The organism is Stenomitos rutilans (genome assembly GCF_059505485.1).
This window is the reverse complement of sequence record NZ_JCACKR010000051.1, coordinates 1-57,671: the sequence shown is the minus strand read 5'-3', so window position 1 is coordinate 57,671 and position 57,671 is coordinate 1. Positions and strand designations below refer to the sequence as shown.

Below are 57,671 nucleotides of genomic sequence, written 5' to 3'. Positions count from 1 at the left end.
CATTGACCTGGCAGAAGAACAGCGTGACCTGAAAGAAAGCTTGCAAAAACGGGCGTTAGAGCTGCTGTTAGAAGTTGATCCGATTAGTAAAGGCGACTTAACTACGCAGGCGAAGGTGACGGCAGACGAAATCGGCACGATCGCCGACTCATATAATGCCACGGTTGATAGTTTGCGTAAAATTGTACGGCAGGTACAAGAGGCTGCAAACGAGGTCTCTACCACCACTGACTTAAGTCAAGTTTCGGTTCAGTCTCTCTCTGAGGAGGCGTTGCGGCAGGCTGAGGCCATTACGACGGCGTTAAGGGTCGCTGAAGAAACGGCTACGGTGGTACGTCAAGTAGCAGACAACACCGAACAAGCAGAAATGGCTGTGCAGCAAGCGGCGCAAAGCGTGGAAGAAGGCGATGCCGCTATGAACCGCACGGTTGACGGTATTCTGGCGATTCGAGCCACGGTTGCAGACACCGCCAAGAAAGTGAAACATTTGGGAGAATCGTCTCAGAAGATTTCGACCGTAGTTGATTTGATTGGTAGTTTTGCGGCTCAAACCAATATGCTGGCGCTGAATGCGGCGATCGAAGCGTCGCGTGCTGGAGAAGAAGGCAGGGGCTTTGCGGTAGTGGCTGACGAAGTGCGAACGCTGGCACGGCAATCGGCAGAAGCCACCGAAGAAATTAGAAAGCTGGTCATCAGCATTCAGGCCGAAACCAATGAAGTGGTAACAGCGATGGAATCGGGTACGGAGCAGGTGGTCATTGGCACACAGCTCGTGACAGAGACTCGCCAAAGCTTGAACAAAATTACCGAAGCGAGTGCTCAAATTAGCGAGTTGGTAAAGGCGATCGCGCAAGCCACGATCGTACAGTCGCAAGCCTCAGCAGAGGTGACACAAACCATGAAAGATGTAGCTGCGATCGCCAACAAAACTTCAGCAGAAGCAGGCGCAGTGTCATCTTCCTTTGAACAACTCCGCAAAGTAGCCCAAACCCTGCAAGCAGAGGTGGGTCAGTTTAAGGTGTGAAGTTGGTTGTTGGTTGCTAGTTGTTAGTTGTTGGTTGCTAGTTGCTGGTTGTTAGTTGTTGGTAACAGCGCTTGCCCCTGCTTCCCCTGCCTCCCCTGCTTCCCCTGCCTTTTACCCTTTTGCCCTCTACCCTCTGCCTTCTTCCCTCTTCCTACAACACAAACATGACGACTTATTCAAATTCAAAAAAACGTGCGTCTGGTTTACGAGCAGATTGCCTCTCCTTTCCCGAAACCTTTGCTCAGTCGATCGGCAACATTGCGCCTGTCGTAATGCCGTCTATGAATGTTGCCCTGGTATTTGCCAGTGCAGGTAATGGCACTTGGCTAACGTTTCTGATAGCCACGGTTGGTCTTGCCTTGGTTAGCCTCAACATCAACTACTTTGCTCGCCGTCTTACTTTTCCAGGAACTCTGTATGCTGCCATTGCTAAAAGTCTAGGTGTCACCGCTGGCATTGTCTCTGGTTGGGGGCTAGTTGCGGCATACTTGCTTACAGCCATGACCGTTATGTCAGGCTTTGTCATCTATGCCAATGTGGTGCTGCGTGAATTTGGGTTCCAGGCTCCTTCAATCTTGCTGTATGCCATTTGTGCCGGTCTCATTCTGTTCTATGCCTATGCAGATGTACAGCTATCAACGGTTCTCATGTTGCTGCTTGAGTTAACGTCGATCGGCTTAATTTCAATTCTGGCGCTAATTGTATGGGCTGGGCATGGCTTTGCGATCGATACACCACAGCTTCTATTAAAGGATGTCTCACCCGAAGGTTTGCGATTAGGACTGGTTCTAGCGGTCTTTAGCTATGTTGGGTTTGAAAGTGCAACGACCTTAGCCGAAGAAACGAAGCGACCATTTCGTTCCATTCCACGTGCAGTGCTTTGGAGTACGGTGCTGTCAGGCATTTTTTACATCATTGCTTCCTATATTGAGGTGTTGGGTTTTCGCGGTTATGAAACGCCCTTAAACAAGTCAGATGCTCCGCTCAGCGTTTTAGCAAATCTTGCAGGAGTTGAGCTGTTAGGGCTGGCAATTGCTGTGGGAGTCGTATTTAGTTTTTTCACCTGTGCCCTTGCCAGTATTACGGCTGGAGCACGAATTTTGTATGCAATGGGTCGCCAGCAGATTCTGCATCGATCGTTAGGTGCAGCGCATCCACAAAATCAAACGCCTCATGTGGCGGTTATCGTTTCCGTCTTGCTGTTATTCCTGGTACCAGTGTCATTGTCGCTGATTGGGATTTCTATCCTGGATATTTATGGTTACTTAGGAACACTGGCAACCTATGGCTTTTTGCTAGTCTATGTGCTGATTTCAATTGCTGCACCGCTTGAGCTTTATCGGCAGCAGCGGCTTCGCTTCCGTGACTTGGCGATCGCGGTTCCTGCGGTGCTGTTCATGATGACTCCCGTGGTCGCCAGTTTCTATCCCATTCCCCCCTATCCTTACAACGTTTTGCCCTATGGGTTCCTGGTCTATCTAGCGATTGGAGCCTGGCTATCATTCAGGTTACAACGTCGATCGCCCCAAACCATCCAGAACATGGAACATGACTTTGAGGTTGGTCGAAGCAGTGTGAATTGAGGTGCGTTTCAGACGCTAAAGGTTTGACTGTTCATTTCCAGGTCTGGGAGCAAGGCGTTGCACTCATACAGGGGAACCCTTCTTTAGAAAGCACCAAAACTAATGGCAATCAACTCTGATATCCGTGACCACGCCTATCAATTTTTTACGGAAGAAGCACCTGAACTGCTGCAAATTTTGGAGACAGGCTTACTGAGCCTAAAGCAGCGGAATACTGCCACTGTGCACAATTTGATGCGGGCGGCCCACTCACTCAAAGGAGGAGCGGCCAGCGTCGGGCTAGAGGCGATCGCAACCCTGGCACATCGCCTCGAAAACATTCTCAAGGCGCTCTACAGCGATTCTTTAGAAATTGATACAGCTCTGGAAAATGATCTGCTGTTAGCCTATGACTGTTTGCGGCTACCGTTGATGGAACAGATTACCACAGGTGCTTTTAACCCAGAGGCATTGGCGATCGCCGATCCCATTTTTACTCAAATCGAAAGCCGCTGTGGCGAAGCACTGCTTCAAACCGAAACGTACTTGCCCAGTTCCGCTGAGCTTGGCGTGGATATGGTGACTTCGATCTTTGAAGTGGATGTGGCGCAAGGACTCGATCGCCTCGCCGCCATGTTGAAACATCCACACGAGTATGAAGTTGCCGGAGAACTGCGGGCGCAAATTGAAGTATTTATCGGGTTTGCTGAACTGCTCAACCTGCCAGAATTTAGAATCATTGCCGAAACAGCCCAACAGGCGCTCAATGCTCATCCCGATCGCGCGTTAGAAATTACAGAACTCACACTAATTGACTTAGAACGCAGTCGTCAAGCCGTTTTAGCAGGCGATCGAACGAAGGGCTTAAAACCATCTGCGGCGCTGATGTCGTTAGCATTAGAGGGAACCGTCCCAACCTCATTCATGCACGCTCCAACGATGGATGTGGCACACACGAGCGTTCCAGTCACCAACACATTTAATCCCTACACCCCAAGCATCAACGTTCCCAATACAAATAAACCTGAATTGGATATAGTGGCCCAGCAAGATGAAGTGGCAGCAATCAACCCATTGCAAGAGCCATTACAAGAGGCAGACGCAACCAACCAGCTAAAAGTGGTAATGCCCCAGCTTGAAAGTCTGTTTGGGCTGTTTGGCAATGCGGTCACGGCCACCGAAACGACGATCGACCCAGAGGAAGCGCTGGAACCTACGGTTCTACCTGTATCTGAACCGTTTGCGATCGACCCAGATAACGTGCTAGAAGAACCCGATTTCGTTACTACCGAACCTCTCAATCACAGGTTTATCGCTGAAAGGGATTCGGTTGAAATGGACGCCGCTGAAAGGGATGTTTCACTCACTGAGGTCATCGATGCTGAGTGGGTTGCAGCACAGAATGCGGAAGCATCATCTTTTAGCGAACCAGGCAGTTTAGTCACCTCTGAGTCTAATCAACCAGGTGCATTGCAACTTAGCCAGACGACGTTCCGCTCGACTCGCCGTCAAGACCAGGAAACGCCTCCCGTCCGTCAAGTCAAACAGAATGCCACGCCAAATCTCACTGTGCGCGTTGACTCCGATCGCCTCGAACGTATGAGTAATCTCGTGGGCGAACTTACCATTAATCGCAATGGTCTCTCGCTACAAAATGAGCAACTCCAGAGCGTCTTGCGCGAGTTGCTGAGGCGATTTTCTCGCTTTGAAGATATGGTGAGCCATCTGCGAGAATCACTAGACCAGATGTTGGTAGCGCCAGAACGACAGAACTATGCACAAGTTTCTAGCCATTCTTTGAAGCCAGTGCCATCCCTGATAGAAAATGGCGAACGCGGCGCGCAACCAGGGAGCCGACCATTTAGCACCCCAAACGATTTAGCCTCAAGCCCAGCCGCTGGATTCGATTCGCTTGAGATGGATAGCTATGGAGTCCTACATGCCCAGCTACAAGAGATTCTTGAGAACTTTGTACAGTTAGACGAATCAGTTGATGATGTCACACTGTATGCGAGACAGTCCGATCGTTTGCTGGATCAACAGCGACACATGTTGTCGGGTCTCAGCAACGAGTTGACTCAGGCACGCATGATCCCACTAGGGGAAGTGCTCAATCGGTTTCCTCGTGTGTTGCGCGATTTGTCAACCACTTATCACAAGCCAGTCAGTTTGAAATTGACGGGTACCAGCTTGCTAGTTGATCGCGCCATTCTAGAAAAACTCTACGATCCGCTGCTGCACCTGCTTCGCAATGCGTTTGATCATGGTATTGAAGCCTCCCATGTGCGATCGCAATTAGGCAAGCCAACGACTGGTCAAATTGATATTCGAGCGTATTACAAAGGTAATCAAACCGTTATTGAGATTAAAGATGATGGGCAGGGCTTAAATCTGGATCGCATTCGGAGCCGTGCCTTTGAACTTGGTTGGTTTTCAGCCGAGCAATTGCTGACGTCACCCCCAGCACGGTTGTTTGAACTCATTTTTGAGCCAGGTTTTTCCACCGCACAACAGGTCAGCGAACTATCTGGACGAGGGATTGGTCTTGATGTGGTGCGATCGCAACTGCAATCAATTAAGGGCACGGTTGTCGTTTCATCAGCACCTCGGCAGGGTACAACCTTTACGCTGCGCTTGCCCTTAACGCTTACCAACACTAAGTTGGTCATTTGCACCGTTGGTTCCACCACCCTTGCCTTACCAGTCGATAGCGTGGAAGAAATCATCACCCCTCAAACCAATCAAATTCGGCCATCAGGAGACCAGCGGTTCTTGTACTGGAGAGAGCAAATTATTCCTGCCTATCGCCTCGCTGACCTTTTAGAGTATGCCTGTCCATTACCCGAAGCGCCTGTCAGCAGATTATCATCAACGTTTTCTGCTCCCAAAACGATGACCTCACCCATGTTGGTATTGCACCAGCAAGAGCAAATGTTTGCCATTGAGGTGGATCAACTCATCACAGAGCAGGAGTTGGTGATCAAATCTTTTGGTACTGTCATGGCTCCTCCTAGCTATCTCTATGGCTGCACAAGTTTGGGAGATGGCAGTTTGATTCCCGTCATTGACAGTAGCGCGCTGTTAGCGTTTGAGCGAAAACACAAGGAAGCCGAAATTATCCCAGCAGATGGATCACAACGCCGTGTAGATGTTCACGGTCAACCCTCTGCTCGTAAGCCTGCAACGTTTGTTTCCACAATTCAAACAACGACTATTCTGGTTGTGGACGATGCGGTCACCTTACGACGAACCTTAGCGTTATCGCTTGAAAGGGCTGGCTATCGAGTCTTACAGGCACGTGATGGGCAAGAGGCAATTAACCAGTGTCAGCGTTCATCAGTAGATCTCGTCATCTGTGATATTGAAATGCCTAACATGAATGGCTTTGAATTTCTCAGCTACCGCCGTCAAGATCCTCAAATAGTCAACATTCCAATTATGATGTTGACCTCTCGCAGCAATGAAAAACATCGCTGGCTAGCCATGCAGCTAGGCGCAACGGCTTACTTCACAAAGCCTTATTTAGAACAAGAGTTTTTAGCGGCGATTAAAACAAATTTAGAAGCCCGCATGGAATAATGATCTTTTTTCAAGCTTAAAATATAACGTTTTTGCTTGTACGCATCGTCGCATCTCTAAGCGAGATAACAGGTAGGATGTGCAAACGATCGCGCCATCTTTTCACAAAGTGATACTAAATTAAATTCGGAATGCTGCACATTCTGTAGGGGCACGGCAATGCCGTGCCCCTACCCGGTGATTGATCTGGAGTGGTCATACTTTAAATTAGTATGAGACCGTTCATGATGGCGATCGCTGTTTAGGCAAAATAAGCGCGATCGCCAAGACAAATGAGTTGATTACCCTTCTCAGCACATTTAACGAAAAGCTGCCTTAACGTCTATGGCACTCAGCACGTTGCCATAAATTTATATGGCAAAAAAGCTGGCAATAAAAAACCCCTGAGTGGGCAGGGGCAAGGATTGAAACTAGACAGATGGCAGTCCTAAATTATTCATGAAACGTGTGCCTTGTTGAAAGCTGCTAGCGGTCAGCGATCAATGGTCAGCCATTTAGAGCTGAAAGCAGACGGCTGAGAGCTGGCGGCTAATTCAGTAACATGTTCATCAATCAAGAAGGATTGCTGAATGATACCAATTTGAATTGAAAATGCGACACATCCTGTAGGGGCAAGGCACTGCCTTGCCCCTACCCACCGATTGATCTGTAGCCATCATTCTTTAAATCGGTATGACCAACCGATTAAACTGACGTCTCATCCTTTGCCAACTTGTGTTTGCGGAAGGCTGCGACACCCAGTCCAATTAAACCGGGGAGCAGGGCGGGTGTAGGCACAGAGGTTGGCGGCTTGTCAGGCTGCTGAACTGGCTTGTTTTCCTTACCCTTCTCTGGCTTTGGAGTGGATTGTTCGATCGGAGGTTTGCTCGCTTGACGCTTGAAATGATTAGTTTGATTGTTTCCACCATTGCCGCCACTAAAAATGGCAATCAGAAATAAAATGATTGCCGACCATACTACTTCCATAAGCCTCCACTAAAGGTCTAAGGACAATTACGGAAGCAGTGTAGCGAATCACGATTCTTTCACAATGTCATACACAATTTTTACGAAGATAGATAATTCATAAAGCTTCTACTGTGAAAAGCTCTTTAGCACCTTGAGGCATCACGAATAACCCTTCTCTTGCATGGGCGCGGCATCGGTGACTTACTGTGGCGTTACGTTCAACGTTCGACCCAAAAGCTGGTCAACAGTTGAATCACCGTGGAACAGCAGGGGGGCATTGAAGCGGCTGCTTAGCCACTGACTGCAAGCCCACATCTGTCAACGATTGTGCCCATAGGGTAGTCAAGGTTGCATCATTAGGCGATCGACAGCGTAGTGCCGCCAAAGCCGTAATGAAATCATTCCATACGCCATCATTCACAGTATCCCACAGCCCATACTGGGTATACAGCTTGCGCTGCGGCCTTGGAATGCTTTGTTCAAGTGGCTGCGGTACGCGAGACTCTGGTGTCACTCGCAACAGGGACAGTCTCGTAAATTTATTGGCAGAAGCATCACCTGGAACGCAATGAATAACGAATAGCCAGTGATACAGTTTGCCAACTTCCAGAGGTGACTGCGAGGTTGAAGTGAGGGGAATGCCGATGATGCCCGCTTGTGTGTAAGACATTGTTAGAATAGTGCGCTGGTGATAAGCGCTATCGTCTGCGTTTTTTTCTTCTAACCGGAGTTCGACAAACGGTTGTGGAGTTTTGTCTGATTTTTCAGCCTGAGTGCTTGGAGTCGATTGACCAATGGTATAGGGAAGATAAAACCAGAGGGTGGGGTAAGCAGCGGTTGTGGCACCAAGAGCCTGTTCGTCCACTGCTTGCACAGGGGTGGGTGCTAAAGCTGTCAAGGGCAGCTTGCTCGTTGTAGAGGCGCAGGTACCACCTCGATGCGCTGCACTGCTGCTATTGCCGCTGGGTGGCCCCCATCCGGACGATCGCTTAAACCAGGAAGGCGGCCACCATCCTGCTTGCGCGGGCGCAGGCATCAGGGACGCACTCATTACAATGATGATTACCCAGGCGGCTTGGGCTCGGTGTGCTGCTGGTTTTCCCCAGAGCATGGTCATTAAACTCCTACTGTTTGGATAGCTGGGACGCAACCAATGCTTTTGGGTGAGTTGTTGCTGACTGTTTGACGTTGTTTGGTGACTGTATCGGCTGTGCCTTGGGATGAGCTAGTCTGTGTGGCGCACGATTGGTTAGATATAAAACACTGCTACCACTTAGCAGCAAAACAAGCACTGAAGGGACGATCGGTGTCCAAAGGTTGCCAAAGACAAAACAGGTCACACCGACTAGATAGAGCCCCACAACCGCCAAACTCCCCGCGATTCCCAACCGTCGTGGCGATCGCAGGTAGTAGATAAACGAACCACCTCCTAAAGCACAGAACAAAAGCCATACGACCTCTGACCACAGGGGCAAACGCCACAGGAGCGATCGTCCATTCAAGGTGGCACTGATGATTTGGCTGGTAACCTGTGCCTGATAGTATACGCCTGGAATCTGCTTATAAGGAGTCGTGACAATATCTTGAGCGCTTGCTTTAGAGGTGATGCCAATCAACACGATGCGATCGGCAATTTTTTCGCTGGAGATAGGATCGTTGAGAACATCGCTCAGCGTTATGTGTTCGGCAATTTGGGTTGGATCACCGTTAGGCGCGCGGTAGTTTAGCAGCACTTGATACCCTGCGGTATCGATCGCTTGGTACCCTCCGGCATAGCCTTCTAACCGCTGGAACGAAACAGTACCCAGCTTTAACGCGCTATTAGATGTCACCGGGTCTTGATACGAGATGGCTTTTCCAGGCTCCAGTTCTAAATAACGACGGGCAAGCACAAACCCAAAGGACTGGGTTGCTGTACAGCGATCGTTGGGTGGAACCACCCGCAGCGCTTGCCGTCGAACGACGTGATCGGGGTCGGGGTTGATATCCGCAAACCCAATACGATCGCCACTCACCTCTACGGGTGGTGCAATGCCGTCTGTTGTAATTGCACCTTGACCAACTTCTGGTAGCTTGCACACGCCAATAAAGCGCTGGTTTTGACGCAGGCGATCGACTAACCCAGGGACACTTGCATCCGTTTCAAAGTCGCGAAATAAATCCAGCCCAATGAGTCGGGGTTGATGCCGCTCTAATTTTTCCAACAGGCGATTCAGAGATTCATCAGACAGCGTGCCCAGGCCCTTTTCTTTTTGCTTGAGCTTGGTTTGAATGTCTGCCTCCGTTATTTCAACGACCAAGAGACGTGGGTCTGGCGCTTCGTTGCGCGGCAACAGCATCAGATGGTCGAGAGCTTTGAGTTCAAAGGGCTGCAGCAGGCCCGAAAACCGCAGCCCTAGTACGAAGAGGGTAGCAACGAGACTGGTCAGCACCACTGTACGAGGTTTGGCTGAACGCAGAGGTGATTTGCGGCTGGTTTGAATATACTGGCGCTGGAGACGGAGCGGTGGTGGCGTTTTGGTAGCGGCTTCCTGAAACCATTGCTCTGCTTTAACTAAGTCGGTGCCACGCAGCAAAAAGCTTGGATCACCCCCTGCTTGTTCCCACTCTAGGGCGCGTCCTAACAGGCGGGTATGCAATCGCAAGTGTTCTTGGTCAGTATCCAGCACCCGGAGCAACTCACTGAAGTTGGCATAAAAGTCGTGATTGTAGCGGTTAAAGTCAATCCACTGCACGGCTGCCAACCCAGGAGGCAACATAGTTGCTTCAACGGGTCGATACACTACCGTCACAATCCGCTTATTAAGCTTCTGGGCGTATTCAACCTCTCCCGCACAGTACGGTGATTGGATGGCATCAGGAGAGATAATGAAGAGAAAATGGTTGCAGGTTTCAATACCTCGATAAATCTCCTGTTGAAAATCAGTGCCAGCCGCGATCGCTTGTTGATCAAACCAGGTGGTTTTTCCCTGTCTTTGAAGTGCATTATTTAAGCGGCGGGCAAAGTCAGTGTCCACGCGTGAATAGGAAACAAAGACCTCTAGATATTGCTCTGGAGGATGTTCTGAGCTAGCGTTAATAAAAGTTTCTTGCAGAGGGGTAGGCACATGCTGCGATCGTAGCTTTGCCGCTTTGAGCCATCCTTCGGCGTACTGTAAGTTATGTCCGCGCAGGAGAATGCTGGTATTGCGTTGCTGCCGTTCCCACATCAACGCCTTTGCCAACACAAATTTGTGAATAGTGTAATAGATGGCATCCTGCTGCAACAAGCGCAGTAGCTGATCGGCTTGCTGCTGAAGCACTTCTCTATTGACAGTTCCAGCCGCGTCCACGGCTTCGGTGATGTCAATATATTGCAGACTTTGCAAGGTTGGCGAAACACACGTCCAATCAGTGTCTCTCACCAGCAAGGGAATGATGCGCTTATTGAGAGATAGCGCATAGCTAAGTTCTTGTTGACAATAGGTTGATCGCAGCGAATTAGGTGACAGCAAATAGACGATATTGTCGGCCTCCTCAATCCCCCGATTGATGGCTTCCTGGAACTGATCACCTTTCTTAATATCGATTTTGTTTGTCCAAACAGTGACACCGTGCCGCATTAAGAGACGACGCACGGACTGGGTAACGGCATCATCTTCCTCGGCGTAACAGAGAAATATCTGAGTCATCAAGTCGCTGTTGTACTTGATGCTCTCGATAATATATTCGCAATGTAAATCGGTGGGAATGCAGGGAGGCTGCTCATCTTGAAAGCGAAACTTGAGCCAGCTTTCTGCCTGCTTGTAGTCATTCCCGCTCAACAGATAATGAGAATGCTTCTGGTTACGTTCCCATTCTAAAGCGCCAAGCAGAAAGCGAGTGTGGTTCTGTACATAGTCTTGATGACGTTCAAAAACATCCAATAGCTGTTGCAACGAATCGTCAAACAGATGAACCGTTTCAATAAAGGGGAGCCAATTGATTTTGGCGATCGTAGGGTGAAGATTCGGATTCCGATCATCCCCAAAATGGAGTTTTTGCGCTTGATACTGCCGCCATTCGTCAACAGTACCCTGTGGATGAGCTTGCTGCCACTGTGTTTGGTCAATTTCAGGAATGTGCAGTAAGGGAATGATCCGCTTGCTGTATTTTAGCGCTTGTTCAATCTCGCGGCGACAATAGACGGAGTTGACGGAGTGAGGTGAAATCACAAACAGGAAGTTGTCGGCTTTCTCAATACCATCATCAATCTGGTTCTGAAAATCGACCCCTAGCGGAATGTCTGTAAAATCAACCCAAACTTTGAAACCTGCTTGCAATAATTGTTCGTTGAGCCGCATCACAAACGCTTTGCTATGGGCGCGTCCATAAGAAATAAAGACATGATAAGTTCTCTGAGACATCGACCCGTCGCCTGCACCTACGTTTTTATCTGCTAATAGTATATGATGTCGCTATTAAAATGCGAAGATCGGCGGTTGACAAATCAAGGACGAACACTCCTTATGCGAGTTGATTTTCCTGTTGTGGAAATTGAAGGTGGCTATCTTGCTTTGACATGCTCACGCCGCTGTTCTCATGATGCTGTTTTTGCTATGTGGTACTCGTTCTGAAAGTTTCATAATGAAACGGTTGCATCTCCCTGTGTTCCTGGACTCTACCCATGAAAAACCTGGTATCGTTGTTGGCTTGGCTGGCAGGCTTGAGCGTTCTTACACCTCTGAGTCACTCAATCGCCCAGGCTCAGCTTTCTTCGATTACACCAGCAACTGATGGGACTGGAACAGTTGTTACGCCTCAAGGTAACCGCCTGGATATTGGTGGTGGACGATCGTCTCGTGATGACGCAAACCTCTTTCACAGCTTCGATCGCTTTGGCCTCAGCCAGGGTGAAGTGGCAAACTTTCTCTCTCCAGCTGCGGTTCGCAATATTTTAGGGCGGGTGGTAGGTGGCGATCCCTCAGTCATTAATGGGTTAATCCAGGTGACGGGCGGTGCTGCTAACCTGTATCTGATGAATCCGGCGGGCATTATCTTTGGTGCTAATGCCCGTTTGAATGTGCCTGCCTCGTTTACGGCGACGACGGCAACTGGCATTGGGTTTGACAATGGGCAGTGGTTCAATGCGATCGGGTCGAATGATTACGCGACGTTGATTGGAACTCCCAGCACGTTTGCATTTACGATGGCTCAGCCGGGAGCGATCGCCAATCTGGGGAAACTTGCGGTCGGTCAGGGACAAAGTCTGACGCTGCTAGGTGGCACTGTCCTCAACACAGGGCAATTGACCGCACCGGGCGGACAGATCACCATTGCTGCCGTACATGGTCAAACGCTGGTACGCCTGAGTCAGCAGGGTAGCTTGCTCAGCCTGGAGCTCTCACCGCTGAGTGCTCAAGCGTCCCTTTCCAATGTTGCTACACCACCGACACTACCCCAACTGTTGACGGGCGGCAACCTTGACAATGCAACAGGCGTTACCGTCAATCCCGATGGCACACTTCAGCTCACGGGTTCCACAACGCGACTGTCTACCGCACCCGGAACGGCGATCGTCAGCGGTCAAATCTCCGTCGCCTCCTCTGCTCCCCCTGCCACCCCTGCCTCCTCAGCCCAAATTGCCGTACTCGGCGATCGCGTCTCCCTGCAAGCTGCGACGTTGGATGCCTCTGGACTAAACGGCGGCACCGTGCGGATTGGGGGCGCATATCAGGGACAGGAAACGCTTCCCAATGCTCGGTTTACAGATGTAGATGCGAATACGATCGTCCATGCTGATGCGATAGCGCCTACAGGCAACGGCGGCACGGTCGTCGCCTGGTCAAATGACACCACAAACGTTGCAGGCACGATCACAGCACGGGGCGGCAGCAATGGCGGCAACGGTGGGTTAGTCGAAACGTCTGGTAAACAAACGCTGATGGTTGCGCCCACTGCCAGCGTCAGTACCCTGGCACCCTTTGGGCAGGTAGGCACCTGGTTGCTAGATCCCACCGATCTCACGGTGGTGGCAATGGGAGGCACGGCGGCGATCGCGGGAGGAACGAACACTCCCACAGCGGCTGGCACGATCAACGCGGGGACGATCGTCACTGCCCTTGATGGGACTAATGTCAACTTGCAAGCGACTAACTCGATTACAGTCAATGCAGCCATTAACGCCAGTGCCAATATCGATCCCGGCAATCTGGCTCTTACAGCCCCAACGGCTAACCTGAATCAACCAATCACGCTACGTACTGGTAGTACGCTCAGCGGTACAGCTACTAATGTGAATGTGGGTGCAGCAGGAACGGTGCAGAATGGCGTGGATGTCGCGGCTGTGGGCGGAACGGTTAACCTGGCAGCGGCCACCTATACCCTGACGAGTACAGTGAACATTGCTAAGTCCCTAACTTTAAATGGGATCAGTGCTGGCAGCACAACGGTTAGTGGCAATAACGCAGTGCAGGTGTTTAATGTTTCTGGGGCTGGCACAGTTGCGAATATCAATAACCTGACGATTGCTCAAGGCAGGGCAGATCGGGGCGGCGGCATCTCCAGCAACGCTGCCACGCTGACAGTAAGCAACAGCACGATTAGCAACAATACCGCATCCACGTCTGGCGGCGGTATTCAGATTAGCAGCGGTATCTTCAATCTGACCAATAGCACTCTCGTGGGCAACCGGGCGATTGGCAGTAATGGAGCCGATGGTAGTAGCGTCGGTGCAGGTGGAGGTGGGGGCGGGGGTGCCGGATTAGGGGGTGCGTTCTATAGTTCTGGAGCAACAGTTAGCATCCAAAACTCGACGTTTGCAGATAACCAAGCAATCGGCGGCAATGGAGGAAGCGGATTCCCCAACAATGGCTTCTTTGATGGAACAGGGGGAACAGGGGGAGGTGCGGCTGGAGGTGAAGGAGGCGCATCCGGTGCCGTCACGGATTTTGGTGGCACGGGTGGAGTCGGCGGCTTTGCCAGTGGTGGTGGTGGCGGCGGTGGTGGTGGTAGTGGTGGTGGTGGTGGTGGTAACGGCGGTTTTGGTGGTGGTGGTGGCGGTGGCGGCGGTAGAACATCCGGATTCTCTGGTCTCCCTGGAGGTACCGGCGGGTTTGGCGGAGGTACAGGAGGTCAGGGAGGTGCTAGTGCTGCTGCAGGCGGTGGAGGAGGTGCAGGACTGGGGGGCGCAATTTTCGTAGACTCTGGAACGTTAAGACTTGCAAATACAACCTTCAGCGGCAATTCAGCCATTGGAGGGACTGGCGGATCCAGCGGGTTCACTGCACCTGGCAGTAACGGTCAGTCCTTCGGTGGTGCGGTTTTTGTCAACGCAGTTGCAACGGTTAACTTAAGCAACAGCACCCTTAGTGGCAATACTGCAGATGGTGGCGGCGGTATCTATAGCAACGGCACGCTCTCGATCGGCAATAGCATTGTAGCTGGCAATACCAGCCCAATGGGTGTTGACGTGTCTGGTGCCATCAATAGCCTGGGCTTTAACCTGATTGGCAATGCCAGTGGGGCTAGCGGCTTTGTCAGCACTGACTTACTCAACATCAACCCTCAACTAGCACCATTAGCGAATAATGGTGGACTTACACAGACGCTGGCACTGCTACCGGGTTCTCCCGCGATCGATGCTGGCAGTAACGCACTGGTTGTGGATGCGAATGGGAACCCTTTAACCACTGATCAGCGGGGAGCTAGCCGTATTGCTAACAATCGAGTAGATATTGGTGCCTATGAATTTGGATCCAGCTTTCCACAGCCCACTCCACGCTCTACTCCTCAACCCACGCCCCAACCCACCCCTCAACCCACAGACCTTGAGACAGCGAAAAGAGCGATTCAACAAGATTACGCTGAGCAAGAACGAAGAGCGGTTCAACAAAAGTCCACACCGACTTATCCAGTGCCGCCGAAACCGCTGGTAGAGGTGGGTCAGCTTGCACGGGTCGATCGCGTCAATACGCTGCAAACAGAACTGGAAAGCAGCATTACAAACCAATTTACGGATCATCTGGAACTGAAAGAGCAACCTGCACCCAAATCATTGCCGGAGGTTCAGAGTTCTCTACAAAAAATCGAAGCGGCAGCGGGGGTTAAACCTGCGTTGTTTTACATCAGCCTCCTGCCCAGACTCGTCGAAGCCGACATCAGCGAAGACGAAAGTGACAATAAGCAGCCGAAGCTGTCTTACGATGCTGCTGGTAATCCCGTCATTAGTCAGGTTGCTAGTGCAGAACCTGATCTCGTTCTCGTTGTGGTGCCTGCAACGGGCAGTCCCATTCTTAAGAAAGTGCCTGGGGTGACGCGGTCAAAGGTGTTTAAACTGGCGCTGACTTTTCGCAATGAGGTAGCTGACCCCAGCAAAACTTTGACTCGCAGCTACCTGCCTTCAGCCAAGCAGCTTTATAGGTGGCTCGTGAAGCCGATGGAGGCAGAACTCAAAGCGCAAGGCATTGACACGCTGATGTTCATTATGGATACGAACCTGCGGTTTTTGCCGTTGGCGGCGCTTTATGATGAGCACGATCGCAAGTTTCTGGTTGAAAAGTACAGTATTGGTCTACTGCCCAGCTTAAGCCTGACTGATCTTCGCTATGGGAATGTCCGCACATCACAAGTGCTGGCGGCTGGCGCATCTACCTTTACAGATGCCAACCAAAATCCACTATTGGGTGCCAAGCTTGAACTGACAACGATTTTGGGGGGCGATCGCTGGCAGGGACGTGCCATTCTCAATCAAGATTTTACCTTCAGTACTCTACAGAAGCAGCGCCAAGATCAACCATTTGGGATCATTCATCTGGCAACTCATGGCGAGTTTTTGCCAGGAAACATCAACCAATCGTATATTCAGCTTGCCGATGAAAAACTGCGCTTAAATCAGATCCGCACCCTGGGTTGGAATAATCCACCCGCCGAACTGGTAGTCTTAAGTGCTTGCCAGATGGCATTGGGGAACGAAGATGCAGAGCTTGGCTTTGCGGGCTTTGCGGTGAAAGCAGGTGTGAAGTCTGCTCTGGCAAGTTTGTGGAATATCAGTGACGAGGGAACAATCGGCTTAATGTCTCGGTTTTATGAGGAGTTGCACCGCGTACCCACCAAAGCTGGTGCTTTGCGAGAGGCTCAAATCGCCATGCTTAAGAGGCAGGTGAACGTCGAGGAAGGCAAGTTGCGGTATGGAACTAGCGAACTCCCCCTCCCGCCAGAACTTGCCAAATTGAGCCGACAAGACTTTTCCCACCCGTATTACTGGTCAGCGTTTACGATGATTGGTAGTCCTTGGTAGTAAACTCTTTGAGGATTGCATCATCAACGATCGCGCCGTCTCATCTCAGTCCAGCCGTCCCCACATGAGAATGCGCTTGTATGGAAAGAAGAAGGGGCGATCGTCGTTCAGGTACGGACACAACGTTTCCCAGTACCGCGCCACAAATTGCTCAAAGGTTGCGGCATCTAACCGTCGCTGATAATCGGTGAGGAGAGAGCCGCGATACCAGTCCAGCACAGCTTCTCGTGATGGCAGTACGTGTCCATAAAGCTGAAGCCTCACGGTTTGCTCGACAAAACCCAACTGGTAAAGTAAGTGGGCATATTGCTCTGGCAGCAACACTTCAAATTGATGCACGTACCCGTGGAGCGGTTGGCTAAAGTCGCGTGCGGTCTCTGCTGCTAAGGTATGCACAGGGTCGTTATCCATTGCAGGTATCTGGATGGCGAGTTGTCCACCCGGTCGCAGCTTTTGTTTAAAGTTTGTGAGTAAGTCACGATGCTTTGGCACCCATTGCAGCGCGGCATTAGAAACGATGAGGTCAAATGCGCCATCGGGTAAGGTGCCCTCAATCTGACCGGAGGTAAACCGGAGACCGTCGCCTGTAAAGGGATGCGCTTTCTCAAGCATGTTTGCTGACGCATCTAGCCCGATCGTTTCGTGAGCGGCTAGCGTTTCATGCAGATACTTTGTCAACGCTCCTGTACCGCAGCCCAGATCGAGGATGCGTAAATTTGCTTTGGGCTGAATCAAAGCCACCAGATCGTAAAACGGACGACTCCGTTCTGCGAGAAAGCGATCGTATTGTTCAGGGTTCCAGGTATCTTGCATGGCTTAAAATGTACGGCATAAATCTAATATGTACGGCATAGATCAGTTTTACCAGACTCGCGTAACAGCAGCAGCAAGCGATCACAACCTTGCGACCGTGGGCTATTACCTATGTGAGTTGTCACAAGGCAATGATGCAGGGTGACACGATGCTTGTGCACGATCGCGCATAGCATGAACGGTCATGACAATACAATTGTGCAGAGGCACACAATGGTTGTGCACGATCGCGCATGGCCTGATCGGCAGTAACCATACGATTGTGAGTGATGATACTACGCTTGTGCATGGTCACACAAAGCTTATGCATGGTCACACAAAGCTTGTGCACGATCGCACATTGCCTTGGTGGGTTGTGATAAGACGATTGCAGGTAAGTAATCAGACGCAATGATAGCTGAACATACTGGATGCGCTGACCGCTAATGGCTGACCGCTGACCGCTAATGCTCCCTCAGTAAAGCCAGCAGTACGCGATCGCCAGCGTCACCACCGTCAGCGGCAACCCAAAGCGTAGGTGATCCCAAAACGTGAGGCGATACCCCTGTTTGATGGCTGCTTCCGCCACAATGAGATTGGCTACGGAGCCAAGCAGCGTTAAATTTCCTGCCAGGGTGGAACCCGCCGCCAGCAAGAGCCAGGTACGGGTATCAGGTTGGGGCATGAGGTGATGCAGCAGCAACACGGCTGGCACGTTCGACACAAGATTGGACAAGAGTGCCGTTACGCCCAAAATGCTTAAAGGCGTTTGCACAAACTGAGACAATCCATTCAACGTACCGAGTTTTTGCACCCCTTCGGTCAAGATAAACAGGCCCGAAAACATCAGCAGCAAGTCCCAATCAACTTTCTGCAAGGTGCGCTCTGGCTTGAGGCGACGCGTAACCAAAAGTAACCCCGCTGCAATGAGGGTGGCTTCGGCGGGGGGGATGCTCACTAGGAAGGCGATAAGCAATCCGGCTGTAATAAGCAAGCTTTTGGTGAGCAACGGTTTAAACACCCGGTAGCGCAGGTGTTTTGGTTTCAGAGATGGTTGGGTCGATCGCACGTCTGGATACAACCACCACAGCAGCCCGACCTGGAGGCACAGACCAACGATCGCCAGCGGTGTTAGCGCTTTGGCAAATTCTAAGTAGCTGATGCCTGAAAACGAGCCGATGAGAATATTTTGTGGGTTGCCGCTAATCGTGGCGACGGAACCAAGATTGGTTGCGCCTGCAAGCGCGAGCAGGTAGGGGACAGGGTTAAGGGTTAAGGCAACGGTTAAGCCCACTACAAGCGGAGTCAGGATGAGGGCGATCGTGTCATTCATAAACAGCGCCGAAAGCAACCCACTGCCAAAGGTCAGCACGACAATCAGTCCAAACGGGCTGCGGACGTACCGCATGAGAACGTCTAGCGACAGTTGAAAGAAGCCAGCGGTGGCAAGGTTGGCGCTGATGACCATCATGCCAAAGAGAAACACCAGCGTTTTATAGTCGATCGCGCTCCACGCCGTTTTCAGATCTAAAACGCCCAAGGCCATCAGCGCTGCCGCACCAACAAGTGCGATCGTGGCCCGGTTCATGCGTAATCCCGGCAGATACCCCAGCCCCAGTCCGGCGTAGGTGAGTAGAACAACGATCGCACGCAGGATGATCATGGCTGTACTTGAGCAGGAGGCAACGTTGGCTTTGTCTCCGGCACGTATAACCAGAAGACAACGAGGGCAATCACGGCGATCACGGCTAAGAGCCAAAAGCCAGCATTGTACCCTGCCTGCTGTACTACGATTCCTGCCAGCACGTTGCTGAGTCCGGCTCCAATGCCAACAGCTGTACTCAGCATCCCCTGCGTCACGTTAAAGCGCCCGGTGCCTCTGGTCAAATCTGCAATCATCAGCACAGACAGCACACCAAAAATGCCCCCTGCAACCCCGTCTAAAATTTGTACCGACACGAGAAAGTAGGGATTGCTGCTGAGGGTGTACAGAACGCCACGAATGGGCAACACCGCGAACCCCAGCAGAAAGAGTGGCTTGCGTCCAGTCTCTGTCAGCCGACCTGTAAGATTAGAGGCGGGAATCATCACAAGCTGCGCCACAATAATGCAGGCTGACAGATAAACGGTGGGATCGAGTCCTTTATTGTCTGCCAAGCGTTGACCCACCAACGGCAGCATGGCAGCATTCGCAAAGTGGAAGAGCACCACCGCGATCGCAAACGCACGAATATGGGCATCCCCCAACAGTTGCTTCAACCCGGTCAAGTGGTGCTGAGCAGCGAGCGGCTCGTCATCCTCCGTGGCACCCCGCGCTAACTCGTGATCGATTTCCCGTTCCCGAATCCGCAAGGTCGATAAACTACTGCCGATCGCCATCGCGGCGACCAGAAAGAAAATGCCCTTCGCCGTAACAAATTGACCAATCAACGCGGCGAGAGCGGCTGCCAGCAAATTACCTGCGTGGTTGAACGTCTCGTTCCGTCCAACACGTCGATCGAAGTGGCGATGGCCTACTAACCCTAAGGTGATCGCCGCGATCGCGGGTGGAAAAATTGCCGCCGCAATGCCAATCAAGATCTGACTGGTGACGACCACTGGCAACGTTGGCACTAATACGATGGCAATACAACCGATCGACACCGCGATCGCTGCCCAGATCAAGAGCCAGCGTTTCTGTCGCAGCCGATCGACCAATGCTCCCGCTGGCGTTTGAGCCAAAATGGTGGCGATCGCCGAAGCCGAAAGCGCTAACCCAATTTGGGCAGGCTCCCAGTTTTGCGATGACTTTAAATAAACGCTGAGATACGGGCCAACCCCATCGCGCACATCTGCCAAAAACACATTCAACCAATCCAGCGCACGCAAACTTTTACCGCTAGGCGTGCGATCGCCCCGCTGACTCTCCGCTTGCGGCTGACTTATTTCCAGCATGACTAGACAATCCCCTCACTCTCACATAAAACGCTGGAGCCGTTGAGAGGCTTAGCAGCGGTAGCAAATATTACCGGACTGATATTACAGCCGAACCGCTGGCTTTCTAGTCTCTCGAAAGATGGAACCCTTTGCTTGAAGCGGATGAGGGCACGCTGCGAAGGCAGCAAGCGCTGGAGCAGGCAAGACGTTTGGTATAGCAGTACGTAGATGGGTGAGGACACAAATTAGGGATCTGCTAAGAAATAACATCCCAAATTGAAGGGTGTAGGAGTGGATGGGTGGATGGTGGATCAACCGTGGGTATAGACCTCAACCACCCACATGGAGAATGGGACGACGCTCTGGATCTTTTTCGGCCCGACGGATGACTTCGCGGGTGACGACAGCAATGTCTCCTTCCCCAAACAACATAAAGCGCATTAAGTATTGAATGGGGTTACCTTCGACCCAACCAAAATACGCATGAGGTAGTTTTCCTGTTTGATCCCGAATGTGCAGCAGAATGGCGGCGATCGCATTCGGCACCGCTGCACTTTCTGCCCGCAAAATGCGGTAATTGCCGACCTGTAACCCTCTCACTCGAATCGTATCCACAAATTCTGAGGCATCCGAAATCTGTACTTCCAGGAACAGCACCGCATCCATTGCTGGAATATGGTTGTCTTCGCGGACTTCCTTCTCTTTGAGAAAATACTCCCGCTCATCGCCAGCACCCAAACGATTGGCAATGAGCCGAATTTCGGCCTGGTTGGTTTCGGCAATATATTGCAGAGCCGTTTCGTCCATGTCAATGCGGTCTGCTCGCAGTTCCGTAGAGCGCCACACGCGTGAGACAAGTGAGGTTGCAATAATGGTGCCAATGAAAAAGGCTGCAATTCTAATGCCTTCTGGTCGTTCAATGATGTTCGTAACGGTTGTGTACAAGAACACAAGGGTAATGGTACCAAAGGCAAAAACCCCTCGCCTAGAGCCGTGATGACGAGCGGCTAACGTGACCGCAAACGCGGCTGAACTCATTAACACCAGTACCCCTGTCGCATAGGCTCCCCCTTGCGCTTCTACATTTGCCTTAAAAAGGATGGTGACGGCAAAGGCGATCGTGGTGTATACCAGCACCAGCGGACGAATCGCACGTGCCCAGTTCGGTGCCATGCCATAACGCGGCAGGTAGCGCGGCACAATGTTCAACAGCCCCGCCATTGCAGAGGCACCTGCAAACCACAGAATGGAAATGGTGCTGAGGTCATACAACGTCCCAAAACCATCCCCCATGAACTGATGAGCGAGGTAGGCAAGGGCACGACCATTGGCTTTGCCCTCTGATTGAAACTCGGCGGCAGGAATCAACAGTGTGGTGACTAAACTGCTGGTCAGCAGAAAGAAGCTCATGATTACAGCGGCAGTCGTGAGCAACTTGTGTGTGTTGCGGACGCGCCCTGTTGGAGCGGCTTCGGTATCGCTGCGCTGACCACATACCAACGGCATGACCGCAACCCCCGTCTCAAAACCCGATAAACCCAGGGCCAGTTTGGGAAAAAGTAAGGCGCTAACGCCCAGCATCATCAGCGGGTTGCCATGACTGGCGAAGAGTGCCTCACGCCAGACGCTAACCACCGTTGGTTGACTCAGGATATGGCTGATACCAACACCGATCGTGACTAAGTTCAACAGCAAGTAAGCGCCTACTAAAAAGACCGCTAACCCGATCGCCTCCCGAAATCCTCTCAAAAAAACGGCACTGAGCAAAGACACCAGCACCAGCGTCAGCCCAATATCGTGCCCATGTAAAAACTCTGGCACTAGAGGATTCTCAACAATGTGGGCGGTAGCATCCGCCGCTGAGAGGGTAATCGTAATGATAAAGTCTGTAGCTACAAACCCCAGAAGGCATAGCACAAAGAGCTTGCCTTGCCACCAGGGCAGTAGATGCTCCAGCATAGAGATCGATCCTTCCCCATGCGGACTGATCACCGCCACGCGCCGATAGATGGGCAGCGCTCCAAACAGGGTCAGCAACACTAAAATCAAGGTTGCCAACGGCGAAAGCGACCCGGCCGCCAAAGCTGCAATGCCTGGTTGATACCCCAACGTCGAGAAATAATCGACCCCAGTTAAACACATGACCTGCCACCACTTGTGCTGGCGATGAGGCTCCACGTTACGAGCTGTCCCTTTTTTGCCCGCTTTATCCTCTTCCAGTAGCCAACAAACTAATCGGCGACGATAGTAAGTGGCTGGACGAATGCGTTTAGTCATGAACCATGACTCCTGCGGCTCTGCCCTTCTGCATGCTTAACCATGATTAGCCTCGACTTGCTTAGCAATGGTGTTCAACTTAGTGCCACCATAATTCCATCTAAGCTTAGATCGACACAGGCGATCGCTTGCAACATCAGAGGATTATCTGCATGGCCGCTCACGTTTGCCAGCCCCTATCGACCAGCAAGTAGCCCACCAAGCAGCAGATGAGCCATCGACCAGCCAGATATCGACCAGTGACTAAATGATTGGAGACGGCGGTTTCATCGCCTGAAACGCATTTAGGGCCAGCGCGATCGCAATTAAGCCCATTCCTGCGGCTTCGAGAGCAGTTGGCGTTTCACCAAGCTGTATCCAGGCCGCTAACACTCCTACAACCGGATTCAACAGTACGCCTAAACCTGCCGTACCCGCCGAAAGACGGTTTAAAACAAAAAGCCAGAGTAAAGTGGCGATCGCGGTTCCTGGAATGATGTTATAAACGAGCGCAAAAACAAAAGGCTGCGACCACACAATGGGAGTGGACGGAGTAAAGAGAGCCATCAGCACCAGGGGAATCGCCCCTGCAACCGTTTGCCATGTTGTAAATGACAGCAAATCAAGCTTAACCGTTTGCCGGACTCGCTTGGCAATGATGGCACCACCAGCCCAACACAGACCTGCCAGCAGAGCCAGCACTTTACTGACGATCGTGCCGTGTAGATGCTGTAGATCCAAAATAAGCAGCAGTCCGGCAAGGCTCAGGGCGATCGCGATCCACTGCAAACCTTGCACCCGCTCACGTAAGAAGAACCACGCCAGTAAGAGCGTCCATAGCGGCATCGTGTAGACCAACACAGACGTTCTGCCCGCACCGCCGCTGACCAGGGCCAAGGTTGCTAACCCATATACGCCACCAATTTGGAGAAACCCAGCCCAAAACGTGAACAAAAATTCTTTCGGCCAAAGAGGTTTCCGCCAGCACAACAGCGCCAGAAGTAAGCTCACTGCCCCCAGCGTAATCCGCAGTGCTGCAAACTGGAACGGTGGCGCATACTGCACCGCAATTTTCATTTGCACCCAGTTGTAACCCCAGATGAGCGCCAGTGCTAAGAGCGCCAGCAGAGCGGGCCAACGCGCTGATTCATGTTTTGACACAAAAAGGTCTCTTAACGTCATGAAACAAGAAAGGACGCTTTGTCGATCGCTTCCAATCTGCGGCACCAGACAACCTCGAACTCAGCACCAGCGGCTTTCATCTGTCCGCTGCATTTGAATTAGTAGACCGCGCTATTGCCGATTAGAGAATGCGCTATTGACCCCGCCCTCGTTTGCAATCTGCAAAACTCAAGCGCCTCTGAGTCTAGAAAACTTGCGATCGCCATTTCAAGCACTGCTTCGATTGGATACTCAATCTCAGAGACTTAATGCGAGTGTTGCAAAGGATTTGCTTGAACTTTTTTGACTTCTTCGTATCTCCAAATATCCTCTTAGAATCACTATGTAGCTTGGTCAGAAAGCCTAGACAAAGCAATGGGCTAAACGCCTAGTTTGAGTAGGCTTTCTGACTCGCCGTTGTCATATTACACATGGCGACGGCTATAGCAATCAAACTGGTATAAGAACCTTACAATGCGGGAGACAAAGCAACCGCTCGTCTGGCTAAACCGTGACAAAGGTGGTCTTTACTTTCTCTTGCAGCAGAGATGCATTCACGCTATCCAACTTCGCAACAACCTGATGCAGCGAGTTGTCGATTACCCAGGTTTGGCTTCCTCGTTGTTGCAGCAGCGCCTCACTGAGGTTAAAGCCACTGCCTAAAGCAATTGTGTCGGTACCGACCTCAAAATCACGAATGATTTTGATGCCTTGTCCGCGCGCTAGGGCAAACGTATCGGCACCAGCACCCCCTGTCAGCACATCATTGCCACTACCGCCATCAAGCCAATCAGCGCCAGCATCACCAAACAGTTGGTCATCCCCCACGCCACCGTAAAGCGTGTCGTTTCCAGCATTACCCCAGAGTTGGTCGTTACCACTATCGCCGTAAAGCGTGTCGTTTCCAGCATGCCCCCAGAGGCGATCGTTCCCATCGCCACCATAGAGTTGATCTTGATCAGCACCACCCGTCAGCAGGTCTTGCCCACCCCAACCATAAATCTGGTTGGCTGTCGTCTTACCTACCAAAGTTTCAGACAAGTCAGTGCCATTAAGCGTGGAGGACGATGGTGTGCTGGGTATTAACGGCTGTACCGTAAGAGTGAAGGTATCTTTAATAGTGCCACCGTTACCATCAGAAGCAGACAACACAATGGTTGAGGTGCCCGCGCTTGCACTAGTGGGTGTACCGCTGAAAGTACCTGTAGCCGCGTTAAAGGTCAGCCAGCTCGGTAAGCTGCTACCATCCTCTAACGTGGCTTGGTAGGTCAGGGTATCGCCGTCTGGATCAGCAAACGTCTTGGGATTGACGGTGTAACTGAAGGGATTGGTTGCAGTGGTCGTCAGGTCAGGAATGGTGTAAGCGCTGTTGAGAGTAGGGGATTGGTTAGTAGCGGCATTGACTGTCAGCGTAAAGGTGTCTTTACTGCTGCCACCATTGCCGTCAGAAGCCGTCAGGTCAATGGTCAATGTACCAGCATTGGCATTGGTAGGCGTGCCGCTAAAGGTACGCGTCGTAGAATTAAAGGTTAGCCAGGTGGGTAAACTACTGCCATCGCCCAACGTCGCTGTGTAGCTGAGGGTATCACCATCGGCATCAGTAAAGGCATTGGCATCAACCGTATAGCTGAAAGCTTGTTTTCCGGCAGCGGTTAGGTCAGGAACGGCATTAGCACTGTTGAGGGTGGGTGCCGTATTACCGCTACTAGCAGTATCGTCGTTTTGAATCGTGCCTGATGCGGTAGCGGTGGTCAGTGTCGCACCACCAGTCGGGCTGGAGAGTGTTACCGTGAAGCCTTCATCCGATTCTACCGTTGTGTCACCGCTGGCATTCACAGTGATGACTTTGCTGGTTTCACCGGCCGCAAACGTTACAGTGCCCGTCGGTAAAGTACCGCTAAAGTCAGCGGCATTCGCAGCATTGGAGCCACTGCCCGTGACAGCATAGTCTACGCTGGTGGCGCTAGTTGTGTCACCACTGCGCGTGACTGTAAAGGTGTAGGGAGTGGTGCCGCTGTTGCCTTCTGCTTTCGACGCACTGATAGCCGCGATCGCCAAATCGGTCGTGGTCGTAGCAACATCATCATTTTGAATCGTGCCTGTGGCAGTGGCAGTGGTCAGCGTGGCTCCACCAGTCGGACTGGAGAGCGTGACAGTGAAGCCTTCATCCGATTCAACGGTTGTGTCACCGCTGGCATTTAGAGTGATCACTTTGCTGGTTTCGCCTGCCGCAAAGCTGATAGTACCAGTAGGCAATGTACCGCCAAAGTCAGCAGCCTTTGCAGCGTTTGTACCAGAGCCAGTGACGGCATAATTGACACTGGTAGCACTTGTCGTGTCGCCACTACGAGTGACTGTAAAGGTGTAGGGAGTGGTGCCGCTGTTGCCTTCTGCTTTCGACGCACTGGTAGCCGCAATCGCCAATGTCGTTGGAGTGCCCGTTTCGTTGTCGGCGATCGTCACCGTTCCGGTTGAATCCGTGCCGATCTTATACCTGCTAGTTGAGTCGATCGTTAAGATAACGGTTTCGTTGCCCTCCGCCACAGTGTCATCTTTCGGTGCGATCGTGATCGTCGCTGATGATGACCCTGCTGGAATCGTGACGTTTTTGGCAAGCGTTTTGCTTGTGGTTGCATCGGTGTAATCGGCAAGGTTTGTGGCAGTGCCAGAAATGTAGTAGGTTACAACTAATGAATCGGTCGTACTGCCAGTGCGAGTAACGGTGAATTGACCAGGATCTGAACCCGTCTCTGACGCATCGGCATCAGTGGCGGCAATGGTAACGACGGGTATTGAGTCATCGTTGACGATCGTGGCTCCAATAGCTGAATTGGTAAAGGTCGCCTTCTTATCTGGATCAGATAGAACGACTAGAAAGGTCTCGTTTGATTCGTCCGTGAGATCGCCTTTGACATTGATGGCGACCTGTTTGCTCGTTTCGTTGGGCAGAAAGGTGACGGTACCCGTGTAAAATCCGCCTTCAATATCATCGGCGCTGGCTGGATTTGTCCCAGTACCGCTACTGACGGTATAGCTCACCTTGGTTGTGCCCGAAACGTCACCGCTGCGAATGACGTTAAAGGTGAACGGTGTCGTGCCTGTATCGCCCTCCGATCGGTAGGTACTGACCGCTTTCGCTTCGATCGTTGCCGAATCCTCATTTTGAATCGTGCCTGTGGCAGTGGCAGTGGCGATCGTGGCACCCGACGACGCGTTTGAAAGGGTAACGGTAAAGCCTTCATCAGGTTCGGCTGTGGTATCCCCCTGGACATTGATGGTTAAGGTCTTGCTGGTTTCATTGGCGGCAAAATTAATGGTGCCACCAGGCAATGTTCCGCCAAAATCGGCAGCATTCGCCGTCTTAGAACCACTGCCCGTGACGGCGTAATCCACGCTGACGGCACTGGTCGTATCGCCAGAACGGGTAATCGTAAAGGTAAACGGTGTTGTGCCGCTATTACCCTCTGATTTAATGCTATCTTTCACGGCAATAAACAGTGAAGCAGGTGTCAGCGTCGGGGTGCCTGTATATTCGTGAGCGCCAATGTCGGTTTCTACGCCATTAATGCCATCCCCATCGCGGCGGGTTGTTCCGTCTGCGTCGGTGCTGACCACGCTGCTAAAATCGCTGGAACCCGCATCGATCGCCAAACTCCCTGCTTTAAGCGTAAAATCTCCATTTTCTGGATCAACAAATTGGGGATCTTGTTCAATGATGTTTTGCAGTTTGGCACTGGTTTCATTAGTTGCCGCTGCATTATTGGCTGACGAATCCACATAGGATTGACCCGAACCCATTGTGGCACCAGCGGGACTGGTTGACTGAAACGTCGTTGAAGAGTTATAGGTCAGGTTATTGTCAAAAATAACATCTGACGATTGATAAATTAAGTTGGAACGACTGCCATCTCTCGCGGACATGATGTTGTTTTCAGCCCGCACATTGCCAGAATTGATGACTGAAATTTCACCTTTGACATCCAGGTTGCTGGAGTTGTGATACAGCGTGTTGTTGACAATATCTGCATTCTCAGATTGAAAGACGGTAACACCAAAGCCACCGTTGTCATAAACTGTGTTGTTGGCAATCAGAAACTTGCCCTCATAGGCGCTTTCTTTGACATCTGAATCAACTTCATTATTTCTGTTGGAGTCAAGAATGATGCCATGCCCTTCTGACACTTTTGTCGCTTGAATCCAGGGAATCAATTGGATATTGTCGTGAATGGTATTTCCCTGAATCACAAATTTGTAGTCAGTCGTGTTGCTGTCAGAATTATGGCTGTGCAAGATGCTAATGGCACTAGTTCCCAGAGTGCTGTATAGCGATGTTTCAGAGATTGTGTTGTTCTCAATGGTGATGTAATCCGACATGTTGGAACCAATACCACCACCGGGAAACTTGGAGATCGTGTTATTGCTGATGGTGATATGGTTGGAATAGTTAACGATGTTTTGACCCGTGCCATCGTATGAGGGCTGGATGGAAATCGCAGATCCATTGATCAATGGGTTGCTGCTGTTATCTTTTTGCGACTCCGCATACTCCATCGTGATGCTGTCGAGAGGTCCATTGACCGTAAACCCATCTACCACCACGTAGGAAGAACCTGAAATCGAAATGGCGGAGGCACCTTGAGAGTCAATGACTGGATTAGCACCAGGATACGCCTTGAACGTAATTGGGTTTTCTTCAGTGCCTTGTTTGTTCCGAATCGCCAGCGTTGCTTTGGTGGAACCACTTGTATAGGTGCCATCCATCACCAGGACGGTATCGCCTGCTTGCACCAGATCCGCCGCTTTTTGCAACGAACGAAAGGCTTGTGATGTGCTGGAACCGTCGTTACTGTCGCTGCCTGTGCCCGAAACGTAGTAAGTCGCTAGGGTGCCCTGATAATTTGCCATTACTTCAGGGTGGAAAGCAGGCGTAGATTTGACTGCGCCTGTAGAGACTTCTAAATTCCAATTGCCTTTAGCTCCTGTCAAGCTATTGGAGGCTGCCACTGTTGCGCCAGTCAGCAAACTCAGGTGGTTAATAAACGCGACTCCATTTCTGCCATCGGCTGCTTCAGTCGCCGCTACATTGCAGCCGTACAGCAAGATATCAGCCTCTTCTGCCAAAGCTGTCCGCCACTGCTGCAATTGCAAGCTGTAATCTACCAGAGTCTCTGTGCTGAGGTATGTGTTACCCAGTTGCACGCTTCCCGGTGCCCCGTGGGAGATGATTTGAATACTGCTAAGGTTGACATACTCTTTGAGCACGGTGGTAATCTGCTCAACGCCATCCAAACGTGGATCGAGCATAGCGACTTCTGCACCAGGAAGCACTCCTAGCGCCAGTGCACTATAATCGGCGATCGCAGCATCAATGAAGACAAGGGTATTCTGAACAGCGTCTTGTTGCGTTGGCTGAGAGAGTTGAACAGTCATGATGATTCCTCTGAGACTTTATCCGTGGGTTAGAAGTTGCCAAAATGGCATGGTAAATGCGCCCTCGACGGATGACTTGGGGACTGAAAGTCGCAGTAGTTAGTTAAGACAAGGACGGTGGTTACCCTTGAACAAACGTTCTCGCCCTTTCCACCGTTTAATTCCATGTCTCGAACCATTTAGACCGATGTGCTGTGTAAAAACTGGTAGATGAATCCCCAATCATGGGATTCGTTGCTTCAATTTCTTGAGTCAGATGTTAATCGTGTTTAAGAACACTTTTTGATGCCCATGCAACGATGAAATCTTGGGAAGGTGAATATTTTGTGAAAGTTTTGCGATTGCTTCATATCAACATCGGTTCTTCATTTTTGAGCGATCGCCTCTGTAAATGTACTTTGATGGCGGTAATTCATCTGTAAATTCACCTGTTGGTTTGCTCCATTGTCAGCATTATCTGAAGAAAGGATTGAACATAAAACGGCTGAATATTTAAGGGTAAATACTCAGCCGTTCTATATGGTTCATTCGTGGAGGCGATCGTCTACTAGATATTGACAAAGGTCGTCGAGGCTTTCGTCAAAAGTGTAGAGGCATTCACACCATCGAGCTTTGCCACCACTTGATTGAGCACATTGTCAACTAACCAGGTTTGACTGCCTCGCTGCTGTAGCTGCAAGCTACCCAAACTAAGCCCATTCCCTGAGGCGAGTTTGTCAGTACCGACTTCAAAATCACGAATGGTTTTGATGCCGTGGTCACGAGCCACTACAAACGTATCTGCACCCGCACCACCCGACAACACATCGTTGCCAAGGCCGCCATCAAGCCAGTCATCCCCAGCATCACCAAAGAGTTGGTCGTCCCCAACGCCTCCAAACAGGCTGTCGTTACCGTCGCCACCATAGAGCTGATCATTGCCCAATTCACCGTAGAGTTGGTCATCGCCCGCACGTCCCCAGAGTCGATCGTTGCCATCGCCACCATAGAGCTGATCCTGCCCAGCACCACCCGTCAGCAGGTCTTGTCCGCCAAAGCCATAAATCTGGTTGGTAGCAGCCGTACCGACTAACGTTTCCGATTGGTCAGTGCCATTGAGCGCGGTTGATGATGGTGTGCCAGGTGATGCAGGTTGGAGCGTGAGGGTAAAGGTATCTTTCACACTACCGCCCTTACCATCTGAAGCGGTCAAGCCGATGTTTAGAGGGTTTGTGGTACTCGTTGGCGTGCCGCTGAAGGTGCGGGTCGTTGGATTGAAGGTCAACCAGGTCGGTAAACTGCCACCATCGGCTAAGGTTGCCTGCAAGGTGAGTGAATCACCATCGGGATCGACAAAGGTGTTGGCATTGACCGTATAGCTGAAGGGGCTGGCTGTAGTGGCTGTCAGGTCGGGAATTGTATTATTGGAATTGAGGGTGGGTGACTGATTGGGTGCAGCAACGACGGTGAGATTGAACGAATCCTTGCTGCTGCCGCCGTTGCCATCAGAAGCGGTCAGGTCGATCGCCACTGTTCCCGCGTTAGCATTGGTGGGTGTGCCGCTAAAGGTGCGAGTCGTAGGGTTAAAGGTCAGCCAACTCGGCAAAGGGTTGCCACTTGCTAGGGTGGCTTGATAGGTCAATGCATCGCCATCTGGATCAACAAACGTACCAGCCTTAACTGTGTAGCTAAAGGGCGTTTTCCCAGTGGCAGATAGATCGGCGATCGGTGTGGCGATCGTGGGCGCGGCATTTCCCCCAGTTGCACCGTCATCATTCTGAATGGTGCCAGTAGCGGTGTTTGTAATCAGTGATGCCCCTCCAGTTGGACTGGATAGGGTTACAGTAAAGTTCTCATCCGGTTCGATGGTCGTGTCTCCGCTCGCATTCACGGTGATCACTTTGCTGGTTTCACCAACGGCAAAGTTGACAACCCCAGCCGGTAAGGTGCCGCCAAAGTCAGCCGCGTTAACCGGATTTACACCGCTACCCGTGACCGCATAATTTACGCTCGTGGCGCTAGTGGTATCGCCGCTGCGAGTGACGCTGAAGGTGTATGGGGTTGTGCCGCTGTTGCTCTCAGGTCGAATGGCGTTGATACCCGCGATCGCTAGCGTGGTAGCAGTCGCAGTTTCATTGTCGGCGATCGTCACGGCTGCCGTTTCGGTGCCACTCGTTCCTAACTTATAGTTTCTGCCGTTTAAGAGCGTCAAGCTAACGGTTTCATTCCCTTCTGCTAAAGCATCGTCAGTCGGTATAAGTGCGATCGTAGCGGATGCCGCTCCTGCTGGAATCGTAACGTTCTTTTTGATCGAAGTGTAGTCTGTGCCATTGGTCGCCGTCCCACCAATGGTGTAATCGACCGTAAGCGGATCGGTTGTGCTGCCTGTGCGGGTAACGGTAAAGAGACCAGGGTTGGTACCCGCTTCTGCGGCATTAGCATCGGTGGCAGCGATGGTGACGATCGCCTTATTATCATCATTGCGAATAGTGGCTCCAGCGGCTCCTGTCGTGAGGGTAGCTCCTCTCGTGGCACCAGAGAGGGCAACCAAAAACCCTTCGTCGAGTTCATTGGTGAGGTCTCCAGCCGCATTAATGGTGATTTCTTTGCTGGTTTCGTTGGGTAAAAACGTGATGGTTCCGGTGGGGAATGTACCACCAAAGTCATTGGCATCGGCTGGGTTTGCGCCAGTGCCACGCACGGTATAGGTGACTTCGGTCGTACCTGAAAGATCACCACTGCGGAACACCGTAAATTTGTAAGGTGTGGAAGCGTAATCGCCTTCCATCTGCCAACCATTGAGAATTGCAATTTCGAGGGTGGCAGAATCATCATTCTGAATCACACCTCTGGCGCTGGCAGTGGCGATCGCCGCTCCTGCCGAAGGGTTAGACAGCGTTACCGTAAAGCCTTGATCTGGCTCTGCTGTGACATCTCCCTGCACATTAAGCGTGAGGGTTTTGCTCGTTTCGTTGGCAGCAAAATTGATGGTTCCAGTAGGAAAGTTCCCACCAGCAAAATCTGCTCCATTCGCAAAGTTAGACCCACTGCCTGTAATGGCATAATCTACACTTACAGCACTGGTAGTATTGCCTGTGCGGGTGACGGTGAACGTAAAGGGAGTTGTACCGCTATTACCTTCAGCTTGTACGGCATCTGTTGCTGCAATCAAGATCGAGGCAGGAGTCAGGGTTGGTGTGCCTGTATATTCATACGCCCCTATATCCGTTTGAATGCCATTAATGCCATCGCCATCCCGACGCGTGGTACCCCGCCCATCAGTACCAACGGCACTACTAAAGGCGGTAGAACCCGCATCGATCGCCGAGCTACCTCCCTGAAGCGCAAAATTGCCCTTGGCAGGATCAACAAATTTGGGATCTTGTCCCACAATATTTTGCAATCCGGCAACTAAGACATTGGCAGCTTCCGCATTAGCTGCGGCAGAATCAACATAAGCAGCCCCGCCACCCAGTGCCGCATTAGGCGGACTCGCAGCTTGAAAGGCGATCGAGGAATTGTAGGCGAGGTTGCGATCAAACACAACATCAGTAGAACCCGTAATCAGATTGGCACGGCGACCATCCCGCGCATACATAATGTTGTTCTCAACTCGAATGTTGTTGGCACCCGCTGTGATAATCTCACCATTTAAATCGGGGTTGCGAGAGTTTTGATACAGCGTGTTATTGACAACATCTACATGCTCAGATTGAAAAACGTTAACGCCAAAACCACCATTGTTGTAGACCGTATTGTTTGAAACTAAGATCTTGCCATCGTAGGGGTCTCCTTGAACACCTGAGCTTGCTTGAGTGTTGCGGTTGTCATCAATAATGATGCCGTGTCCCTCGGTAATTTTTCCGGCTGGTAGCCACGGAATCAAACTCTGGTTGTCATACACCACATTGTTCCGCACAATCATCTTGTAGTCGGTGGTGTTGCTATCAGAATCACGGCTGTGCAAAATACTGATTGCACTTGAGCCATTGTTGGTATACCAGGATGTCTCAGAAACCGTATTATTCTCAATCGTGACGTAGTCTGCCATATTGCTGCCAATACCGCCACCAGAGAACTTGGTAATGGTGTTGTTGCGAATGGTGATATGGTCAGAAAAGATGACGGGGTTGCCATTACCGTCATAAGTTGACGCGATCGCAATGCCACTGTTTTTGGTGAGTGGATCGTCGGTGACATTTTTTTGTGATTCGGCGTAGTCTAAGGTGATCTTGTCTTTAGCGCCAATCAAAGTCAGTCCTTCGATCGTGACGTAGGAAGACCCAGAGACAATCACCGCATAAGAACCGTCTGAGTTAATCGTTGGCTTTGCCCCAGGATAGGCTTTGAAGGTAATTGGGTCAGCCTCTGTCCCATGCTTATCGCGAATCAGGAGTACTGTTTTACCAGGATTCTCATAATTGCCATCCATCACCAGCACCGTATCGCCAGCCTGCACCAGGTTTGCCGCTTTTTGCAGGGTGCGAAAGGCTCCCCCTTCGCTTAAGCCGTTGTTACTGTCGCTGCCTGTGCCTGAAACATAATAGATTTTGCCAGCCATTGGTATTCCATCCTCGTTTTGAATATTACCTGTGGCAGTTGCCGTCGTCAGTGTGGCTCCTCCCGTGGGGTTCGAGAGAGTCACGGCAAAGCCTTCGTTGGATTCAATCGTGGTGTCACCGTTGACGTTTACTGTAATCAGTCTGCTAGTTTCATTCGCTGCAAAGTTCACCGTGCCCGTGGGCAAAGTGCCACCAAAGTCTGCTGCAGCAGCAGCGTTCACACCGTTGCCCATGACGGCGTAATCGATACTGGTTGCGCCTGCGGTGTCGCCACTGCGTGTCACGGTAAAGGTATAGGGTGTGGTACCCGTATTGCCTTCCGGTTTGTCAGCAGCGATTGGGGCGATCGCCAGTGTCGTTGGAGTCGCAACCACAACATCATCATTTTGGATGGTGCCTGTGGCAGAGGTTGTGGTTAACGTGGCTCCCCCACTCGGTCTGGAGAGCGTGACGGTAAACCCTTCGTCTGATTCAACCGCACTATCACCACTAGCATTAATGGTGATCACTTTGCTGGTTTCACCCGCTGCAAAACTCACCGTACCTGTGGGTAAGGTGCCGCCAAAATCACTAGCATTAGCAGCATTAGCGCCACTACCCGTGAGCGCATAATTGACGCTGGTTGTGCCTGTGGTATTTCCCGCCCGCGTCACCGTGAAGGTAAAAGGCGTTGTGCCTACATTGCCTTCGGCTTTGCTGGCATTGGTGGCGGCAATAGCGAGTGTGGTTGACGGGGCACTTGCATCATCATCGCGAATGGTACCTGTATCTCTGGCAGTTGTAATGGTGCCGCCTCCACTTGGATTTGAGAGGATGGCAAAAAAAGTTTCATCGGACTCACCCGTAGTGTCGCCGTTCACATTAATGGTGATGACCTTACGGGTTTCGCCCGCGGCAAAGTTCACCGTTCCAGAGGGGAAGGTACCGCCAAAATCAGCCACATTCGCAGGGTTAGAACCTGCATTTGCCACTCGATAATCGACGCTGGCAGCGATGTCAGTTTTGCCACTCCGCGTGACGGTGAAGGTAAAGGGGGTGGTGCCCGCATTTCCCTCGGCTTTGTCAGCGTTCGTCGCCGCGATCGCAAATGCTGGAACCAGCGTAGACACGTCATCGTTCAGCAGATAGCCAGTAGCCTGACCAGCGGTAATGGTTCCACCGCCGCTCACATTTGAGAGAGATACCTGGAACGCTTCATCAGCCTCCAAGGTTGAATCGGCGATCGCATTAATGGTAATGGTTTTAGTGATTTCATTGGCAGCAAACGTGACTGTCCCAGTGGGAAACGTACCACCAAAATCAGCCGCATCTGCTGGGTTGGCAGTGACACCTCTAACAGCAAAATCGACAGTGGTAACGCCCGTTGTATCGCCTGTGCGGGTGATCGTGAAGCTATAGGGAGTGGTACTGCCTGTACCTTCGGCTTTGTAATTGCCCGTACCCGCAATCGACAGCGTTGCAGAATCCTCATTGAGAATTTTGCCCGTTGCCGTTCCTGTGTTAATAAAGGTGTTAGCTGATGGGTTAGAAAGGGTGACGGTAAACCCTTCATCCGCCTCAGCCGTAGCATCACCGCTCACATTCACGGTGATCACTTTGCTGGTTTCACCCGCAGCAAAATTGACGGTGCCTGTCGGCAATGTTCCACCAAAATCTGCTGCATTGGCGGCTCTGCCACCACTACCTGTGATCGCATAATTTACGCTGGTTGCACCACTTGTATTGCCGATTCGAGTCATCGTGAAGGTGAACGGTGTAGTGCCTGCGTTACCCTCATTTCTGACTGCATTGGTGGACGCAAGGAAGAGATTGCTGGCGGTCAGCGTTGGTGAGCCAGTGTATTCGTAAGCGCCCAGATCGGTTTGTACGCCGTTGATGCCATCCCCATCTCGACGACTGGCACCGAGAATATCAGTACTGACTACACTGTTGAACAGAGTCGAACCTGTGTCGATCGCGGGGCTACCCGCTCTGAGTGCAAAATTGCGAGCTGCCGCATTCACAAACTGTGGATCTTGTCCCACAAGGTTGTTTAACCCTACGGCATTCGGATCGTCAGACGCTTTAAAGTCACCGTTGTAGGCGAGGTTACGATCAAAAACAACATTGCTGCTGGTGTTGTTGATCGAGTTGGCTTTGCCGCCAGTTCTCGCATACATGATGTTGTTGTAAGCACGTACATTTTGTGCCTCGTTGACGGCAATATTTCCAGTATCCGTCAAAACACTCCCATTCTGATAGGTTGTGTTGTTGATCAAATCTATAGGGGCTTCACTTTTAAAGACGTTGATGCCTGCGCCTCCATTGTTGTAAGCAACGTTGTCGGCAAACAAAATTTTGCCTCTGTAGGCATTGCCAACGGCATCATAGGCAGTGTCGATCATGATGCCGTGCCCTTCTGTGATTTCTCCACTTGCGAGTTGATTCCACGGCACCTTCTGGATGTTGTCGTGGGAAATATTGCCCCGCATGATGACCTTGTAGTCAGTTGTATTATTATCCGAGTTCCAGAGTCGGAGGTTGCTTATTCCTTGAGTACCGTAGGGCGAATAGTAGGAATTACCAGAGACAATATTGTTCTCAAACAGGAGGTAATCAGCCTCGGTGGTGGCTATCCCCGCTCCTGGGAAATTGGAAACTGTGTTGTTACGAAGGGTGATGTGGGTGGAATGAATCTTTTCAGCTTCGGTGCTATTCGTTCCATTCTGAAAGGTAGCAAAGATGCCATTGCCAGAGGTTGCCGGATTACCCAGGTTAAACCGTTGGCTTAGGGCATAGGCCAGAGTGATTTCATCGCGTGCGCCCCTTAGAGTCAACCCTTCAATGACGACATGGGAAGACCCCGTGATACCAATGGCGTTCCAATTATTGCCATGTGCTTGCAGAACGGGTGTTGCACCGGGGTAAGCTTTGATTGTGGTAGGCTGTGCTGCTGTACCCTGTAACCCGGAGATATTGATAATGTTGCTATTGGGCGCTAAATTTTCGTAAGTGCCGTTCATCACTAGCACGGTATCTCCGGCTTGTAGCACGCGGCGAACTTGATTGAAGGTGCGAAAGGCTTGAGATTCATTGGAACCATTGTTGCTATCGTTTCCGGTTCCAGAAATGTAGTAAGTAGCCATGAGTGAAGTCCTGATCTGTCTGGTGTGCGGTGTGTAGTGTTCTAAGTGGACGCATAAACAACTATCTCAGCGAACAACCGAGGGCTAAGCATCGCCATCAAGACGTTTAACTGTCAAAACGAATGGAATCTATCCACAGAATCAGTGGGGCAACCTGGAGGTGCAAAGTACAAGTCTGCCGCTGAGTCTGATAAGCGAAAGTTTGATGCTGGTTGCAAGTGAATAGAGCAATCTTAGGACTTACGCAAAAGCGGTCATCTTTCGCCCCCTAGCCCCCAATTTTGGGGGAACAGAGCCAACTAAAGCCCCCAGCAATGGGGGTTTGGGGGCAAGTGCGTAAGTCCTAAATCTTTAAGGGGCGATCGCATTCTGCCCTAGCACCAAATTAGCAAAGAGCGAATGAGCAAATATTGTTCAACAACCTGTGACGCACTGAGTGTTGGTAGGTTTAATCAAGCTTTAGGCAAACCGTTGAGGCGGGTAGAATGCAGAGTTTGAAAAACTTGGCCTTGAAGAACTTGGCGAGCATACTGCCGTTAAAAGCCAACCCTGCTGGTGATCAATTGTACGTGGTGATGCCCATCTGCCATGATCAAAACGCAGAAGTGTGAATATTTTGTGAATCTGCTGTTACAGGTCTTAATCCACATGCCTTCTTTATTTTGAGGGGATCATCACCGTAAAACTACCCGACAAACCAGGCCGATGAAACGTGAACGCAGCTACGCTGAAGTATCCTGGATGAGGTACTTACGTATCCCAATGCAGAATTGTCTGAATGTCAGCCACTAATTCGCGGGCTTTGAAGGGTTTTGTAATAATGCCTTTAATGCCAAGTTGGGCAAACTGCTGATGCTCATGTTTGCTGGTTTTAGCCGTTAGTAAAATCAGGGGTACTCGACAAGTCGTGGCGCTTGCTTGCAATTGCTCAAACGTAGCAAGACCATCCATTTCAGGCATCATCACATCCAGCAAAATGGCATCAAAGTGGTACTCGGCTGCTTTCTCTAAGCCTTCAGTACCAGAAGCTGCGGTGACAACTTCCCACCCAGCAGCCATTTCCAGGCTAATTTGAATGACTGTGCGCACACCTCCTTCGTCGTCAATCACCAAAATTCGTTTACTCATAAGTTAATCCCAACGCCACACTTCATCATAGTGGGATTGCTACAGCGATCGGTGTGATCAATCTTGCTCATCAACCGGAAGCATCACATAAAAACTACTGCCTTCGCCTAGCGTGCTCTCAGCCCAAATCCGTCCATTGTGTTGCTGTACAATGCTACGACAGATCGCTAAGCCCAAGCCTGTGCCACCTTTTTGGCGAGAATCAGAGGTATCAACCTGCTGGAACCGCTCGAAAATCGTTTCTAATTTATCTGAAGGAATGCCGCGCCCCTGGTCTTTAACAGAGAATAGGATGCAAGACCGAAAGGGTGGGGGAGTCGGGACGCGGGCGAATGAGGCGGTGGCATCATCTTTCACGTTGCGATTCACCCAGCGATCGCCATCCTGCAACTCTGCACTTAACCAGACTGTATCACCGCTAGATGAGAACTTGATCGCGTTGCTCAGTAGGTTGGTCAAAACTTGAAGGATGCGATCGCCATCAATTTCTAACTGGATCGTTAACGGTGCAACGACCAAATCTACACCTGCACTAGCAGCCATTAATTGTGTTAAGTCAATCGCTTTCATCATCAAATCGGCAATTTGGCACGGTTGTTTCAACAACTTCACGTCACCAGACTCCAAGCGCTCTAACGCTAGAATGCTATCGACTAAATGAACCAGGCGATCAGACCCTTCAAAGGCGATCGTCAGCAACTGTTGAGCGCGATCAGAGTTTCGTTCCACTAAGCCGTCAATGAGTAAATCTAACGCGCCATGAATCGCCGTTAACGGAGTGCGAAACTCGTGGCTCACAACTGAAATAAACTCATCTTTCATGCGTTCAATCAAAGAACGCTCCGTGATATCTTCGCCAATGCTAAGAAACCCGATCGGATTACCTTGGGCGTTATGCAGCAAGGTGCAGTTCCACGCAATTTGCCTCACCTCACCCGCTTTTGTTAGCAATGGATCTTGATGATGCACTCGAAACGCTTTAATGAAAAAATCCGGCTCTATTAGTAGCTGTGGCAATTGAGATGATGGATCAAAGACATCTAGCCAATTCCTGCCAACCAGCTCAGTCTGGCTGTAGCCCGTTACTTCTGCTAAGAAGGGGTTGGCATAGGTGATGTTTAATTGGGTATCAAAGCCAACCACTAGCAAGCGAACATCTTCCATTAACGTGCGCCAACGTCGTTCTGATTCGCGTAAAGTGGCTTCTGTTTGTTCACGCTGCCGCAGCTCTTGCTGTAATTGTTGATTCGCTTCATTTAGTTCTTTCGTCCGTTCTACTACGAGCGCTTCAAGCTGATCCTGATACTGCTTCAGTTCTGCTTCAATCTGCTTCAGTTCCGTAATATCTTGCGCAATGCCAGCGACTCGATGGACGTGTCCAGCTTCATCAAAAATCGGGAAGGTGCGCGTTAAGACCCACCGCACATCACCATTGGGTTGAATAATGCGATACTCCAAGCGCTCTTCGATCGGATTCCCCAAACTTTTTAGAGTTAATGATAAGCCTGATCGATCGTCGGGATGAACGGCTTCTAACCACGAGTGGGGTTGGTGGTAAAGGCTGGCACAGGAGCGTCCCCAAATCGTTTCATAGGCGGGACTGATATAAAACATCTGGCTGTAATCGGGAGCCGCGATAAAGAAGGCATCTCGAATATTTTCAGTCAGTTGAAGAAATTTTTGTTCGTTTTGGCGGAGAGCAATCTCTGCTTGCTTGATCTCAGTAATGTCTCGATAGTACCAAATTCTGCCGTAATTCTCGCCGCTAGATGATTTCATGCCAGCAGAATACGCATCAAAAACTCGTCCATCTTTGAAAAGAAACTCCTTTCGGCAGGTAGCATCTGAATTTTCACTCAAGTAGTCTGTTTGACGGAGAAAGGCTTCTGGATCTTTGAGTTGATCTAGCACGGCTTCCCGTACCTGGCATAAATCTTCAACCTTGAGAAGTAGTGCTTCATCCAGGTGCCAGAGTAGACAAAAACGCTGATTGTAAGACACAATCTGTCCGTATTCATTAGTAATTAAAATGCCATCGATCGCGGCTTCCTGCTGCACTTTGAGCATGGCATTACTGCGCTGCAATGCCTGTTCTGCCAGTTTACGTTCAGTGATATCAGTGGTTGTTCCCACCATTCGACTACTATCATCCTGTCCATCTTGAACTAACTGTCCACGAGCCATCAACCAGCGGATAGAGCCATCGCGATGAAAAATACGATGCTCTACCGCAAATTCTGGTGTTTGCTTTTCCAGGTAGCGTCGAGCCGCATCAGCCACGATCGATTTATCATCGGAGTGAAAGACCGATAACCAGGCATCGAAATGATTCGGAATTTCGACATCACTGTAACCCAACAGAAATTTGAAATTAGGATCAAGGTAGAATTCTCCGGTCTTGTAATTCCCTTCCCATACGCCGACTCTAGCTGCTCGTGTGGCTAAAACGTACCGTTCTTGGCTTTGACGCAATGCCTCTTGTGCCCTATATCGTGCCGCTTCTACCTGTTTTGCTTGCGTGACGTCCTGAAAATACCACACTCTACCGTAGTACTCTCCCGTAGATGATCGCATAGGAGCAGAACGGCGATCGAGCACGCGTCCATTGTGCAAAACCACTTCATCGTGGCTCACTGCATCCAGGTTTTGATAGAGACCTTCGACCTTCGTGAGAAAGGCATCAACATCTTTGACTTGACTCAGTGCTGCCTTGAAAATCTTCCAGTAATCGTTTGTATCAATAATGGACTGAGGAATTTGCCAGATTTCACAAAAGCGCTGGTTATAGAAAAGGACTTCACGGCGCTCATTAACAACCCAAAGGCCCGCAACCGAAGCCTCACACTGGGCTTGCAACAGCGCATTGCTGCGACGCAAATCTTCCTCTATGCGCTTGCGATCGGTGATATCTTTGATGACCGAAAGAGCGCAGGATTGCCCCTCTAGATCAATCACATCGATCGACATAAGACCTGTCTTCACTTCACCCGCCTGGGTGCGAAAAACAAACTCTAGATTGTTTACAGATCCCGTTTCTGCAAGGCTCTGGTAGAGTTGGGCGCGAGCTTCCACATTGACCCAAAGTTTGAGTTCACTGGAGGTCTTGCCAATGACCGCATCGGGGCTCCAACCCGTAATCTGATAGAAACTTTCGTTTGCTTCCACAAACCGCCCATCGGGGAAAGTGGTAATGGCAATGGGGTCAGGGTTAGCATGAAACACCTTCGTGAACTTTGCTTCCGATCGTCGTTGAGCGTCTTCAGCAAGCTTGCGTTCGGTGATATCGATCGTCGTTCCTAACGCCTGTATGGGTTTACCATGCTCATTTCTGGCAAAGACCACCTGCCATGTCTGCATCCAATGCCATGACCCATTGGCATGTCTAAAGCGAAAGGCATCAAACTCCAACACCTCACTATCAGCGGTTGTATCCCAACGACTGCCAAAGTCAGCTAGTCGTCTCTGGTCGTCAGGATGCAAAATATCTAGAAAGAACCGCCCTCCTCCCTGCACAATCTCTTCTGGACTGTAACCTAACAGGGGACGGTTGGCATATAGCGGTGCTAGAGTTTCGAGGTCATAAATATAGAGATGATGGGGTAGATCATTGGTCACTTTCTCAATCAATTGCTTACTCTGCCAGAGCGCTGCCTCTCGCCGCTTGTGATCGTCGAGTTCTGCCCGCAGTTGCTCTAATTCTGCAATTAACTGTTCCTTTGTCTTGTTGCTACTGTCAGATTGATCCGTCATGTCAGAGGAGCTTCAGCCGCATACTTGAGTTCTATTTTAGACATAGACTCAAGAAACCCCACCTACTGAGACTTTGACTTCATGCGTTTGAGTTGATTTAAAATGCGAGCCAGCAACTCTGGCCCAATGAGAGGCTTGCTTGCATAGTCATCGGCCCCTGCCAAAAACACCTGATGAATTAACGCCGCGTCTGTATTCGCTGAAAGGAAGATCACAGGCAGTGCTTCCCACCGAGGATCATTGCGAACGACTTGGCATAAATCCAGGCCACTAAACTCTGGCATGACCAGATCTAAAATGAGTAAGTCGGGCTGAGTTTGCTCTAGTGTCTCCCAAAACCGTTGCGGATCGACCAGGAGCGTGACCTGAAACCCCCAAGGCTCAAGCAGGGTAGAGAGTTGATACAACAACTGTGGATCATCGTCCACAACCAACAATTTACCCTCCGTTGGGCTTGATTGATGCAGAACCTGAACGATCGACGTCAGGATTTGTTCCGCTGCTATTGGAATTTGGAGCACCGCACGCCCTCCCAATCGCGCGATTTTGACTCGCTCAGCAAAACTACTTTGATTGATTAGCACCACCACTGGCACAGGTGGTTGCACAGTTGCTAAGGCTTCTAAATAAGCAAAGCCTTGCTCAGCTGTCGCTGGCACACTCAAGTCAAGAAGCACAACATCTGGATGCGGCTGAGAAAGCGTGGTGGGCACGATCGCTGGGCTGGCAGTTGCCACATGAAACCGATGACCGATCGCCCCAACCGTGAGCTGTTGGATCAAGCGTGCTTCATCTGAAACAATGAGCAGGTGAGGTTGATGAGCGAGTGGTGGAAACGATGGAAGTGTGGCTGCGGTAGAAGCCACTGGGGGGGATTCCAGTGTTTGCTCAACCACCGCTATCAGATTAGACAAAACCGCTAAAGCCGCTGGAGCGATCGCCTCTAAATCTCTCATCTCTGTGAACCGAGCTTCAAGTTGTTTGCAACAGTGAGTGGCCTGATCCAACCCAAAACTGCCCAACGAGCCAGCTAACGTGTGCGCTTCTCGAACAGCCTGTTGTCGCAGAGCGTCACTCAAAGCCTCATTGCTCAGTGCAGCAACCGCTTGCTTAACGATACTGAGGCGATCGTAATAGTGCTCCCGATAACGCTTCCATGCTTCAGCAAACTCCTCCGGTATGGTAACGGCTGCTTGCGTGCCTTCAGGTTCACATTGATCCGATTCAGGCTGGGTCGGCTCAAGTAAGTCAGAAGGGGATGTTTTCTTGGCTTCAACGTCTTCCTCTCTGCTTCGTAAACGGTATCCCAATCCATAAATGGTTTCAATCAAATCCTCACAACCAGCCTGTTTCAGCTTGCGGCGTAACCCTTTAATGTGTGCACGCACCCCATTTTCACTGGGTGCCTCTTCAAACGACCAGAGGTGATTAATCAACGCACTTTGACTAAAAATACGTTGCTGATTGCGCAAAAACAATTCTAAAAGCTTGTATTCCTTGCTGGTGAGACTCAATTGCTTGCTGCCATAGCTCACAGCACAGCTACTCGTGTTGAGTTGTAAACCTCGCCATATGAGTGTAGACGATCGATCTAAACTCTCCCTCCGGAGCAACGCTCGAATGCGCGCCAGCAACTCGTGCAAATGAAACGGCTTAACCACATAATCGTCTGCGCCAGCATCTAGCCCAGAAACTTTATGGGTAGAACTATCCTGTGCCGTCAACAAAATCACAGGTGTAAAGTCTTTGCGGGCGCGTAACTGCTGACAAAAGTGAATCCCGCTCAGCGTTGGCAAGACAACATCGAGCAGGATCAAATCATACCGAAAGGCTTCTGCTAGATCCCAACCGATCTGCCCATCGGCAGCCGTTTCAACCAGATAGTCTTGCTCTGTGAGCGCTTCTGTCAACAGCGGCGCGAGAAACGGGTCATCTTCTACCAGCAGGATCTTCACATGAACCTCTACAAGCCTTTACCACCCACCGGAATTAAAGGGAAAGCTTGAGGTGGATGTGCTAGAAGCCTACCTGTATCTTCCCTTGCTGATGCGTATTCTGGCGTTGATTCATGTCTTTTCTTTGATTGTTCATCAGCATACGCTTCGTACACCCAAACCGTGTTGGGTTCGATCGGTGAGCTATGGACAGTCCAAAGTTTGGTTCCTGGTTCTTTACCCGCAATTTCTGCGGTTTCAAGCAGATGCTTGAGCAAAGCCTCTTTCTTCCCATCCCGCGCCACAAAGCGAAGAAATACACCTATTTTTGTCATTTGGATTGCTTAAACGACAGGGTATTGAGTTAGCAGCAAATACAGCAGAAGCCAGAAATCAGAAGCCAGAAATCAGAAGCCATACTAATTTAAACAGTGATGTAGCGATCCCATTGCATTTGTGAAAATGATCCTCCTACGCCCTTGGCGAAGCAAACTACAGCTTTCAGCTTTCAGCTTTAAATTCCAGGCTGACCGCTGATTAAGTCAAACACATCATGCTTCTCAAAGTAGATACACCCCATCGATTCTTTTACGGCGGTTTTCAATCGACTGCCGACTCCTTTGAAAGCACACCCGCTTAATTGAAAGCTGCTGCTTAGTCTACTGGTCACGCTTTTTTAGCTTGTTTGGCTTCATCGTTGCTGACATACTTTTGCCACAGTGCAGCGAGGTCTTTCGCCCGGCTGTAAGCAGAAGGTGTAATCTGAAACATTCGCCGGGGCCGTCCACGTCCAGCAACGTTTTCTCGATAGCCTTCAATCAATGTCTCAGCTTCTAAAAACTTTAGCGCACCATAGAGGACGGTGTCTGATAGACGATAGGCTGGGTAATTTCTTTCTAGCAATTGAATCATCTCAGAAGCAAAAGAGTCTCTTTGCAACAAGGTCGATAATACATAGCATACTGCTAGTTCCTGGTTAAGCTGACGAGGCGGCGGCGCTTGAAAAAACTGGTAAACGGTCTCTAATGACATAGTAAATACGTCCTTACAAGGTGCAATTGTATGTGACGAGGTGGCACAAGAAGCTTGATCAACGTAGCCGTTACTTGAAAAACTCTGTCAATATCGTCTCGTAGATGTGTGAATAATGTGTGAATAAAGCCAGTGCTCTTCACCAGCATTGTTTTATCGATATTGCTTCCTTGCCGCTGGCTGACCTGTTAACCAATAACCCGCGATCGCGATGGCAATGGCAAGGGCACCGATCGCCACATTTGGGTAAATTGTGATGCCAATAACCTGTGGCTCAGGGGTATTGCCCAGCACTGGATCATTGAGAAACCCGTAGGAGGTTCCAGGCCAGAAGCCTGCGGCAATCAGCCCGACCCAAAAGGCGGAGCCAAGAAAGGCAGATAGACCCATTGAAAAACGATCGGTCACAGGACGAACCTTCAAAATGGCTAAGGCCGCACTGCCCAACGAGACAGCCGCAAAAAAAGACATCGCGCAATGAAGCTTGGCATGAGGCAACCATGCCGGATTACTCATATGTCCTTTTGCTAATAAGATGGCATCAACTCCGATCGGAATCACAATGGTTGAAATTGCAGCCGTGACAAGCAGTCCTTTAGCAAGCGAGTCTCGATGCATATACATTCCTCTATAACTCTGCATGAATGAAATCGTGATTTAATCAATCTGTAAGACAAACTTTCCACGGCGATGACCATTCTGAATCGCATCATGCACCGTTGCCGCCTCTTGAAGTGGAAACACCTCTACCGTTGATGGGTTTAAGTGTCCGCTATCAATCAATTGTCCAATTTGTTGAAGCTGGTTGCTGCCAGTTGGTTCAACAAAAATGGGAGCGCCTCGAAGCGCTGATGATGGCGAGACGACTGGCTCTGCTGCGCCTTCAGTAGAAATTAAAATGCCACCTGATTTTAAGGTTTGCCAGGAGCGTTGGCGCGTTCCACCGCCGATCGTATCAAGCACCACATCCACATCAGCAGCAATCTCTTCAAAGCGTTCGGTTTGATAATCGATCGCCTGGTCTACACCTAACTGCTGAATAAACTCCAACTTGGCGGTTGAGGCTGTACCAATCGCGATCGCGCCTTTCCATTTGGCATATTGCACAGCAAAGCTACCCACCCCTCCCGATGCCCCATGAATCAAAATCGTCTGCCCAGGCTGCAAGTCTGCCAGATTAAATAGCGCCTGCCAGGCTGTGAGAGCGATGCTGGGTACACCAGCCGCCGTTGCAAAGTCTACAGACATTGGTTTTGGGGCAATTAATGCGGCGTTCGCAACGACGTATTCTGCATAAGCACCTAATTGATTCAGTGGGAGCATGGCAAAGATGGTCTCTCCTGGAGAAACGGTGGTAACGGCAGCACCGATCGTTTCAACAACACCAGCAACGTCATAACCTAAAATCAGCGGCAGTGGAAAGGGAAATTTAGCCTGCAAGTAACCCTGACGTATTTTCCAATCGGCTGGGTTAACGCCAACCGCATGCACCCGGATGAGGACTTCATCTGCTTGCGGCTCTGGCCGAGATGCTTTTTCGTAGACTAAGACCGCTGGCGCTCCATAGTTATGGAGTCGAATTGCATCCATCATGTTTGTTGCCATGCGTCTGGTTGCGTTGCCCTGGTGCAAAAGACAGTGAAAGTATCATCCCGCAGCTTTGTGAATATTTTGTGAACGTGCCAGAAACAAATGGGATGGCGATCGCTGAACAAGCTTGAACTTCTCGCCGATGTTGAGCATAAAAGCAAGCCTGGAGAACTGCGTTGATGTAAACTTCACAACGCCTTAAAGTTGTCGCGATTTGGTATCCGTTTTCCGAAATGGTTGATAACGCACGTGAAGTCAGCCAGACTCATTTTTTTCAGGAATCTACCCATCGCTTTTGTTCTTTCTGCCTGCTAGGGCGCGTCATCAATTAAGCTCAGAAACCTTGAAGCATCAGCCTTACCACGCCCGTCCTAACAAACGAGCTAGGGGCTGGAACCCCTGCTGCAATTAATTTGTATGAGTAATTGATGACAGCCCCTAGCACTGGGTCACACATCAAATCGGGAGGATACCCTGCATGACCAGTGATCATTTGGTGCGTTTGGATCGATCGCAGCCCCCTGGCAATTTGGAACGATTAGGCACGCTTGCTCTGCTGTTGAGTTGGCTATTGCTCAATGGGTCAACGCTGGGTTGGCTTATCCGAACGGTTCAAGACATTTCACGGTTTAATCAGGTCATACTGCTGGCTGGTGTGGCGCTCCTGCTGGTTCAGGGAGTCCGTCATCGGCAGCAGTTTCGCTTTTCAGAGGTACCAAATCTTCGCTGGAGTCCACTGCTTCTACTGCTAGGCAGCACGATCGGCACGATCGCGGCCCAATGGCTACTCATGCTCGATCAGATACCTGTTGTCTTTGCACTCCTGGGTACCTATGGCTTACTGGGGCTATTTCTGGAGTCATCTGTTTGGCGGAAGGGATTACCGATTGGAGCGGCGATCGCGCTGATTTTGCCGTTTGGGGTGCAATACAGCACTGGCCTGGGATTTCCCGCTCGCATTCTGACAGCCCACCTCGTTGAGTTTCTCCTCAAAAGCTGGCACGTTGCCGCCCTGTCGTCAGAGGACATTATTGTGCTTGATACAGGGATTGCTCAGGTCGATTTACCCTGTAGCGGGTTGAAAAGTTTGTGGGCAGGCACAGTGTTTTTGTTGGTAGCAACCTGGCTAGAGCGGCGGCAGTTTGGACTGCGCTGGTTGGGTTTATTTGTGATCAACCTGGCGATGCTGATCATTGCTAACGTTGCTCGTGTACTGACGCTGGTACTGGTGGCGCACGTTTGGCACCAGTCTGCCATTGCCGAAGTACTGCATGTGCCGTTGGGCGTCATTACATTTGTTGCCGCCTGCGGGGTGAGTTTGTTTCTGTTGCGCTGGGTGCCACGATCAATCGCTGCTAGCCTTAGCGATCGCGAACAGACGAACACGGTTGAAAACGCAAAACGCTCCATGATCCTCGCCGCCTGCTTGTTAGCATTCACCGTCGTACCGCATCCTCCCGCGCCTGCGGTTCCGCCCGATGTCACAACATTGAACTGGTCGATCGCAGCCCAGCCACAAACAATTCCACTCACGTCTACAGAGCAAACCTTTTTTGCCAGCTACCCTGGTGTGGTCGCCCACAAACAGCGCTTTGCTTATCAGGGTCTCACTGGCTCGGTGCTGCTGGTTTCTAGCCCCAGTTTGCAGGTGCACCATGCTCCCGAACTTTGTTTAATTGGTAGCGGCTTTTCCCTGGATCGAATCACGCCACAGCCGTTTGTAGCAGGCCCATTAACCCGGTGGCTGTCATTAAATGATGGCAAGCAGACAGCGCTCTACTGGTTTCAGGCACCACACCAGACTACGGGAGATTTTCTGACTCGGTTTTGGCAAGAGGCCTCACGACACGAATCGTCCTGGACGTTGGTATCCATCTTGTTGGATGAATTCCATCAGCCGGACGATCCAACGCTGCAAGTGCTGGTAACAGACATTTATCGATCGCTCAATCAGCTTTTGCAAAAAGCCTGAGTTCCTAGTTCACTGCTTTTCCTCGCTACCGATCTGTCATGAAAAACCTTTTTACCGTCTTTTTCTGGATCTTTAATCTGACGCTGCTGGCGATCGTCTACCTGGGAGTGCTGCCCTTTTGGGGCCTGGCGCTCCTGAGCGATGCTGCCACCGGACAGGTACCGCTCAACTTTTTGGTGACATTCGTTGGCCTGGTAAGTGTGCCAACGGTCGGCGCGATTGCGGGCTTTCGCACCAAAATACGACAACCTGTGACCTTGTTCGAGCTGTTTTACGGCATTGAAGCACCGCTGCTGATCGTCTGTATGGCGCGGTTCTTCTGGTTGCGCGACCTCACCCCACTGACGACGTTTCTGCTGCTAACGCTGCTGTTAGGCACGATCGTCACCGGGCACTGGCTGCTGAGTCGGCACGAAAATGTCATGCGTGTGAGTCTGTGGCATCTAGCGGGGCAGGTAATGGTGCTGGCGATCGCGCTGTATCTCACGGCAATCCTTAGCTTTTACATACCACCTACCCTTGCAATCATGTTGGCGGCACTGCCAAGCGTACTAGCCTATGCCTTCGTCCTCCTACCTGTAGCGCTTCTGATGCTTGGTTTGTGTACACTACCGCTTGGCGTGTCGATCATGTACGGGCGATCGCTGCACAACACGCTGAAGCAGCTAGGCACTCGCTATGGCACCTGGCAGGTTGGGACATTTACAGGCACGGTTTTAGCCGTTGGGCTAGGAGCGTTTTTGCTGTTACAGCAACAGCCCCAGGTTAAAGCCTTCCGGTTGCTCAACCCGGCACCCCAAACTGATCAGCAGCGACAGGTGGTGTTGCAACAGTCCAACACTATTCGCAATGGGTTACTGAACGCTTACCTCTCGTCTTACCGCTATCCACGATCGAACAACACTGGGATGCAAGACTTTTACCAAAGCACCCTATCTGTACCCAACACGATCGCGCAAGCAGTGCAACGGAGTTTCGATGCTCTGACGGCTCCCTTTACCTACCAGGGCACCGAAGCAGATGTTGACAAAGCCGCTCAACTCTACACCCAGTTCTTTGATGCGCCACTGCTGCGAGGCGAACACGCGATCGTTCAAAAAGCGTTGCAGTCTACCTTCAACCGGGGTGAGGCTAAAGCGGGGTTGGATGACATCAACCAGAAGCGGGTGTGGCTAGAGTCCCAAAGCATTACCGTTACACCCCAAGGCGATTGGGCAGACGTAGAGATTCATGAGATCTACCAGAATAAAACAACCTTACCAGAGGAAGTCCTTTACTACTTTTCGTTGCCAGAAAGTGCTGCTATTACAGGTTTGTGGCTTAGTGATGAGATCAAGGTGCCAAAGAAATATCCGTTTGCAATCGCGCCTCGCGGAGCTGCACAACAGGTCTATACCAATCAGGTGCAGCGCAGTGTTGATCCTGCCCTTTTAGAACAGGTGGGGCCACAGCAATATCGTCTGCGAGCGTTTCCAGTGCCAGTAATGACACGCCTTTCCAGTTCGCAAACCGAGCCACCAAAGCTATCGCTTTGGCTGCAATACAAAGTGCTGAAACAGCCGTCGGGCTGGCAGTTGCCCACACTGCAAGAACAGCGCAACGTTTTCTGGACGGGAGCAACGAAGCGGTTAGTCAACGGCAACGCGATCGCCGCTTCTGATCAGTGGCTACCCGCAACACTTCCGGCTGAAAACATACCATACACATTGCATGAAATGACGCTTCCGTGGGGTGCCCATGTACTGGCAACCCCTGTGACTCAAACCGACTACCAGCTACCGCAGGGCAAGCGCTTTGCCGTGATCCTTGATCGGTCTCGCAGCATGGAAGCCCATCGGCAAAAGGTGACAGAAAGTTTCCGCTGGCTGCAAGAGACGATCCTGCGGCAAAACAGCGCGGATTTGTATCTCACAGCGATCGCGCCTGCCCAGCCCGAACGCCTTGAGAACCTCCAGGAGCATCCGTTTGATTCAGCCAAAACGGTGTTCTACGGCATGATGCAGCCCAAGGAGATGCTGACGCAGTTCCAGCAGTTGCGCGGCGATCGCTCATACGATGCCATTCTCGTCATCACCGATGCGGGCAGCTACGAACTGAATGATGACACCAAGTTAACAGCAGCCATGCCAGCTCCACTGTGGTTTGTGCATCTGGGTGGGCTGGCATTTGCGTATGATGACGCAACGCTAAAGGCCATTCAAGACAGCGACGGTGGCGTTGCAACTCAGGTACAAACCGTGATGCAGCGCCTTGCCAATCAGCCATCACGCGGCGCAGGCACCTCGTTTTTAAATTTGGTTGATGGCTATGCCTGGTTCCTGACTAAAAATGGCGCTGCATCCCCAGCTAAATCTACCAACGACGCTTTTGGAGCGTTAGCGGCTCGGCAATGGACGACTCATCTCAGTCACTACCTGCAACCCAATAAGCTAACTGAATTAGATGCGATTCATGCGGCGGCTCAGCGATACGGGATTGTGACACCCTACTCATCCATGCTGGTGCTGGTGAATGACCAGCAGCGCGAAGAGTTAAAGCAGGCGGAACAACAGTCCGATCGCTTTAACCGCAAGGTCGAAGACTCCCAACTGCCCCAGCCTAAGGCAAACATTAGTGCGGTTCCAGAACCTGCTGAGTGGCTACTGCTGCTAGTTGGGGTTGGACTATTTTGGGGGTACAGGCGATGGAACCTTAGCGAAAGCAGGAAAGCCGCCTTGTGAATCCTGCCAATCATTATTGCGCGTGCGATCAAGCTCAAGTAGTTCTCGATCGCACGCGCAATGACGATTCTGATAGCACATCTCAGTAGAAACAAGGTAGCGAAGCAAGTTGGAAATGGCTTAAGTAACCAAGATAAAACCCCGGCTGTAAAGCCGGGGAGGTCAGGAGAAAAGCCAAAACTAGTGAAGACATCGTCAGACTTTAAGAGTAAAGGAGACTACTCTCAGCCGCCTCAGCTTACTGAGAAGGCAGTCAGGAGGCTGAGGACTACCAGCCCAGCCGCGATCGCGGCTTGCACGATGTAGCGCTGCTGCTGCTCCATTGAAGGATAGGTCGCAAAATAAACTTTGGGTTCAATCGCGTAGTTGTTGAGAACGCCGTCTTCATTGGTGGTGTACATAGCCTAAAACCTCTTTAATGTTTCTTTATGTGAATAAGTGTAACGTTTTTGTTACATAGTGTCAATCATTGAGCGATTTTTGTTGACAAATTTGTTCTGTGGCTACGGAAGCGACTGCACTGTGCGAGTAAAGGCTCCAGCAACAGAACTTGCTGTAAAGTTGGAACCAACGCTTTTCAAGCGTTGTGCGGTAAACCCTACTACTGGATGTAATAACCGTACTCAGCACTGATCGCTGGCGAAAACCTAACCGTTATGGTGTACTTTCCTCTCTCATCCGTCACGCCGTGAACAGGAATGAGCAGCACGCTTAGGTCCATTGCTTTTGAAAAACCATCATCGCAATTTTTAGACGGCAACAGCGCGCGACAAGCCATTAGTGAGGAAGTTGCTGTGGCGATCGACCAATAAGTCAAACAAAGCATCAATCGCGCCCACGCAATGGCTGTCGCCGTTCTGACGCTCAACCGTGCTCTGTTGGAATCTGCAACCCAAGTGTTGCTGGCAACAGAAGTGCTGGAAGGTGACGCATTGCGAGCAATGCTGGCGCAGGTGCAAACACCCACAAAATGGCATGACTGGTTGGCAAAGGGATAAATGTTTGGTTGTTGCGCCAATGCTCTTCAGAAACGCATGATTGATGTCCCCATATTGCCTAGAGCGATTGCTCAGGGGAGTGCTACCAATTTACGGCAGATGGTACTCCTATTTGCTGTTATTCAAATTAGCCCCTGGCCCCCAGCCCTCCAGGATGAGCTAAAAGCTGACTGCTGAAAGGACAGCATACGTTTCGTAAACGGGCACCAACGCTATATCAACAGGTTGAACGCTTTCAGTCACCTTCTCTACCTTAAGGAGGGCCAGATTTTTTGTTTGACCCCACTCAAGAAAGACGTAGGCGGTCATGACTCACACTAAGCTCAAGAAGTGGACTCAAGAGTCCAAGCAAGTGTTCATTTGCCCGCTGACCCTATGTGCTTAACAGCTGTGGGAGTCAGCGTTCCTGGCATCAACTCTTTAAACATGCAAAAGCCCCTGCATTTGCAGGGGCTTTGCCATAGGGGAATTCAATCTATGTAAAACGCAAAACTAGTAGGAAGCACTACGGCGGGTCACAGCATAGTAGATGAACAGTGCCACGATCGCACCCAAGACAGCAACTACGACGCCACCAATACTCAGCCCAGCTGAGGTTAACGCTAACGTGCCTGTGGTCAAGAAACTGTAGAGGCTACCGCCAACAAATGCGCCAACAATACCGAGAATCATTGTGCCGAGGATGCCGCCACCCTGGCTACCTGGATAGATCGCCTTTGCGATCGCGCCAGCAATCAAACCTAAAACAATCCAAGCCAAGATATTCATGTTTTCAACTCCAGATTTAACAGTGCTTTAGAAATGTCTTTGTCACATTATTAAATTAGCAGGCAGTACCAGGCATTCGTCCCTACCTTTAGCGGGATTCCGTGTCAACCAGTGGGCAGAGAAAACACGCTTTAAGACTCTGCCTTCATGGTCATAAGCGCGTCGGTTCAAACGAGTAGCAGCTTCTGAAGGCTTGGGGGTTAACACTGGTGCAAAAACCAACAGAATATATCGGTGCCACATTCAGGTGGAGAGCCATGCTAACCAAACCCATTTTGTTGTCGAACTTTAAGCGCAAACAGCGAGTGCTCTGCCCTTTAATTACAGAGTAATCAGCGCGATCGTAGTGACGATCGCGCTGGTCAGTAGCAGTGAGCAAGCCTTTTGCCGCTGAGCTATCCTTTCACGCAAACAATTTGCTTGAGGGTAGCAACGACCTCGACCAAATCCGATTGATTCGCCATCACCTGTGCGATCGGCTTGTAAGCGCCAGGAATTTCATCAATCACGCCCTCATCTTTACGACACTCCACACCCGCCGTTTGTTGGATTAAATCATCCAGGCTAAATTGGAGCTTCGCTTTGTTACGAGACATCAATCGTCCCGCCCCATGTGAACACGAGCAGTAGCTGTGAGCATTGCCTTTACCCTTCACAATGAACGATTGGGCACCCATGCTGCCAGGAATGATTCCGTAGTCGGCTTCACGAGCGCGTACAGCACCCTTGCGCGTGACATACACATCCTCACCGTAGTGAGTTTCCCGCTCAGCGTAGTTGTGGTGACAATTCACTTCCAACAGCGACTTAAAGGGTTTGCCACCCGCTAGATGGCGCTCCATAATGTGCTTGACCCGTGCCATCATCACCACACGGTTGAAGAGTGCGTACCCCTGTGCCCATTGCAGATCGTGCCAGTAGGCAGCAAACTCTGGTGTTCCCTGCACAAAGTGAGACAAGTCAGGATCGGGCAGTTTAGCTCCCGCCAGCTTTGCCAATTCCTTCGCCGTTTCAATATGACGCTGCGCAAGAACATTTCCAATATGGCGTGAACCAGAGTGCAGCATCAGCCAGACCTGCCCTTCGGTGTCTAGACAAACCTCAATAAAGTGGTTGCCACCGCCGAGAGAACCCATCTGCTTGGTTGCTTTGCTCTCTAGCCCCTGCACTTTGGCATGGAGATGCTTGAAGTCTTGCCAACCCTGCCAATTAGAGACTGTCTTTTCAATCTCCTTATTGTCATTAAAACCCGTGGGAACAGCCGCTTCAATATCCATGCGGATTTGCTTCAACTTTCCTTCTAATTGCTCAGCTTGATAAGGCGTTTTGATGGCGGCCATGCCACAACCGATGTCTACACCAACTGCGGCTGGCATAATGGCATCCTGCGTAGCAATGACCGAACCCACTAACGCCCCTTTGCCTAAATGCACATCTGGCATTAGCGACACATGCTTAAACACAAAGGGTAGTGAAGCCACATTGCGAGCCATTCTCGCTTCATCATGTCCCAGAGCATGCCCTGCCCAAGAGAGGACGGGCGCATGCGTGTCTAAAGGTAACGTTTCGTAAGGCATAATTTCTGACCCTGTTTATTCTTGCTGGTTTTATCCCGTTTTTGTTACTACCATGAAAGAGAAAACAGTCAATTACCATTAACCCGCCTCTATGCGTGGCACTGGAAGGATATAGAAGTTGTCTATACTAATCCACAATTGATGTAACGCCCGCTTGAGTCTTGCCTCTAGTTGGCTGACAAAAGGGGATGATCAAAGCTTTGAAACGGCGATTGACAAAAGATTCTGGTAATAGAGGAAAGCTTAAGGGGGGCCAGCATTTTAAGATTGGATATCACTCAAACCCTACAAACGCTGTGAAAAAATATTCAATGGCTAGCTCTGACCATTTCTATACTGTCCCCCCATTTTCTAGAGTAGGCTGTGAGACAGCCACTCATCACGTTCACATTTATTCTGGCGTTTGAGCCTTTCGCTGCTCTTTAAGCCTTAAATCGACTCTCCACACACATCTACCAAATAGCACATGGAGCGAAACCGTAAACCCACAAGTTGATCGTAAAGAGGATTGAGTTTGCAGAGCGGAGGAATATGAGCAAGCTTGCGACCTAGAACAATGATATCTCGCTCAAAAGGGCATTGACCAGGAATAGCCTTATACAAAAGTCTGGCGATCGTTGAATTATTGATAGGGACATTATCAAGCCACTGGCGGACAGGTTGCAAAACATCAACGCGAAGAGTGTGTGATGGGGTTTGTCCGGTGTGCAGATTGGAATGGAAGGTTAGGTCTAAATCAGACATGGTGTTCCCCTCTCTTGTCTGTATGGTTCAAGCATCTACGCAACATTTATGAGTTTTGATACCGTAGCTGATTGATTGTTCCTTATTACAAGATACAAATCAGGATCATTTTTTCCGTAAAGCTAAGAATAGCTCTGTTAAATCACTGATGAATTTCCAATGAATTTAGTAGAAGTATATTTAGTGGTTTATCACTCATTGGTGCGGCTTTGAGCAGAGAATAAAATAGTAAAATCTGTCCAAAAAGAATGGGATTGCTTTGAAGTAAGGCTGTTAAACATGATCGTCTTTGAAAGACGGCAACCACATCCGAAAAACCGTATAGCAGAATACAGAAACTGCTGTATGGCTTTATGGGTAGTGCTTTTAAGCTTCAGCGATGTTAAGCAGCCAATAAAACGAGCGGAACTAACCTGCTAGTTAAGCGGTCATAACCATCTGTTACTGGCAAAGGTAGATTAATACTGCTCCTATTAAATCAAATCCTATCCAAAACATCATTCCTGGTGAGCGCGATCGAGAAGTCTTTGATGAAACGATTTCTTATCGCTTTGATTGCTACAGCAAATCGATCCGTGCTGTTTATCATTTGCAAACTGTGATTTCAATCACAAGTAAGGCTTGATAGCGATCAGCATTTTGTGTTTAACAAGACATCGAGTTTTGATACACTCAGTGTGCGATTGTTTTGGGTGCATCAATGACTAAAGACGTTCATCTACACCGTCCGGATATAGAACAGATGGTGAATCAAATTAGAGCTTGTGGGAGAATTAGCCGCAAAGATCAGCAGCAGTTTATGTCCGCACTTTTGTCTCAAAAGACCATTAGCCAGACAGAACAAGCATTGATTAACCAAGTGTTTGAGTTGCTGCGGTCTGGGCGTTTACGCGTCGTAGACTGAATTACCGTTTCTCCTAACCGCAGTTCTCATTTACAGGCAGTGCGATTGGGCTTAAGCAGTCAGGAGTCAACCCTTTGCAAGCAAGCGAAGCCTCATGGCTGCTAAACGCCCGTCCCTTGCTGATTTTCAGGCGTAGCTCTTACTTTAGAAGAAGCGTCATGTAGAGAACTAGAAACCCAGGTCAGTAGCAACTCGGTGAGCGCAGGCGAACCCAGAGAAAGCAACAGCATTCAACCCTTGTCCTGGAAACGTACTATCGCCCACACAGTATAGCCCGGAGAGTTTTGTGCGGTTAAAAGGCATACCGAGTAAGCCTGCTAATTTACGTCGAGGAACGGGGCCATACGTGCCATCAGCACGTCCCAAAAAGCGCCGATGGGTGCGTGGGGTTCCAATTTCCTGATAATCCAGGTGGGCAGAAAGATTAGGAAAGATGCGCTCAAGCCGCTGAATCAGGTGAGCAGCGGCCTCTTCTTTGCGAGTTTCGTACTTGGAAGGGGTAAGGTGCTGCCATGCATCAATCCAACTTGGCGTAAAGGTATGGATAATGTGATGACCGGAAGGCGCTAAGGTCGGGTCGAGCAAGGTTGGAATGGAGACAAAAATCGTGCCCTCCGCAGCCTCCATCTGCTCCCAGTCTTCAAGCAGGATGTGATGACACTCAGTGCCTGTTGGCAACGCGTCGGCTCTAACCCCTAGATGAAGACTCAGGAAACTGGGTGATTTTTGATAGCGGCGCTGCCATTTGCGTTCAGTTATTGGCATGTCTTCGGCTGGAATCAGCCTCTCGAAGGTGTCCCAACGCGTGGCATTCGAGATAACTCGTTTAGCGTAGTAAATTTTACCAGAGGCTAACTGTACCCCTACAGCGCGGCCATTTTCCTGCAAAATTTTGGTTACTCTGGCTTTGTACTGAATGTGCCCACCGCATTTTTCTAGCCCTTCCACCAGTTTCTGCGCAATCTGTCCCACTCCGCCTTTGGGATAGTTAATGCCACCGTAGTGTCGATCGCTAAACACCATGCCAGCATTAATCATGGGGGTGCGATCGGCAGGCACAACCGACCAGCAGTAACACTCCATGTCAATAAATTTCAGCAATGCTGGGTCGCTGATATAGCGGCGGGCGATGCCTCCAGCGTTTTGGGGCAGATATTTCACTAAGCCTAAACAGGCAAAGGGATGCTGAAAGAAGACCCGCATAAGGTAGCGCGGCTCCTCTAACGACAGCAACTCCATCGCATTGAGGCAGTTAAAGACGCGCCAACATTCATCGTAAAACCGTCGAATGCCGATCGCTTCGTGGGGAAAGCAGGCAATCAGTTCCTGCAAAAAATTCTCATAGTCCCGATGCACCTTTAGCTCTAGATTATTGGGCAGATGGTAATGAATCTGCACTGGATCAGGAATAGTTTCCAGGCTGACATCTACGGCTTGCAAGGCGCGGGTTAGAAGGTTGGTCGTGCCTTGCTGACCAAAGCCAAAAATCATGGAAGCGCCTACATCAAAGCGATAGCCCTGTTGCTCAAAATAACCAGCACTGCCTCCGGGGATGAGATACCGCTCCAGCACTAAAACGCTGGCTCCCTTGGCTGCTAATTGAGTAGCGGTCACTAGCCCACCGATACCAGAACCAATGACGATCGCGTCAAACTCAGTACCAGCAGGCAATGGTAGGGGGGATTGCTCAAACGTAGACGCTTCATCAGCTTGGGAAGATAGAGACATGAAAGCCAGGAAAACAGGACTTTTACCAGTTTATCGAAGTTGATGCTTCTAGGAGACTAAAAGAATCAGTAAGCCACTAGGAGTCTGTCAACTTTACAACCATTTTCAGTTGCATGCACCACACCCGACACTCACCCCTCCGCACCCGTCGTCAAAGAACGATGGCTTACCCAATCAAGCACCTTAGGATCGTGAACTTAATAAGACCGGAGAAAGGAGGGAAAGAAGTTAGACTG

30 protein-coding genes (1 of these 30 running past the window's edge) are annotated in these 57,671 nt (G+C 50.5%); 8 read left to right on the top strand and 22 right to left on the bottom strand.

The genetic code is table 11. From position 1 onward, the window contains the following. The 3 genes from AC5JLP_RS08805 to AC5JLP_RS08795 form a co-directional block, all read left to right on the top strand. Positions 1-1,024 carry the 3' end of a methyl-accepting chemotaxis protein gene (locus AC5JLP_RS08805; protein ID WP_496067559.1) on the top strand. 1,865 nt of this gene lie to the left of the window's left edge, so 1,024 of the gene's 2,889 nt are visible here — the last part of the coding sequence; its start codon lies beyond the left edge, outside the window; the stop codon is at positions 1,022-1,024. 164 nt (positions 1,025-1,188) lie between these two features. After that, complete coding sequence (locus AC5JLP_RS08800; RefSeq protein ID WP_496067558.1) at positions 1,189-2,607, top strand: APC family permease; 1,419 nt, start codon at positions 1,189-1,191, stop codon at positions 2,605-2,607. Positions 2,608-2,709: 102 nt separating this feature from the next. Further along, positions 2,710-6,165 carry a response regulator gene (locus AC5JLP_RS08795; protein ID WP_496067557.1) on the top strand — a complete coding sequence of 1,152 codons (3,456 nt, stop codon included), beginning with the start codon at positions 2,710-2,712 and terminating at the stop codon, positions 6,163-6,165. A gap of 684 nt (positions 6,166-6,849) precedes the next feature. On the opposite strand, the gene AC5JLP_RS08790 is transcribed toward AC5JLP_RS08795, so the two are convergent. The 3 genes from AC5JLP_RS08790 to AC5JLP_RS08780 form a co-directional block, all read right to left on the bottom strand. Further along, positions 6,850-7,131, bottom strand: a complete 282-nt coding sequence (locus tag AC5JLP_RS08790) for a PTPA-CTERM sorting domain-containing protein (RefSeq protein ID WP_496067556.1) — start codon at positions 7,129-7,131, stop codon at positions 6,850-6,852. Between the two features lie 235 nt (positions 7,132-7,366). Next, positions 7,367-8,224, bottom strand: coding sequence for a DUF928 domain-containing protein (locus AC5JLP_RS08785; protein WP_496067555.1), 858 nt, complete (start codon positions 8,222-8,224; stop codon positions 7,367-7,369). A gap of 13 nt (positions 8,225-8,237) precedes the next feature. Next, the gene (locus tag AC5JLP_RS08780; RefSeq protein WP_496067554.1) at positions 8,238-11,498 is read right to left on the bottom strand and encodes a TIR domain-containing protein; all 3,261 of its coding nucleotides are present in this window, start codon (positions 11,496-11,498) and stop codon (positions 8,238-8,240) included. 260 nt (positions 11,499-11,758) lie between these two features. On the opposite strand from AC5JLP_RS08780, the gene AC5JLP_RS08775 reads away from it, so the two are divergent. Then, positions 11,759-16,369, top strand: a complete 4,611-nt coding sequence (locus AC5JLP_RS08775) for a CHAT domain-containing protein (RefSeq protein WP_496067553.1) — start codon at positions 11,759-11,761, stop codon at positions 16,367-16,369. Between the two features lie 45 nt (positions 16,370-16,414). Here AC5JLP_RS08775 and AC5JLP_RS08770 read toward each other — a convergent pair whose 3' ends face one another. The 14 genes from AC5JLP_RS08770 to AC5JLP_RS08705 form a co-directional block, all read right to left on the bottom strand. Further along, positions 16,415-17,182 (bottom strand): methyltransferase domain-containing protein, encoded by a 768-nt coding sequence (locus AC5JLP_RS08770; protein ID WP_496067552.1) that lies wholly within the window; start codon positions 17,180-17,182, stop codon positions 16,415-16,417. 454 nt (positions 17,183-17,636) lie between these two features. Next, complete coding sequence (locus tag AC5JLP_RS08765) at positions 17,637-18,824, bottom strand: anion transporter (RefSeq protein WP_496067551.1); 1,188 nt, start codon at positions 18,822-18,824, stop codon at positions 17,637-17,639. Next, positions 18,821-20,095, bottom strand: a complete 1,275-nt coding sequence (locus AC5JLP_RS08760) for an MFS transporter (protein WP_496067550.1) — start codon at positions 20,093-20,095, stop codon at positions 18,821-18,823. The genes AC5JLP_RS08765 and AC5JLP_RS08760 overlap by 4 nt, the downstream gene beginning before the upstream one ends. 312 nt (positions 20,096-20,407) lie before the next feature. After that, positions 20,408-22,354: an APC family permease gene (locus AC5JLP_RS08755; protein ID WP_496067549.1), complete on the bottom strand. Its 1,947-nt coding sequence runs from the start codon at positions 22,352-22,354 to the stop codon at positions 20,408-20,410. A 243-nt stretch (positions 22,355-22,597) separates the two neighbouring features. Further along, entirely contained in the window at positions 22,598-23,494 is an 897-nt protein-coding gene (locus tag AC5JLP_RS08750) for a DMT family transporter (protein ID WP_496067548.1), read from the bottom strand. A 504-nt stretch (positions 23,495-23,998) separates the two neighbouring features. Continuing rightward, positions 23,999-28,924, bottom strand: coding sequence for a DUF4347 domain-containing protein (locus AC5JLP_RS08745; RefSeq protein WP_496067547.1), 4,926 nt, complete (start codon positions 28,922-28,924; stop codon positions 23,999-24,001). Between the two features lie 547 nt (positions 28,925-29,471). Continuing rightward, positions 29,472-36,590 (bottom strand): Calx-beta domain-containing protein, encoded by a 7,119-nt coding sequence (locus AC5JLP_RS08740; RefSeq protein WP_496067546.1) that lies wholly within the window; start codon positions 36,588-36,590, stop codon positions 29,472-29,474. Between the two features lie 750 nt (positions 36,591-37,340). Further along, a complete protein-coding gene (locus AC5JLP_RS08735; protein ID WP_496067545.1) occupies positions 37,341-37,718 on the bottom strand; it encodes a response regulator in 378 nt (125 codons plus the stop codon). Between the two features lie 57 nt (positions 37,719-37,775). Further along, complete coding sequence (locus AC5JLP_RS08730) at positions 37,776-41,468, bottom strand: PAS domain-containing sensor histidine kinase (protein ID WP_496067544.1); 3,693 nt, start codon at positions 41,466-41,468, stop codon at positions 37,776-37,778. A 62-nt stretch (positions 41,469-41,530) separates the two neighbouring features. Beyond that, a complete protein-coding gene (locus AC5JLP_RS08725) occupies positions 41,531-43,423 on the bottom strand; it encodes a response regulator (RefSeq protein ID WP_496067543.1) in 1,893 nt (630 codons plus the stop codon). A gap of 8 nt (positions 43,424-43,431) precedes the next feature. After that, on the bottom strand, positions 43,432-43,737 hold the full coding sequence (locus tag AC5JLP_RS08720; protein ID WP_496067542.1) for a putative quinol monooxygenase: 306 nt from the start codon (positions 43,735-43,737) through the stop codon (positions 43,432-43,434). Positions 43,738-44,068: 331 nt separating this feature from the next. Then, on the bottom strand, positions 44,069-44,434 hold the full coding sequence (locus AC5JLP_RS08715; protein WP_496067541.1) for a PadR family transcriptional regulator: 366 nt from the start codon (positions 44,432-44,434) through the stop codon (positions 44,069-44,071). A gap of 153 nt (positions 44,435-44,587) precedes the next feature. After that, positions 44,588-45,052: a hypothetical protein gene (locus tag AC5JLP_RS08710; protein ID WP_496067540.1), complete on the bottom strand. Its 465-nt coding sequence runs from the start codon at positions 45,050-45,052 to the stop codon at positions 44,588-44,590. Between the two features lie 39 nt (positions 45,053-45,091). Continuing rightward, positions 45,092-46,039: an NADP-dependent oxidoreductase gene (locus AC5JLP_RS08705; protein WP_496067539.1), complete on the bottom strand. Its 948-nt coding sequence runs from the start codon at positions 46,037-46,039 to the stop codon at positions 45,092-45,094. 463 nt (positions 46,040-46,502) lie between these two features. Here AC5JLP_RS08705 and xrtO point away from each other — a divergent pair, with 463 nt between their 5' ends. Both xrtO and AC5JLP_RS08695 read left to right on the top strand, forming a co-directional pair. Further along, positions 46,503-47,996, top strand: coding sequence for an exosortase O (gene xrtO / locus AC5JLP_RS08700; RefSeq protein WP_496067538.1), 1,494 nt, complete (start codon positions 46,503-46,505; stop codon positions 47,994-47,996). 38 nt (positions 47,997-48,034) lie between these two features. Then, positions 48,035-50,716: a TIGR02921 family PEP-CTERM protein gene (locus AC5JLP_RS08695; protein WP_496067537.1), complete on the top strand. Its 2,682-nt coding sequence runs from the start codon at positions 48,035-48,037 to the stop codon at positions 50,714-50,716. Between the two features lie 233 nt (positions 50,717-50,949). Here the strand turns inward: AC5JLP_RS08695 and psb34 are convergent, their stop codons facing one another. Beyond that, entirely contained in the window at positions 50,950-51,117 is a 168-nt protein-coding gene (gene psb34 / locus AC5JLP_RS08690) for a photosystem II assembly protein Psb34 (protein WP_496067536.1), read from the bottom strand. Positions 51,118-51,558: 441 nt separating this feature from the next. Between psb34 and AC5JLP_RS08685 the strand changes: the two genes are divergently transcribed. Further along, a complete protein-coding gene (locus AC5JLP_RS08685; RefSeq protein WP_496067535.1) occupies positions 51,559-51,714 on the top strand; it encodes a hypothetical protein in 156 nt (51 codons plus the stop codon). Positions 51,715-52,206: 492 nt separating this feature from the next. Here the strand turns inward: AC5JLP_RS08685 and AC5JLP_RS08680 are convergent, their stop codons facing one another. The 3 genes from AC5JLP_RS08680 to AC5JLP_RS08670 form a co-directional block, all read right to left on the bottom strand. Then, on the bottom strand, positions 52,207-52,482 hold the full coding sequence (locus AC5JLP_RS08680; protein WP_496067534.1) for a GlsB/YeaQ/YmgE family stress response membrane protein: 276 nt from the start codon (positions 52,480-52,482) through the stop codon (positions 52,207-52,209). A 395-nt stretch (positions 52,483-52,877) separates the two neighbouring features. Further along, positions 52,878-54,059 (bottom strand): RtcB family protein, encoded by a 1,182-nt coding sequence (locus tag AC5JLP_RS08675; RefSeq protein WP_496067533.1) that lies wholly within the window; start codon positions 54,057-54,059, stop codon positions 52,878-52,880. Positions 54,060-54,488: 429 nt separating this feature from the next. Next, entirely contained in the window at positions 54,489-54,803 is a 315-nt protein-coding gene (locus AC5JLP_RS08670; protein ID WP_496067532.1) for a Mo-dependent nitrogenase C-terminal domain-containing protein, read from the bottom strand. 700 nt (positions 54,804-55,503) lie between these two features. Between AC5JLP_RS08670 and AC5JLP_RS08665 the strand changes: the two genes are divergently transcribed. After that, positions 55,504-55,707 carry a hypothetical protein gene (locus AC5JLP_RS08665; RefSeq protein ID WP_496067531.1) on the top strand — a complete coding sequence of 68 codons (204 nt, stop codon included), beginning with the start codon at positions 55,504-55,506 and terminating at the stop codon, positions 55,705-55,707. Between the two features lie 168 nt (positions 55,708-55,875). On the opposite strand, the gene crtH is transcribed toward AC5JLP_RS08665, so the two are convergent. Beyond that, a complete protein-coding gene (gene crtH, locus AC5JLP_RS08660) occupies positions 55,876-57,435 on the bottom strand; it encodes a carotenoid isomerase (protein ID WP_496067530.1) in 1,560 nt (519 codons plus the stop codon). Between the last annotated feature and the right edge of the window lie 236 nt (positions 57,436-57,671).

Coding starts and splice junctions, on each gene's coding strand:
- AC5JLP_RS08800 (WP_496067558.1), top strand. CDS start 1,189: ATGACGACTTATTCAAATTCAAAAAAACGTGCGTCTGGTTTACGAGCA.
- psb34 (WP_496067536.1), bottom strand. CDS start 51,117: ATGTACACCACCAATGAAGACGGCGTTCTCAACAACTACGCGATTGAA.
- crtH (WP_496067530.1), bottom strand. CDS start 57,435: ATGTCTCTATCTTCCCAAGCTGATGAAGCGTCTACGTTTGAGCAATCC.
- AC5JLP_RS08705 (WP_496067539.1), bottom strand. CDS start 46,039: ATGGCAACAAACATGATGGATGCAATTCGACTCCATAACTATGGAGCG.
- AC5JLP_RS08670 (WP_496067532.1), bottom strand. CDS start 54,803: ATGTCTGATTTAGACCTAACCTTCCATTCCAATCTGCACACCGGACAA.
- AC5JLP_RS08745 (WP_496067547.1), bottom strand. CDS start 28,924: ATGACTGTTCAACTCTCTCAGCCAACGCAACAAGACGCTGTTCAGAAT.
- AC5JLP_RS08785 (WP_496067555.1), bottom strand. CDS start 8,224: ATGCTCTGGGGAAAACCAGCAGCACACCGAGCCCAAGCCGCCTGGGTA.
- AC5JLP_RS08775 (WP_496067553.1), top strand. CDS start 11,759: ATGAAAAACCTGGTATCGTTGTTGGCTTGGCTGGCAGGCTTGAGCGTT.
- AC5JLP_RS08735 (WP_496067545.1), bottom strand. CDS start 37,718: ATGAGTAAACGAATTTTGGTGATTGACGACGAAGGAGGTGTGCGCACA.
- AC5JLP_RS08780 (WP_496067554.1), bottom strand. CDS start 11,498: ATGTCTCAGAGAACTTATCATGTCTTTATTTCTTATGGACGCGCCCAT.
- AC5JLP_RS08720 (WP_496067542.1), bottom strand. CDS start 43,737: ATGACAAAAATAGGTGTATTTCTTCGCTTTGTGGCGCGGGATGGGAAG.
- AC5JLP_RS08680 (WP_496067534.1), bottom strand. CDS start 52,482: ATGAATATCTTGGCTTGGATTGTTTTAGGTTTGATTGCTGGCGCGATC.
- AC5JLP_RS08790 (WP_496067556.1), bottom strand. CDS start 7,131: ATGGAAGTAGTATGGTCGGCAATCATTTTATTTCTGATTGCCATTTTT.
- AC5JLP_RS08760 (WP_496067550.1), bottom strand. CDS start 20,095: ATGCTGGAAATAAGTCAGCCGCAAGCGGAGAGTCAGCGGGGCGATCGC.
- xrtO (WP_496067538.1), top strand. CDS start 46,503: ATGACCAGTGATCATTTGGTGCGTTTGGATCGATCGCAGCCCCCTGGC.
- AC5JLP_RS08665 (WP_496067531.1), top strand. CDS start 55,504: ATGACTAAAGACGTTCATCTACACCGTCCGGATATAGAACAGATGGTG.
- AC5JLP_RS08710 (WP_496067540.1), bottom strand. CDS start 45,052: ATGCATCGAGACTCGCTTGCTAAAGGACTGCTTGTCACGGCTGCAATT.
- AC5JLP_RS08715 (WP_496067541.1), bottom strand. CDS start 44,434: ATGTCATTAGAGACCGTTTACCAGTTTTTTCAAGCGCCGCCGCCTCGT.
- AC5JLP_RS08770 (WP_496067552.1), bottom strand. CDS start 17,182: ATGCAAGATACCTGGAACCCTGAACAATACGATCGCTTTCTCGCAGAA.
- AC5JLP_RS08740 (WP_496067546.1), bottom strand. CDS start 36,590: ATGGCTACTTACTACATTTCTGGAACCGGAAACGATAGCAACAATGGT.
- AC5JLP_RS08695 (WP_496067537.1), top strand. CDS start 48,035: ATGAAAAACCTTTTTACCGTCTTTTTCTGGATCTTTAATCTGACGCTG.
- AC5JLP_RS08730 (WP_496067544.1), bottom strand. CDS start 41,468: ATGACGGATCAATCTGACAGTAGCAACAAGACAAAGGAACAGTTAATT.
- AC5JLP_RS08755 (WP_496067549.1), bottom strand. CDS start 22,354: ATGACTAAACGCATTCGTCCAGCCACTTACTATCGTCGCCGATTAGTT.
- AC5JLP_RS08795 (WP_496067557.1), top strand. CDS start 2,710: ATGGCAATCAACTCTGATATCCGTGACCACGCCTATCAATTTTTTACG.
- AC5JLP_RS08765 (WP_496067551.1), bottom strand. CDS start 18,824: ATGATCATCCTGCGTGCGATCGTTGTTCTACTCACCTACGCCGGACTG.
- AC5JLP_RS08685 (WP_496067535.1), top strand. CDS start 51,559: ATGGCTGTCGCCGTTCTGACGCTCAACCGTGCTCTGTTGGAATCTGCA.
- AC5JLP_RS08675 (WP_496067533.1), bottom strand. CDS start 54,059: ATGCCTTACGAAACGTTACCTTTAGACACGCATGCGCCCGTCCTCTCT.